Below are 46,611 nucleotides of genomic sequence, written 5' to 3' on the forward strand. Positions count from 1 at the left end.
AAAACCTGTAACATCGTGTTAGAAGAATCTAACCAACTTTGGATTCCACAAGTGAAAAACTGGCGCTTAAACGAACGTCACTACGGTGCGTTACAAGGTTTGGATAAAAAAGCGACCGCCGAGCAATATGGTGATGAGCAAGTTCACATTTGGCGCCGTTCTTATGACATTTCTCCGCCGGATTTAGATCCGAACGATCCGAATTCCGCACATAACGACCGCCGTTATGCGCACCTTCCGAAAGATGTTGTGCCGAATGCGGAAAACTTGAAAATCACCTTAGAGCGCGTATTACCTTTCTGGGAAGATCAAATCGCACCGGCGTTGTTATCCGGTAAACGCGTTTTAGTCACCGCACACGGTAACTCATTACGTGCATTGGCAAAACATATCATCGGCATTTCCGATGAAGAAATCATGGATTTCGAGATCCCGACCGGCCAACCGTTAGTGTTGAAACTGGATGACAAATTGAATTTCATTGAGAAATTCTATTTATAATTGATGTTCAATGAACGCCCGGCTTACTTGCCGGGCGTTTTTTTATGGTACAAGCGGTCATTTCTTGGCAAAAGTTTGCAAATCCGCTATACTCGCCCGCCTGAGTCGGTCAGACAATCGCTGGTTTATTGAAGCCCTTAACCGTTCGCAAGAACGACCTAGCGGGACAAGTAAACGAGAGGAAAGTCCGAGCTACACAGGGCAGAGTGCCGGATAACGTCCGGGAGGCGTGAGCCTACGACCAGTGCAACAGAGAGCAGACCGCCGATGTACGCAAGTGCAGGTAAGGGTGAAAGGGTGCGGTAAGAGCGCACCGCGTGAGTGGTAACATGTCACGGCACGGTAAACTCCACTCGTAGCAAGACCAAATAGGAATCCAACGAGTTGCCCGCTTGGGATTCGGGTAGGTTGCTTGAGCGGCTGAGTAATCAGTCGCCTAGAGGAATGATTGTCCGCGACAGAACTCGGCTTATCGATCGACTCAATTTATTTTAAACAGCGAACAGAACTTTCTGTTCGCTTTTTTGTATTTATAATATCGATCAAAGTAGGATCACATTCGACAAACCGGCTATATGGCTGTACTGAATCAATGAATATGTCTATGAAAAAAATCTTTTTAACGCTATTGGGTTTACTTATTGCAAATGCCACCTCGGCACATCCTCATTCATTTTTAGATATGAAAAATAAAGTGCTGATTCATCAAGATAAACTGGAAGGTTTTGAAATGAGTTGGATGCTGGATGAAATCACATCGGCGGAATTGATTTATGAAATTTCGGTAAGCGATAATAAAGACGACGCCGTGAAAAAGATCACCCAAGAATTGAATCGGTCGGCGGTGGATGCGCACTATTTCAGTGAGCTGTATGATGAAAAAGATCAGCCGATCAAATTTAAAGCTCAGCCGACAACACCGAGGATTGAAGTGAAAAATAACCGAGTGATCTACCATTTTACGTTATCCTTAGCCACGTCTCAGAATGTTGCGGGCAGATCGTTCAGGTTGTTTACTTTTGAGCCGAGCTATTATTTATCGATGTCTTACGAACAACCGCAAGATGTAACCAGTACGCCGCAATCTTTATGTGAAGTGGCGATGACCGAACCTAAAGTCAGCCAATCATTGCGCCTTTATGCCTCAAAATTGGATAAAACCGAAACGCCGGATATGCCGGACAGTGGCAGTTTTTCCCTTGGCGCACAATTTGCTCAAAAAGTGAGTATTGTATGCAAATAAGGCTGAAACAGAGTTTACTGTTGTTATTGGTAATTGGGGTAGGTTGGGGGTTTTTCCGGCTTTATCCTTATCTGTTATTTCAAGTCAGTGAATGGCAACGTAGCTTTAATTTGGAGTTATCGGCTTCACTGCGTGCACTAAAAGAAAATAACCAACAAGCAGGTTTGAGCTTGATGGCAATAAGCTTTCTTTATGGCGTTTTCCATGCTGTCGGTCCGGGACACGGTAAGTTTGTGTTGACCAGCTATCTTTCTTTAGAAAAAACGAAATTACCTAAAGCGATGAAAATTACGCTGTTATCGGCCTTGGTTCAAGGTTTAGTCGCAATTAGCTTGGTGACGGTGATTGTGGTGTTGTTTACGTTATCCCGTAGTTATTTCAATTTGACATTAAAATGGGTAGAGCGCGGTAGTTTTATTATTATGATGTTGTTTGGTGCTTATTGGTGCTATCAAGCGGTCAAAACTTTATTACCTAAAAAGAAAAAGCGCTTACAGATCAAGTCTATATCATTCTCGCCGAGCGACCTGTCTATTCAGCGGACACAACTGCACCAACACTCGGAAAATTGTGGCTGCGGACATAAACATTTACCTTCTGCTAATGAGTTAGATAACGCACAAGATTGGAAGAGCGTGTGGCTGTTAATTCTGAGTATCGGGTTACGCCCTTGCACCGGCGCTGTGCTAGTGTTGTTTTTGTCTTATACTTTGGATCTTTATCTTTGGGGTGTTGCTTCAGCATTGGCAATGGCGCTCGGCACCGGATTAACTCTCACTTTATTTGCATGGTTTGTACTGTTTGCCCGCCAACAAGCAATACAAGCGGGGCGTTGGTATCTCTCCGTTCAAACCAATGATCGGTTAGTTATCGGTTTAAAATTACTGATCGGATTACTACTCATCGGACTCGGTTTTACTTTATTCCACAGCAGCCTGTTAGATACAAGCAGCAATTTGCTGTTTAAACGTTAAATGGTGTTGTCTTTTTAAAAAATTTACTTAACCTTTCCATTCACTTGTCCAATTAAACTGTTCAAACCTTAAAAAACCGTTAGAATACGCCATTCTTTTAACATGTTTAACATATGGAGTTAATAATGGATGGCATTGTTACAATGTTTGAAGATATGTTAAAGTGGATTGTTGCTACAGTTGACGGTCCGCTTTGGGATATCACGGTGTTAACACTTCTTGGTGTCGGTTTATTTTTTACGATTACAACCGGTTTAGTACAATTACGTTTATTACCACGCAGTATTCGTGAAATGTGGTCTGGCCGTACATCAGATGGCGATTCTTTAACGCCATTCCAAGCATTTGCCACAGGATTGGCAAGCCGTGTGGGCGTGGGTAACGTTGGCGGTGTGGCGACAGCGATTGCCCTTGGTGGCCCGGGGGCCGTGTTCTGGATGTGGATTACCGCATTAGTGGGGATGAGCAGTGCTTTTGCAGAATCTTCTTTAGCTCAGGCTTTCAAAGTGCGTGATCCGAACGGTATGTACCGTGGCGGTCCAGCATACTATATTGCAAAAGGTTTAAAAGCTCCTTGGCTTGCCATTGCTTTTGCAATCACGCTTATCTTTACCTTCGGCTTTGCCTTCAATGCTGTTCAAGCAAACTCTATCGTAGAAGCAACCCGTAACGCATGGGAATGGAATCCGCATTATGTCGGCATCATTCTCGTCGTGATTACCGCAGCGATTATTTTTGGTGGCGTAAAACGTATCGGTCAAGTGTCCTCCACTATCGTACCGATTATGGCGTTATTCTATCTCATTATGGCGTTGATCATTTTAGGTATGAATATCGAGCGTGTGCCTGAAGTGCTAAACAACATCGTTACCAGTGCATTTGATTTCTCTGCCATGGCAGGTGGTATTTTTGGTTCCCTCTTCTCACAAGCGATGTTACAAGGGATTAAACGTGGTTTATTCTCAAATGAAGCGGGTATGGGTTCTGCGCCAAATACAGCGGCAACGTCTGATGCGAAACACCCTGCAAGCCAAGGTTTAATTCAGATGTTAGGTGTATTTGTCGATACCATTGTGGTTTGTACCTGCACTGCAATTATTATCTTAATGTCTAACGATTACGGCAATGAATCTTTACGTGGCGTATCATTAACACAAAAAGCGTTAGAGTTCCATGTCGGCGAATTCGGTTTACACTTCTTAGCTTTCACATTATTGTTGTTCTGCTATACCTCAATTATCGGTAACTACGCTTATGCAGAAAATAATATTCGCTATATTCGCAACAAACCGGGTTTTGTTTTAGCGTTCCGTTTAATCGTCTTGTTCTTCGTTTACTTCGGCGCGGTACGTGATGGCGGTATCGTTTGGGCGTTTGCGGATACTGTGATGGCATCCATGGCAATGATTAACTTGATTTCGATCGTATTACTTGCACCGATTGTTTGGGTGATTCTCAAAGATTACCAAAAACAAGTAAAAGCAGGTAAGGAACAACCGGTCTTCAACATTGAAGAACATCCGGAATTGATTCGTCGCGGTGTTGATCCTCTGATTTGGAAAGCGAAAAAGTAATTTTTCTTACTAAGACAAGCGGTCGGTTTCAGACAGAATTTTGCAAATTTTTGCCTGAAATCGACCGCTTGTTTTTTTAGCTCCCATAACAAAAATACACTGGTTTAAGGTCGAACCAGTCTTTTTATTCGTTATTTTAAAATAGCTTTGGTCTTACACAAAGGAGCATCTAAAATGAACATAAAAAAAACGACCTTAGCATTATTTATTTCAAGCATCAGCAGCTCGCTTTTCGCCCAAAACTTGGTGGTTTTTGGTGATAGTTTAAGCGATGTCGGGCAAACCGGTTGGATAAACAAAGCCACTTATAATCAAGCCGACGGCACTTCCCATTTACTTTACGATGAACAACTGGCAAAAGCACTGGGTTCAACGCTGACGGCTTCCAGTCAAGGCGGGACAAACTACGCTTATAGCGGTGGAGTTGTGGTCGCGTCAAACAGTAGTTACGCCACAATTCAGCCGAATGTTGCCGTTTCACAACAAATTACCCATTATTTAACTGCAGGTGTTGATACTTCGGCACTCCATGTCTTGTGGGCGGGCGGTAATGATCTGCCTGCGATCTTGACGCGTGCAGTGGCAAGCGATAATGCCACCGCAAGTGTTGTTGCGGATGCGACGACAACAGCACAAACGTCCGCACAACAATGGGCAACATTACGCCAAGCGGGGGTTGATTTTGTGATTGTTCCGACAGTACCGAATGTTGTTTATACACCAACTCTGTTCCAACAATTTGCAACAGTTGCTGCAAATCAATTCGGGCAGCAAGTTGAAGCGGTGGCAAGCGGTTACGGTTCAGCGGCAACGGCGGCATTTTCACAGGCTTTTGAATCGGCCTCTACCGACCTAAATGCGTCCGTGCAAACGTCCCAAGCAGATTTTGAGCAAACACGCATTACCGTGTTAACTAACACGATTGCCGCACTTTACAGCACACCGTTCGGCGCAGCATTAACCGCACAAAGTGTTACGCAAGAGGCACTTACCGCAACGTTGGTGGAACGTTATCAACAATTTGCGGCTCAAGCAGCAAGTGCAACTCAAGCGCTCAATAACTTAACCACTTCGGCATTAAATAGTGTGGGCGGAAATATAGTACGTATTGATACGGATGCTTTATTTGTGGATATGTTGTCACGTCCGTCAGCTTACGGTTTAACCAATACAGTAGGTTCGGCGTGTACTAGCACAACACAAACGATCTGCACTCCAACGGATCAAAGTGCGGCAGATGCCATGCTATTCGCTGATGGTTTCCACCCGGGACCGATTGCACATAAAGCCATGGCGGATTATATCTTAAATGTGCTGCAAACACCGAAGGATATGGGCGTTGTGCGTCAATTAAGTCAACAAGCAAGTGAAAATGCGTTGGATTTTGCCCGTAATGAAAGCAGCCGTAGCCGCTCATACCGTTTACCTGAAAAAACGGTAGAAGGCATTGCGGCATACCAACATAATACTGGTAGCAATGTCTATGCCGGTTTTAAAGCACAATTTACCCCGAATTGGCAGTTTAGCGCTTTATTCGGTCAACAAAAATTGGACGCGGATCGTGCAAGTGTTCATGCCAAAAATACCGCAAGAAGCGCGAATGTGATAATTCGTTATGATCGTGATAATTGGTGGTTGGCAGGAGCGATGCAAGTTAGCGCTGATCAATATAAATTGAATCGTACGGCACAAATCGGTCAATCACTACATTACCAACAAGCGAAGGGTAGCGGTTCCGTCGTGACGGCAAGTCTGTTTGGCGGTTACGAGTTAAGCGCGGATCAACACGTGCTCGCCTTCATTGCTGATCTCAATAACAGTTACGGTAGGGTCAATCCGTTAGGCGAGCAAAACAGCGGTCCGACCCGTTTGCAGTTTGACACACAGCATTTTCACAGCCTACAAAGCGGGTTAGGCACAGAATACCGTTATCAGTCGGATAGCTGGCAGCCGTATGTGGTGCTTCGTTGGGTTAAAGAGTGGAAAGACAGTAACCCAACCATCAAAACAGGTTTAAACGGTAGTTCGTTTGAAACCGCGTTAGCCAAACAGGATCGCAGTTGGTTAAACGCGCAGGCAGGTTTACAGTGGAAAACCCCAAACAGCCCGTTCCGTTTGCATCTTGCTGTTGCGCATGATTTTGCCCGTAAAAACAAGTTAAATGAAACAACCGCCCAAGTCGGTTTCGGTTTTCAGTTTTAAACTGTAATTAAGTTCTACAAGCGGTAGGATTTTCAATATTTTTTGCAAAAATGTTGAGCAATCCTACCGCTTTCTTTTTCCTTTTGGCTTGTTTTCAGGTAAAATCCGCCGATTATTTTTCTTTTATTAATAACAAACAAAATAGGACATTTACTGCCCTTATGAAAATGCAGAATATTCGTAACTTTTCTATTATCGCGCACATTGACCACGGTAAATCCACACTTTCAGACCGCTTAATTCAAACTTGCGGCGGTTTATCCGATCGTGAAATGGAAGCGCAAGTACTTGATTCAATGGACTTGGAAAGAGAACGCGGTATCACGATTAAAGCACAAAGCGTGACATTAAATTATAAAGCGAAAGACGGTGAAACCTACCAACTTAACTTCATTGATACACCCGGTCACGTTGACTTTTCTTATGAAGTTTCCCGCTCATTAGCTGCCTGTGAAGGAGCATTATTGGTCGTGGATGCCGGTCAGGGGGTTGAAGCGCAAACCCTTGCCAACTGTTACACTGCGATTGAGATGGATTTGGAAGTGGTGCCGATTTTAAATAAAATCGATCTGCCTGCCGCAGAACCTGAGCGTGTTGCGGAAGAAATCGAAGATATTGTTGGGATCGACGCAATGGATGCTGTGCGCTGTTCAGCAAAAACCGGTGTGGGTATTGAAGATGTATTGGAAGAAATTGTACGTAAAATCCCGGCTCCGGAAGGTGAACCTGACGCACCGTTGCAAGCGCTAATTATCGATTCTTGGTTTGACAACTATTTAGGTGTCGTATCCCTTGTCCGAGTGAAAAACGGTTCGATCAAAAAAGGCGATAAAATCAAAGTCATGAGTACAGGGCAATCCTATAACGTCGATCGTTTAGGGATCTTCACACCGAAACAAGTTGATACTACGGAACTCAAAACCGGAGAAGTCGGTTGGCTTGTCTGTGCGATTAAAGATATTTTAGGTGCGCCGGTCGGAGATACTTTAACCTCTCATCATCATTCGGCAACCACTCCGCTTCCGGGTTTTAAAAAAGTTAAACCGCAGGTTTATGCCGGTTTGTTCCCGATCAGCTCCGACGATTATGAAGCTTTCCGTGATGCTTTGGGGAAATTAAGTTTAAACGATGCGTCGCTATTCTATGAGCCGGAAACGTCTACTGCATTGGGTTTTGGGTTCCGCTGCGGTTTCTTGGGGTTGCTCCATATGGAAATTATCCAAGAGCGTTTAGAACGTGAGTACGATCTTGACCTGATTACCACGGCTCCGACAGTAGTTTATGAAGTGGAACAAACCAATGGTGATGTTGTCCATATCGACAGCCCGTCAAAATTGCCGCCGATCAGTAATATTGCTGAAATTCGAGAGCCTATTGCAGAATGTAATATGCTTGTACCGCAAGAATATCTCGGTAATGTGATTACCTTATGTGTAGAAAAACGTGGTGTTCAGACTAATATGGTTTACCACGGCAACCAAGTCGCATTAACCTATGAAATTCCGATGGGCGAAGTGGTATTGGATTTCTTTGATCGTTTGAAATCAACTTCTCGCGGTTACGCTTCGCTGGATTATGGTTTTAAACGCTTCCAAACGGCGGATATGGTACGAGTTGATATTATGATCAACGGTGAACGTGTTGATGCGCTTGCGTTAATCGTACATAAAGCAAATGCGCCGTATCGCGGTCGTGAATTGGTTGAAAAAATGAAAGATCTGATTCCGCGCCAGCAGTTTGATATCGCTATCCAAGCGGCGATCGGCAACCATATTATCGCTCGTTCTACAGTGAAACAGCTACGTAAAAATGTACTGGCAAAATGTTATGGCGGTGACGTCAGCCGTAAGAAAAAACTGCTGCAAAAACAAAAAGAGGGTAAAAAACGCATGAAATCCCTTGGTAACGTAGAAGTACCGCAAGAGGCGTTTTTAGCGATTTTACACGTAGGTAAAGATTAATTTTCGGCTTTGTAAGATGGGCGTTCTTGCCCATCATTGCTGAGTTTGTAGATATACATTAACAAGCGGTGACTTTGAAGCAAAAATTTGCAAATTCAGTTTCCTTCACGGAATCGGATAAATAAGGAGATAACAATGGCAAATATTCTGCCTATTATTTTTATTGCTGCGTTGTATGGTGTTTGGAGAGTATTGGATTCAATGGAATTACCAAACACCATTTCTATTATTTTAGTCGGCTTAGTGGTGATCTGCGGGAGTTTTTGGGCGTTTTACAAATTTAGTGCTGAACCGCGTCGCCAAGCTAAGATTGCTCGTGAAGAAAAGCGTTTAGGCAGAACGCTTGATGAAGATGAATTAGCCGAGATTCAACCGCGTTCATCAGTCGGTGAATTTTTAGCGTCGATTTTTGGCGTATTGTTTATTGTTACTTTATTGCGTTCGTTTATTTTTGAACCTTTTCAAATTCCAAGCGGTTCAATGGAGCCAACATTACGCATCGGTGATTTCTTAGTGGTTGAAAAATATGCTTACGGCATTAAAGATCCGATTTTTCAAAATACGTTGATGAAAACCGGGGGACCTCAGCGTGGTGATATCGTGGTTTTCAAAGCGCCTAAACAGGCATTACCGGGTGAAAGAATGGGCGTGATTAACAGTAATAACGTTGAACAGCGTTATGGTGACGACAATATGTCTCACATCGACTATATTAAACGTGTTATCGGTGTTGGCGGCGATAAAGTGAAATACGATATTCACACTCAACAACTGACGGTAACCCACGGAGACAGCGGAGAAACAGTCGTCTTTAAATATGAAAACGACAAACCGAATCCGGAGTATTTTTATCACGGTGAAATGCAGATAGAACGTACTGAAATCGGGGATGTTACGCACCAAATTTTAAATAATCCGCAACTGTTCAACTATGAACCTTATTTCTTCCAACAGGAAGGACAAGCTCCGGGAGAATGGGTTGTCCCGAAAGGCCACTATTTTGTGATGGGAGATAATCGCGATAACAGTGAAGACAGCCGTTTTTGGGGATTTGTACCGGAGAAAAACTTAGTCGGCAGAGCGAGTTTCATTTGGTTGAGTTTGGATAAAAAGCAGAACGAATTCCCGACAGGATTACGTTTCCAACGCATGTTCACCTCAATTCAATAATTATCAGGCAGGTACGGAACGGATCCGTACCGTTTTTATATTACCAAGGTATCGGCACCAGAATTTGCCGAACATAATTTAGAATAATGCACTTAGAACGATTACAAAAACAATTAGGTTATCAATTCCATAACCTCGATTACCTCAGACAAGCACTTACGCACCGCAGTGCGGCAGCACGCAATAACGAACGCTTAGAATTTTTAGGCGATTCCATCCTTAACTTTGCCATTGGTAAGGCGTTATATGATAAATTTCCAAAGGCGAACGAAGGTGAATTAAGCCGTATGCGCGCGGCATTGGTTAAAGAACATACTCTTGCCGTCGTTGCTCGCCAATTCGGTTTAGGCGAATATCTTAAATTGGGCGCAGGCGAACTAAAAAGCGGCGGATTTCGCCGTGAATCGATTTTATCCGACTGTGTTGAAGCAATTATTGCCGCGATTTATCTGGATTCTGATTTCGATACCGCGATTGAACGGGTTTATCACTGGTACAGTGAATTACTCGATAATATGAAACCGGGTGAAGCGCAAAAAGATCCGAAAACCCGCTTACAGGAATTTTTACAGGGTCGAAAATTGAAATTACCTGAATATGATGTGATTGATATTAAAGGTGAAGCACATAATCAAACCTTTAAGGTCAGTTGTAAGATTGAAAAATTACTGGATGAAGAAATCATCGGAATCGGAACCAGCCGTCGCAAAGCAGAACAAAGTGCGGCAGAGCAGGCAATCAAAAAATTAAACATTAAATAGAAGCGACTAACTTCCGCTTACAGGCGAGAAGGGAACAAGCGGTCACTTTTGAATAAAATTTTACAAATTTCCCTTCGATCTCGCTTGGCTCAACCGCCTTGCAAACGAGGCAGAACATATCACAGAGAAAACAGATGACAGAAAAAACCTATTGTGGATTTATCGCCATTGTCGGGCGTCCGAACGTTGGTAAATCAACGTTGCTCAATAAAATTTTAGGGCAAAAAATTTCTATTACCTCACGTAAAGCGCAAACAACCCGCCACCGTATTTTAGGGATTAAAACCGAAGGGGCTTATCAAGAAATTTACGTCGATACACCGGGGCTGCACATTGAAGAAAAACGAGCGATTAACCGCTTGATGAACCGTGCGGCAAGTAGTGCGATTGGCGATGTGGACATGGTGATTTTCGTTGTTGAAGGTACCAAATGGACGGATGACGATGAAATGGTGTTGAATAAATTGCGAGCGATTAAAGCGCCGGTGATTTTAGCCATTAACAAAATCGACAACATTAAAGAAAAAGAAGAATTACTGCCGCATATTACACAATTAAGCGAAAAATTCCCGTTTAAAGAGATTATTCCGATTTCTGCACAACGCGGTAAAAACGTGCATATTTTGGAAAAATTTGTCCGTGAATCTTTAAAAGAAGGCACTCACCACTATCCGGAGGATTATGTCACGGATCGTTCACAGCGCTTTATGGCATCGGAGATTATCCGTGAAAAGTTAATGCGTTTCATGGGTGAGGAGCTGCCTTATTCCGTCACGGTTGAAATCGAGCAATTTAAGACCAACGAACGCGGTACTTACGAAATTAACGGGCTGATTTTGGTGGAGCGGGAAGGGCAGAAAAAAATGGTGATTGGCAATAAAGGGCAGAAGATCAAGGTGATCGGTACGGAGGCCCGTGCCGATATGGAACGATTGTTCGATAACAAAGTGCATCTTGAATTGTGGGTGAAAGTCAAAGCAGGCTGGGCGGATGATGAACGGGCTTTAAGAAGCTTAGGCTATATTGACGAATAATTTGCAAATTATGGTGTAAAACAGACCGCTTGTAAGGGGAATATGAGTATAGACCAATGGCAACGAGGCTTTGTACTCCATCGCAGAGAGTACAGTGAAAGCAGTTTGTTGGTGGATTTCTTTACCGAAAACCACGGGCGGATTACATTGTTGGCTAAGGGCGCGAGAAGACCACGTTCTCCGCTTAAAGCGATTTTACAACCTTTTACGCCGTTGTTGTTGCGTTGGACGGGGAAAAGTGAATTACAAACACTGACCAAAGCGGAACCTGCAGCGCTGACTCTGCCGATGAACACTACATCACTTTATAGCGGATTTTATATTAATGAGGTGCTAACTCGAGTTCTTGAAAATCACACCGCTTACCCGGAATTGTTTAAACATTATCTGCTTTGTGTCACCCGCCTTGCTACTGCGCAAGATGAATTGGAACCGATCCTGCGCACGTTTGAATTTCATATTTTACAAGCGCTCGGTTACGGGGTGAATTTTGCAAATTGTGCGGCAACCGGTTTGCCGGTGGATCCGAAAATGACGTATCAATTTCGTGAAAACACAGGATTTATCGTCTCGTTATTGCAGAATAATCAGACTTTTTTAGGTAAAGATTTATTGGCGTTCGACCGGTTGGATTTTTCCGAAAAAAGCACACAACAAGCGGCAAAACGCTTTACCCGCATAGCATTAAAACCGTATTTGGGCAATGCGCCGTTAAAGAGTCGGGAACTGTTTCAATCCCTCTTACCGAATCAAGTGAAAGGGGCTTAGCAATTATTTTGCCAAGCCTTTTTTGATCATCTCTTCAAAGAAATCGTAGTCGACTAAAAAGGCATCGTGACCGAAATTAGAATGGAACTCATAGAATTCCACATTCACCCCCGCAGCTTCTAAACGTTGAATACTTTTATGTACATCAATTTGTTTAAATAACTGGTCGCTCGTCACTGCGACCAACGTATAGTTAGCTTTGATGCGTTGTAGCGCCTCTTGTTCGCTGGCAAAACCGAATGCCGGATCATAGAGATCAAGAGCGCGTAACAGTCGTAAATAACTGTTGGCGTCGAATCTGCCTAAAAATTTCATGCCCTGATAGCTAAGGTAGGACTCAACTTGGAAATAATCGCCCCAAATACTGCCGGTTTGCTTGGTTTCACGCCCAAATGCTTTGGTAAGCTGTACATCTGTTCGATAGGTTAGCATTCCTAACATCCGCGCAATTTTTAGACCGTTATCCGGCGGAGTACCGTCGTAATAATCACCGTTGTTGAAATAAGGATCATTGATAATTGCTTGGCGCATAACGTGGTTAAACCCAATGGCTTCGGCACTGAATGTAAGGGAAGAGCAGAGATTAACAATATTACGCACCGAATGCGGGAAATTAATTCCCCATTGTGTTGCCTGCATTCCGCCGAAAGAACCGCCGACAACCGCTTGTAATTGTGTGATGCCTAAGTGATCAACTAACGCTTTCTGCACATTAACGATATCTTGTACGGTAATAACCGGAAACAAACTGCCGTAAGGTTTGCCTGTTTGCGGGTTGATTGAGGACGGACCGGTTGAGCCTTTGCAACCGCCTAACACATTGGAACAAATCAGAAAATATTTCTCGGTATCAAACGCTAATCCTGGACCGATAAAATCCTGCCACCAACCTTTATCTGCCGGCGGTGCATGGTATGGCTCTGCATCGCCGGTCAGCGCATGGCAGAGCAACACGGCATTACTTTTATCCGCATTCAGCGTACCGTAAGTTTGATACGCAACCTCAACGGGAGAAAGCGTTCCCCCTAAAACGAGGTGAAGAGGAGAATCTTCAAAAAGCGTAATATGCTGTGCCATTGTTATCCTTAGATATTGCAAAATATCGAGTAAAACAGACCGCTTGTAATGGGGAGTAATGAACGGTCACGGGAATGTAGTTTACGAGAGACAATGCATTTGTCAAGAAATTTTAGCCGTCTAAACGTCTAGAGTGTTAAACGGCTAAAATTCAGGCGTAAGCCTCCACAAAAGGCGAATAAGCCATCATGAAATGCGCTTGCAATTTTTACTTGCTTCGCTATGCTAGGAACAATTTCTGTTTACTTGTAAGAACGTTATGCAAAACCATCAACCTATTAAAGGTGCCATTGCAATCATTACTGCTGGCGTATTATTTGCTTGTATTAATACTTTAATTCCGAAATTGACTTCCGTTTCAACGATTGATGCCAGCGTTATCGCGTTAGTGCAATATTTGGCGGCATTTCTGTTTTTAATGCCAAGTATGTCGAATATGGGATTTTTCCAGTCACTTCGCACCAAACATTTCGGAATGCACTGTTTCCGTGTGTTTTTATCGGCTATCGGTATCCAATGTTGGACAATGGCATTGGCGTATCCTATCCCGATTTGGCAAGGCATTGCATTATTGATGACTTCACCGCTCTTTGTTACGATCGGTTCAGGATTATTATTAAAAGAAAAAGTCGACAGCAAACGTTGGATAGCCACTTTTTTAGGCTTTATCGGTGCAATGATTATTTTGGAACCGTGGTCGGAAAATTTTGATTGGGTTGTATTATTACCGGTAGCGGCAGCATTTTTCTGGGCGTGTTATTCGTTATTGGTGAAAAAATTATCGTCTGAGGATTCACCCACCACAATGGTGGCTTACCTGTTTATTTTGATTACACCGTTTAACTTGTTGATTGCGTTAACCAATTTGAGTCCGACAGGATTTAGTATGCCGTCTTTCAGCGATTTCGGTTACCTCATTTTATTAGGTTTTTTCACTGCATTAGCACAATTAGCGGTAGCTAAGGCCTATAGTTTGGCGGATGCTTCTTATATTCAGCCGTTTGACTTCATTAAATTACCATTGAACGTTTTGGCCGGCTGGCTTGTCTTTAATTGGGTACCGCCGGGCAAATTGTGGTTAGGTGCGGCAATTATTATCGGCGCAACAATGTATATTACTCACGCAGAGGAAAAACAGAGAAGACGGAAACAATGACGGAGCAAAACCATTCCCAACCGACAGTGCAAGCGTATGAAGTCACCTTGGTTCGCAAGGTGGCTCGCTGTTTTATGCGCTCGCTAAGATGGGGAATGGTTGCCGTCTTTGCTTTGTTGTCTATGATGTTGGTGATTGATATCGGAACCGGTTATTTGGTGAGGGATTCGGTTTATACCAGTGTTGAAAAAATACCGAAAAAGGCTTATGCAGTGGTATTGGGAACCGCAAAATATTATCTATCCGGCTCACCGAATCTCTATTATAAATACCGTTTGGATGCGGCAAAACAGCTATTTGACAGTGGTAAAGTCGATTATTTATTGATGAGCGGTGATAATCGTACCGCTTATTATAATGAACCGAAAATGATGACCAACGATTTGCTGCGAATGGGGATTCCGGCAACAAGTATTAAACAGGATTACGCCGGTTTTAATACGTTAGATTCGATTATTCGTGCAGATAAGGTTTTTCAACTCGATCCCTTTATTATTATTTCGCAACAATTTCATTGTGAACGAGCGTTGTTAATCGCTAAATTTCGTAATATTGATGCAATTTGCTATGTGGCAAAGTATCCTGACGCTCACTACAAAGTCAGAATTCGAGAGTTTTTTGCCAGAACGGCAATGGCAATCAATTTATTGATTGGTGCGGATGCCAGTACTTTGGAACCCTCTCAAATTGTCGAACCTTCTAAAAAGTAATCCCTGTATCGGGGATTTTTTATTTGCAGCCTAATTTGATTTTGATCAGACAACCTTCCGTTAATAGTTGAGTCATTTACTAGGGATTATGTAGACTATTTGTGAGAATTTTATGACAAATGTAAACCAAAATAAGGAGTGGTTAATGTTAGATCAACAAACAAAAGAGATTATCAAGGCAACCGTACCTGTACTGGAGCAATACGGTACCGCCATCACAACAACTTTCTATAAAAATATGTTTGAAGCTCATCCGGAGCTACTGAACATTTTTAATAAAACCAATCAGAAGCAAGGCAGACAACCGCATGCCTTAGCCAGTACGGTATTAGCTGCAGCAAAACATATTGAGCATCTCGAAGCGATTCTGCCGCACGTGATGCAAATCGGGCATAAACACCGAGCTTTAGAAATTAAAGCCGAGCATTATCCGATTGTGGGTGAAAATTTATTGCGGGCGATTAAAGAGGTGTTAGGCGAAGCAGCAACACCGGAAATTATTGATGCTTGGGCAAAAGCTTATGGTGTTATTGCCGATATTTTCATTAAAGTTGAGCAAGCGATGTATGATGAAGCGGCTTGGAAAGGTTGGAAACCGTTTAAAGTTGTTGCTAAGCGTCCGGTTTCTGAACGAATTGTTGAATTTACCGTTCAACCTGATTTTGCTTTGCCAAAGCTACAGGCCGGGCAATATATTACCGTTCAAGTACAACCGACCGGGGAAGAAAATCTCTCTTTGCGTCATTATTCCCTCTGTTCGACCGATAACAAGCAAGGTATCAAATTTGCAGTAAAACGTGAAGGTGATGGTGATCGCAAAGGTTTGGTTTCACACTATTTACACGATAACGTGAAGGTTGGGGATACGCTAAATTTAACTGCGCCGGCAGGTGACTTTGTTTTATCGCAAAATGACAAACCGGTGGTTTTCATCAGTGGTGGCGTTGGGATAACGCCGGTATTGTCCATGTTAGAAGAGCAAGTTAATAGCCATCCGGAACGTGAAATTCATTGGATTCATTCTTGCTATAATCAAGCTAATCACGCATTTAAAACCGAAGTTGAGGCTTATTTAGCGAAAGCACGGAAAGCAATTTCAACAGTAGTTTACACAGCATCCCAGCCGCGTATTGATGCACAATTTATTGCCGCTCATGTACCAAAAGGTGCGGAAGTCTATGTGTGCGGATCCGTTGCATTCATGGAAAATATGGTGGCATTACTTAAACAAAACGGTTGGTCGGAAGGCGATATTCATTTTGAACCATTCGGGCCGAAAATGAGCGTCGTTACTGTGTAATGGATGAAATAAATGAAAAGCACACCCAAGGTGTGCTTTTTTTCTGAGAAGAATTTGCAAAAAATTACGCAAAACTGACCGCTTGTTATTCTACTATTTGCGTTTTCGCCTTGGAAATTAACACCAATCCGACTAAAACGACGGCTGTAGACATAAAACCCAAAACGGCGGAATGACTGAAACCTAATACTAAATAGCCAACAATCGATGCTAAGGCAACAATCACGGCATATGGCAGCTGAGAAGTTACGTGGTCCATATGGTTACATTGTGCGCCGGTTGAAGATAAGATGGTTGTATCCGAAATCGGTGAACAGTGGTCACCGCATACAGCACCTGCCATAACGGCCGATAAACATGGTAACAATAATGTTGGATCTGCATTTGCTGCCATTGCTGCAGCAATCGGTAACATAATTCCGAATGTTCCCCAGCTGGTTCCGGTTGCGAATGCCATTGCCGAAGCGAGAATGAATAAAATTGCCGGTAAAAATGCCTGGTCAATCGTCTCGGCAACTAGCGTCGATAAATATTTACCGGTTTGCATATCGCTTACAATACCATTGATTGTCCATGCAAAGAACAAGATAGTGATCGCACCGGACATCGCTTTGGTACCAATCCAATAACATTTAATGTAATCGGTCAAACTGACTTTGCTTTCTACCAAAATGAGTACGCTGGCTACGGCAATTGAACTTAATCCGCCCACAACCAAAGAGATACCGACGGTAGTATTTTCAAACGCACCTAAAATATCAAAAGGCTTACCATTCTCGGCTAATACTGAGCCGCCGGTGTACATCATCATTGCAAGGGTTGCAATAATTAACGTAACGATTGGGAAAACTAGGTTACGCATTCTGCCTTTTAACTCAATTTCTTCTGCTGATTTATCGCCAGTTTGAGATAAAGCTTGCATTTCAAATTTTTTCATTGAGCCGATATCAATAGTAAAATAAGCAACGGCAAATACTAAAATCATTGAGAAAATCGCGTAAAAATTCATCAGGCTCATGGTCATAAAAGCCCCTAAAGGCGAATATTCGGTGATTTTATAAGTCGCTAACAGCCCTGCAACCAATGTAATGATATAAGCTCCCCAGCTGGAAATGGGCATTAGTACGCACATCGGTGCAGCAGTAGAGTCCAAAATATAGGCTAATTTTGCACGAGAAATTCTGAATTTGTCGGTAACGGGACGAGCAATCGCACCTACTGCTAAACTATGGAAATAATCGTCAATAAAGGTGACAAACACTAAAGATGCCGCCATTAATTTTGCTCCGCGTCTGCCTTTAATGCGTTTTTGCGCCCAATTTGCAAAGGCTTGGTTACTACCGGAAATACTGAGTAATGCGGTTAATACACCCAATAAAATCAAGAATAAAATGATATTCACGTTATTCTTATTTAAACCTTCATCACCATAAATAAGAGACGTTACGCTGCTTTTTAAGTGAACAAAGGCATCGGTAGGGCTACCACCGGTAAGCATGAGTGCTCCGACGATAATGCCGATGCTTAGCGAAAGGATAACCTTACGCGTTATAATAGCCAATACCAATGCGAGAAGCGCTGGTACTACAGACCATAGTGAGTTGGAATAATCGACTAGATTCATAAAACCTCTAAGATTGTTTTGTTATAAGATATTCTGTCAAACAAAAGCCAGAGATCTACTGAATATATTTATACTTAAATGAACGGTATAAAAATAAAATTAAGGAGGGACAGGAGAAATGAAAACCCAGCCTAGCAGTAGCACTCCATAGACAAGCTATGACAGTATCGTCCCTTTCGGATACGATACCAACCAATTAAGATGACGCTTAATTGATTTCGGCAAATACGCCTTTCTTCTTTTTTCACCGTTTTCCACTCTAAAAGAATACTTATCGAATTTGCACCTCTACAATTTGTAGGACTTAGCTAGATTAACCGAAGTAGTAACCTTTGCCAATAGGTAACTAATAAAAATTATCTTATAAATGTAGATAAATTATTCGTTTGTCATCCGAGGACCTTAAAAAACTAAATTTATTTAGCATTTTTTTATTTACCTAAAATATTTATTAAGTTAATATAAATTGTCCATTGGGATTTAAGTTTTAAAGTAATTGACCAAACAGATATCACGTTAGGAGAAAAAAATGACAGATATTTTAAAAACACTTTCAAATATTCGCAGCTTACGAGTTATTGCGCGTGAAAGTAGTCTTGAACAAATGGAATCATTACTTGAAAAAGTAGCGATTATTGTTGAAGAAAAACGTGAAGCAGTTAAAAATGAAGAGAAAGAAAAAGCAAAACGCCTAGAAGGATTAAATAAATATAAAGAGCTGCTTGCACAAGACGGCATCTCAGCGGAAGAACTCGCATTACTACTTGCGGGGACCGCAAAAGAACGTAAGAAACGCGAACCTCGAGCACCTCGTCCGGCGAAGTATAAATTTGTTGATGACAATGGTGTTGAAAAAACTTGGACCGGTCAAGGCAGAACGCCAAGCCCTATTCAGAAAGCGTTAGATGCAGGTAAATCTTTGTCAGATTTTGAAATTTAATTTATTTAATTTCTATTTTTTTTAAAAGCGTTGTAGAGAATCCATTTTAAATGGATTCTCTTTTTTATATTTAATTGTAATTATATATAACAAAGGTAAATATAGTGATTGAAAATAAAATTTTATTAACAGAATGCCCGGATGATACCGGACTTGTAGCAAAAATTACAAATATTTGTTACAAACATCAATTAAATATTGTTCAAAATAGTGAATTTGTGGACGGTAATACTCATCGATTTTTCATGCGAACGGAATTGCAAGGTATTTTTAATGATAAAACATTGCTTGCTGATTTACAGTTTACACTCCCTCAAGGTTCGAGCTATAAACTCGTTCAACAAAAGCAGAAACGTATTGTCATTTTAGTGACCAAAGAAGCACATTGTTTAGGCGATATTTTAATGAAAACCTACTATGGAGGGTTGAATGTTGATATTGCGGCGGTGATTGGTAACCATGATACATTAAGAAGTCTTGCCGAACGTTTTGATGTTCCTTTCCACTTGGTGAGTCATGAAGGATTAACACGTGTTGAACACGATAAATTACTCAGTGAGAAAATTGACGAATACAATCCTGATTATATTGTGCTGGCAAAATATATGCGGGTTTTAAACCCGGAATTTGTCGAGCGTTACCCGAATCGAGTAATTAATATCCATCATTCATTTCTTCCGGCGTTTATCGGTGCAAAACCTTATCAACAGGCTTACGATCGTGGTGTGAAGATCATCGGAGCAACGGCGCATTTTATTAATAATGAATTGGATCAAGGTCCGATTATTATGCAAAACGTGATTAATATCGACCATACTTACACGGCTGATGCGATGATGCGTGCAGGCCGTGATGTGGAAAAAACGGTATTGAGCCGTGCGTTAGAACTTGTATTGAATGACCGTGTTTTTGTGTATCAAAATAAAACGGTAGTGATGTAAGTATTTGTAAAAAAATCGAACAAACAGACCGTTTGTCACCTATTTCTGAAGGATTATGCAGGAAGGAGTAGGTGAATAAACTCAGATAATGAATATGAAACAGGTTGAAATTTTTACTGACGGCTCTTGTCTCGGAAATCCGGGAAAAGGCGGTATTGGCATTTTGCTGCGTTATAAAGGCAAAGAAAAAACGGTAAGTAACGGCTATTTTTTAACGACCAACAACCGAATGGAATTACGAGCGGTGATTGAAGCACTTTCATTGCTGAAAGAGCCTTGTCAAGTTATACTGCACAGTGATAGTCAATATGTGAAAAACGGTATTCAGCAATGGATTTTCAGCTGGAAGAAGAATAACTGGAAAACCAGTAGCAATAAACCGGTGAAAAACCAAGATCTGTGGATGCTGTTAGATGACAGCATTAAACGCCATAAAATGGAATGGCGGTGGGTAAAAGGTCATGATGGTCACAGAGAAAATGAAATTTGTGATCAACTGGCAAAAGCAGCTGCAAATTCCCCGACTTTAGATGACGACGGCTATCAATTGACGGATTAATCTTTCCTTATATTTAACCGGTTACGATTCTTTTTTCATTTCGTGAAGTAGATCACAAATGTAAATTCTAGTCTTGACAATATATTGACATGACTTCTGTTAGTGTTATGATGTTTTCAATCCATTTTTAGTCTTCATTTTGATTAAAACACTTCAAAATGAAGTAAGTAAAACGATATGGTTGTCCAGATCGTGTTGTACTGCATACAATCATTAATTGATAACAACACTAATCAAGGAGTCTACTATGACTAAACACTTCGAACACAACGAATCTCGTCGTGGTTTTATGAAAGTACTTGCGGGAGTGAGTGCGGGTTTTGCATTTAGCGGTACTTTAGGTTCTTTTGCTTCGGTAGCGAATGCGGCACCAAAAGCAGGTTCAACGATTGAAGTCGGTATTGCATATCCGCTTTCAACGGGTTTTGACCCGGCAACCTCAAGCGGTGCATCATCCATGGCGGCAAACATTCATATTTTTGAAGGTTTAGTCGATTTACACCCGGCAACCCGTCAACCATATCTTGCGTTAGCGGCGAAAGAGCCTGAGCAAATTGATGAAGTTACATGGCGTGTAACTTTGCGTGATGGTGCAACTTTCCATGACGGCAAACCGGTAACGACCGAAGATGTTGTTTATTCTTATGAGCGCGTTTTAGATCCTGAGAAAAAAACCTTATTCTCACAATTCGTTCCATTTATCGAAACAGTGAAAGCCGTGGATGATAAAGTGGTCGAATTTAAACTGAAATATCCGTTCTCTATCTTCAAACTCCGTTTAGGTATCGTGAAAATTGTTCCTAAACATTATGTTGAATCTGTCGGTCAAACGGCATTCGATGCGAATCCGATTGGGTCAGGTCCGTACAAATTCGTGTCTGCCGTTAAAGATGACAAAATCGTATTAGATGCATTCCCGGCATATAACGGTCCGTATCCTGCCCGTGTTGAACGTATGAACTGGTTTTTGCTCTCTGATGATGCGGCTCGTGTAACGGCACAAGAGTCAGGTCGTACACAAGCAATGGAAAGTGTTCCTTACTTAGATGCAGAACGCTTAAAACGTAAAGGTTCGGTCGAATCAGTACAATCATTCGGTTTATTATTCTTAATGTTTAACTGCCAAAAAGCACCGTTTAATAATCCAAAAGTACGTCAAGCACTGCATTACGGTTTGGATACACAAAAATTGATTGATGTGGCGTTCTTAGGTAATGCTGAAGCGGCGACTTCTTATGTGCAGACAACTCACCCTGATTATGTGAAAGCATCTTCTCAATATCCTTACGATCCGGCGAAAGCGGCGGCATTATTAAAAGAAGCTGGTTTAAATAAATTAGAGTTCCAATTACTTTCAACAGACCACTCTTGGGTAAAAGAATGTGCGCCGTTAGTGCTTGAATCATGGAATAAGATCCCGGGGGTTAAAGTTACGCTTCAACACTTACAATCCGGCGCGCTTTATGGCGGTCATGTAGATAAAGGAGCCTATGAAGTCGTGATGGCTCCGGGCGATCCTTCCGTATTCAGTAACGACCTAGACTTATTATTAAGTTGGTGGTATCGCGGCGAGACATGGCCGAAAAAACGTTTCGGTTGGGCGGATACTCCTGAATTTGCTGAATTACAAACATTACTTGATGTAGCAATTAAAGCAAAAAATCCTTCTGAAGCGAAAGATGCTTGGGCGAAAGCTATCAATATTATTGCGGAGCAAGTTCCACTTTATCCGATAGTTCACCGCAAACTTCCAACTGCGTGGAATAACAAACAATTAGATGGCTTCCAACCTCTACCGACAACCGGTATGTCTTTCTTAGGTGTTGGTCGTAAATAATCATTGCCATAAGTTCCCGCTACAAAATTACTTAAGCGGGAACTCGAGGTCTTATCTTAGGAAATTTTTATCAAGCGGTGAGATTCATCACATAATTTGCAAATTAATTGGTCAATCTGACCGCTTGTTTTTATAACATAAATAACCCTTCCCGCTAACCTTTCTTGTGGTCGGAGAAAACAATGGAAATCGTACTTCGTCTATTATTACGTCGTTTAATGGCATTACCTATTATGATGCTTGGCGTAAGTGCATTAGTTTTTCTTATTTTGCAATTCACCCCTGGGGATCCCGCAACAGTAGCTCTTGGAGAAAGTGCGAGTGAAGCTGCAAAAGAATTATATCGTGAGCAACACGGTTTGAATGATCCTGTGGTTGTTCAATATTTTCGTTTTATTGGAAATGTACTTGTTCTTGATTTTGGAATGACAACTCCGCCGGAACAACCGATTGTTGATATGATCGGGCGTGCATTCCCACTTACTTTACAACTTACTTTCATCGGTGTGATTCTTGCCGCAGTGATTTCATTCACTCTGGGTGTTACCGCAGCACTTTACCGCGATCGTATGGCGGACCAAATTATTCGCTTGTTATCGGTAGCTGCAGTGGCAACACCATCCTTTTGGTTAGGTATCTTACTTATTCAATATTTTTCGCTGGAGCTCGATATATTGCCGTCTGGTGGTTTTATTCCGCTAAGTGAAAGTGTGAGTGGCTATATTACTTCAATGATTCTACCGTCTCTTTCTTTAGCGATTCCGGTTTGTGCCTCACTCATTCGAGTGGTGCGCACATCAATGGTTGAAGAGATGGATAAAGATTACGTTCGTACGGCAATCGGTAATGGTGTTCCGTACAATACCGTCATTCGTCATAATGTATTACGTAACGCGTTGATTACTCCGGTGACAGTATTAGGCTTACGTGTCGGTTATTTACTTGGTGGCGCCGTAGTGATTGAGCAGATCTTCGATTTGCCGGGTATGGGAAAATTGATTTTTAACGGTATCGTGAATCACGATTTACACTTAGTACAAGGGGTCGTGTTAACCATTGCATTTACCTTCGTGGTGGTGAATATCATCGTTGATATTCTTTACTTGTTAATCAATCCAAAAATTCGGAGTCTATAATGTTTCGCCAAGGATTAGCTCAGCGACTTGCTTCGGGCGGTGCAAGATTTAGAGCATTACAAACAAGTTCAAAAATCGCCTTATGCTTCTTAGTGTTTATCTGCGTTATTGCAGTATTAGCGCCTGTGGTTTCTCCTTATGATCCGCTACAAACGTTACGTCCTGTTCAACCGCCGAGTGCAGAATATCTGTTTGGTACAGATCGTTTAGGCCGTGATATTTTTTCTCGTATGCTTTACGGCGCTCAAACCTCTTTATTCATCGGTTTAGGTGCGGTAGGTTTAGGTATTGTATTCGGTAGCATCTTAGGCGCTACAGCGGCAACTGCTCAAAAATTAGGTAATGAAGTGATTATGCGTGCAATGGATATTTTAATGGCATTTCCGGGTATCGCATTAGCGGCAGTATTAATCGCAACTTTTGGTAACTCTGCGCCGGTTATTATCTTAACGATTGCGATTGTTTATACACCGCAGCTTGCTCGTGTTGTACGTGCAAACGTGGTATCGCAATGGGAAGAGGATTATATCCGTGCAGAACGTGTTATAGGCGGTAGTCGCACTTATATTTTACTCAAGCATGTTGTACGAAACACTGCAGCACCGGTATTAGTATTTGCAACGGTTATGGTTGCTGACGCTATCGTACTTGAAGCATCGCTTTCATTCTTGGGGGCTGGCGTACAACCGCCGCATCCCTCATGGGGAAACATTTTATCTGAAGGCCGCAACCTTGTATTAAGCGGTTTCTGGTGGGCGACGACTTTTGCGGGGATCGCAATCTTAGTTACCGTATTAGCATTAAACATCCTTGCGGAAGGTTTAACCGATGCATTAGTGAATCCAAAACTTAAACGTAGCCAAACTAATAAAGAGGATGTATCAAAACCGCTTTCAACCGATGTTCAAGAAGCGATGGCGGAAAGTCTTGCATTAAAACGTTATTTACTCAAACTACATGAAAAGGAAAGTGCTCGTACGGATCGTATGCAATTAAATCCGAATGCAAAACCGATTCTACAAGTGAAAAACTTATCTATTCGTTTCCCGAACCGCTATGGTGAGATTCCACTCGTGGATAATATTAGTTTTACAGTCAATGAAGGTGAAACCATGGGCTTAGTTGGTGAGTCAGGTTGTGGTAAATCGATCTCTGCATTTTCTATTATGGGATTATTGCCGAATACGGCAAAAATTACCGGTGAAATATTATTTACCGATCGTAGCGGTAAACAGCATAATTTGTTGGATCCTAAAACTGACCTAAACAGCTTACGTGGTCACGAAATTTCAATGATTTATCAAGATGCATTAAGTGCATTAAACCCGTCAATGCGTATTAAAGACCAAATGGAGCAGTTAATCAGCCGTGGCGGTAAACAAGATGCGGCAACTTTATTACAATGGGTAAAACTTGACCCTGAAAAAACATTGAATCGTTATCCTCACGAATTATCCGGCGGTCAAAGACAACGTGTGCTAATTGCTATGGCGTTAGCGCGTGAACCGAAACTGTTAATTGCCGATGAGCCAACAACGGCATTAGATGTAACGGTACAAGCGGAAGTTATTAAACTTCTTAACGAACTACGTGAGAAACTCGGTTTTGCAATGGTATTCGTGAGCCACGATTTAGCGCTAGTCGCTCAAATGGCGCACCACATTACAGTTATGTATGCAGGTCAGGTGGTGGAAGCAGCGCCGACAAGTTCGTTGTTAATGAACCCGATGCACGAATATACTCGTGGGTTATTAGGATCGGTTCTTTCAACGGAGTGCCGTGCAGAACGCTTATATCAAATTCCGGGATCTGTTCCGTCACCGTTTGATTTTGCAAGCGGTGACCGTTTTGCAAGTCGTTCTCTCAGACCGAATGCGGATCCAAAACAACACTTGAAGTTGACACCGGCGGGAGATGATCCGAAACACCTTTGGGCATCACATTTGGAGGGCTAAACAATGAGTATGAAACCATTAAAAGAGCAACCAATCATTGAGTTAAATGATATTGTCGTACAATTTGCCTCTCGTGATGGCACCTTGTTCAACCCAAAAAAATTTACTGCAGTAGGCGGGGTAAGCCTAGATATTTATGCGGGGGAAACTGTGGGTATTGTGGGGCAATCCGGTTGTGGTAAATCGACTCTTGCAAGTGTAATTATCGGTTTACAACAACCTACATCAGGTACGGTGAAATTCAACGGGTTACAGATGAAATACGGCAGTGCGGATGCACGTAAGCAGTTCGGTCGCCAAGTATCGGTGATTTTTCAGGATCCGGCAACAGCCTTAAATCCTCGTATGCGAGTGTTAGATATTCTCAAAGATCCGATGGATATTCACGGCGTGTTGGAGCCGAATGAGCGAGAGAAACGCGTTTACGATTTACTGTCACGTGTAGGCTTACCGCGTTCTGCCGCATTAGTTGAGCCAACCCGTTTATCCGGCGGTCAAAAACAGCGAGTTGCAATCGCCCGAGCATTAGCGCTAAATCCAAAATTGATTGTCGCGGATGAACCGACATCCGCGCTTGACGTATCGGTTCGCGCCCAAGTGCTTAACTTACTTGCCGACTTGAAGAAAGAACTCAATCTTGCGATGGTATTTATCTCGCATGATTTACAAACGGTTCGCCAAGTTTCAGACCGTATTGTGGTCATGAACGGCGGCTTAATCGTAGAGCAGGGAGAAGCAAACCAAGTGTTTGACTACCCACAAAAAGAATATACCCGAACCTTATTAAATGCAGCGCCATCGCTGCTTTGATTACGGAGTAACAAGCGGTAAGATTGTGCAGAAAATTTGCAAATCTTACCGTTTTATTTTCTAACTGAACGTGATATTGGTATGGTTAAGAACTATTGTTCTACTCATCTAAATAGGAAATATTATGGCTGACCAACTTTCTCCCCGTGCTCAATATATTAAAAAACACGGCTTTTTAAGTGATCAAGAGATATTGAACCGCTATCAAGCTAAGTACGTAGAATTTGAAAAACAAGCGGAAATCAGTTTGCTTGGACATTCGCTATTTGATCTGTGGATGGATATCGACGGTTATCAACCGATGCTTGCAGGTAAATCAACCGCAAATTTAGGTATATCGGGTATCAGCGCATTTCAGTATCTTGATCTTATTGTTCGTCCGAAACGAATTAAGTGGCTGGGCGATACGGTCTTTCTCTTTTTAGGCGTCAATGATATTGCGAAAGAACTCGATTATTCTCCTGAAAACCTCGTGAAATGGTTGACAGAAATCGTGGATGGTTTGAAACAAATCTCGCCTCATTCCAACTATTATTTATTAGAAGTGACACCAACCCTTAAACGGGAAAACGTGACTAACGAGCAAATCCGTCAACTCAATCGTTACCTTAAACAGCACTGCCCGAATACGTTGCATTTTATTGAAACTTACCAAGCATTTAGTGATGAAAATCAAGATTTGAGGGCAGAACTCACGTCTGACGGTATACATTTCACCAAAGCCGGTTATGACGTATTAGTCGGATTATTAAGGCAGTTTGTCAAATAGTATGAATAGGCTCCATATATCCCACACCATTCACACCGAGTTACTTGTCGTCGGTAGCGGTATCGGTGGCTTAGCCGCAGCAGTTGAGGCTCAGGATAACGGAATTCAAACTACATTGATTTCTAAATCCGCGATTGGCGGTGGTGCAAGTTATTTCCCGCTAAAAGCAACTTTAGGCATTCAAGTAACGGGCGATCAATATGACCGCATATCGTTTCAAGAAGATATTGAACGGGTCGCTCAAGGGCAAAATAACCCTCAAATTGTCAAAGCCTATATTGAAGAATCTCCGCAAGCAATTGAATTATTAACGAGGATAGGGTTTAAACCGTGGCGACGTAATGACAATCGCCCGGCTTGTTTTGCCAAATATCCCCGCCCGATCTATTTAATTAATCAATGGCGGGAAGCTGCGCAAAATGCCAAACGTATTTTAGCGGAAAAACAGATTCGCTATTTTGAAAATGCGACTTTGCTTTATATCGCGACGGAGCAAAATCAGGTTCAAGGCGCAGTATTCAGCTATCATACAAGCGGTCAGATCCAGCATATTTTTTGCAAAACTTCGCAAATTATTCTGGCAACAGGAGGGATCGCCGGCTTGTATAAAGATAATCTTTATCCCGCCGATGTGATTGGCTCGACTCATTATGTCGCAAAACAGGCAGGCGCAAGTCTCGTGAATTTGGAATTTATTCAATTTATTCCGTCGTTTGTCGAACCGAAATATAAGGTGCTGTTTGGCGAGCATACTTTGAAGTATGTAACGAAAATCACCAATAGCCAAGGTCAGGATCTATTCAGCCATTTATCTGCCGAACAATTCCAAAAAATGATGCTGCAACGCAGTGATTATGCGCCATTCAGCATTGATTTTGAGTGTGTTGAGTTTGATTTGGTAATGATGAAACATCTATTGGATAATCCGCAAGAAAAGGGCATTTATCTTCATTATTCAGCTGCACTTTATCAGGATCCGCAAGAGTTTTATACGGTTTATCTTAGCTGGCTCAAACAAGAGGTCGGCATTGATTTATGTCGGGATCGCATTGCGATCGCTCCTTTCGCTCACAGCTGTAACGGCGGCATTGTGATTGATGAGAATGCTCAAACGGTGGTAAACGGCTTGTTTGCTGTCGGAGAAGTCGCTTCCTGTATTGAAGGAGCAAACCGCTTAGGCGGCAATTCGGTCGGCGGAAGTTTGGTGTTTGCTAAACGGGCTGTAAAACGAATTTTACAAAATTTAGTCCGCAACCGACCGCTTGTCAGTGAGGAAACGGCGATACAACAAGCACAAATATATTTCGATTCGTTAGTTAATCCAAATAATGATAGAATGTTAAGTGCGAGTCGAGTGCTAAGTGCAATTCGCGAAAATATGTCGACATTCGCCAACGTTTATCGCACACAAGATAATCTTATTTACCTGTTGCAGAGCTTGAGAATGCTTGAACAACAGTATAATCCGTTAGATTACGTGAACTATCAAGGGATTGAAATTTATCATGCACTTAAAACCGCACAAGCGGTGGTTGAAGCGATGTTGCAACGGCAACGGAGTCTTGGCGCTCATTACCGTAAGGATGGGTAAAACAGAGGTGAGGGACGCTGATTTGCGTCCCTTCGTTATTGGGTATTTTTTAAGAAACTTCTTGAAAAATAGGCTACGCAAACGTTTTCTTTTTTTGTAAAATGACGCAGTTTTGCCGCAAGGCATTTTGAGGTATTTATGGTTGACTACATTATTGTCGGAATTATTGTATTTTCTTTACTTGTCAGTCTTTGGCGAGGATTTGTGAGTGAGGTGCTTTCTCTTCTCGGTTGGATTATCGCCTTTTTTGTCGCCAGTAAATTTTATCCGTATTTGAGTAATATGTTGCTGCAGGTGGATTCTGCCTATATTCAAAATTCAGAATATTTGCGCAACGGCATTGCCGCTGCAATTTTATTTGTTGCGGTATTAATTGTAACAGGTGTGATAAACGCCTTGCTCAGTCAACTGTTTAATAAAACCGGTTTGACGGGGACCGATCGTGTATTGGGCGCAGCATTTGGCGCATTACGCGGTATTTTTATTGTGGCAGCAATTTTGTTCTTTTTGGATACATTCACCCAGTTCAGTCAAAGTGAACTATGGAAAGAATCACAACTGATTCCGCATTTTGACTTTATTGTGAAATGGTTTTTTGAGCAATTACAAGCAAATTCGAGTTTTTTAAAATCTACTACTAATTAAGGGGTAATTATGTGCGGCATTGTCGGCATTATTGGCAATACACCTGTAAATCAGGCGATCTATGATGGACTTTCTGTATTACAACATCGAGGGCAGGATGCCGCAGGTATTGTGACTATTGACGATGAGAACCGATTTCGTTTACGTAAAGCAAACGGATTAGTGAGCGATGTTTTTCGCCAAGAACATATGTTGCGTTTACAAGGACATATCGGGATTGGTCATGTCCGCTATCCGACAGCCGGAAGCTCAAGCGTTTCGGAGGCACAACCGTTTTATGTTAACTCGCCTTACGGCATTACTTTGGTACATAACGGAAATTTGACCAATAATGCAGATTTAAAAAAATTACTGTTTAATTTAGCGAAACGCCATGTAAACACTAATTCGGATTCCGAATCACTGCTTAATGTTTTTGCCTATTATTTGGATCAATACCCGACAGAACCATTAACGGCAGAAAATGTGTTTGAAGCTATACGTAATACTAATAATGTAATATGCGGCGCTTATGCGTGCTTAGCGATGATTATTGGTTACGGTATGGTTGCGTTTCGCGATCCTTTTGGTATCCGTCCGTTAGTGTTAGGTAAGCGTGAAGTTGACGGCAAAATCGAATATATGTTTGCTTCAGAAAGCGTGGCGTTAGATGTTGTCGGATTTGAGTTTGTTCGTGATGTTGCACCGGGTGAGGCGATTTACATCACGACAGATGGTCAGTTCCATTCTGCAATTTGTGCAGAAAATCCGAAACTCAATCCGTGTATTTTTGAATATGTCTATTTTGCCCGCCCGGATTCCGTTATTGATAATGTTTCCGTTTATACGGCCCGTCGCCATATGGGAAAATTCCTCGGTGAAAAAATTGCGGTGGAGTGGAAAGATATTTTAGATGACATTCATGTTGTTATTCCTATTCCGGAAACGTCAACGGATATTGCTTTACATATTGCTCAAGTATTAGATAAGCCGTATCGTCAAGGATTTGTTAAAAATCGTTATGTGGCACGCACTTTCATTATGCCGGGTCAGGCACAACGAAAAAGTTCGGTCCGCCGTAAACTGAATGCGATTTCAACAGAATTTAAAGATAAAAATGTGCTGCTGGTTGATGACTCAATCGTGCGTGGTACAACCTCTGAACAGATCGTCGAAATGGCTCGTTCGGCGGGGGCTAAAAAAGTCTATTTTGCATCCGCAGCACCGGAGATCCGCTACCCGAATGTTTACGGTATTGATATGCCGACGTGTGAAGAATTAGTGGCTTATAATCGTACGGTAGAACAAGTCGCTGAGATGATCGGTGTCGATCGCTTGATTTTCCAAGACTTAGAGGCGCTATTTAAATCGGTTCAGCTTGAAAATCCGACAATTCATGATTTTGATGCTTCGGTATTTACCGGTAAATATGTGACCGGTGATGTCAGCGAGGCTTATTTAGATGCGATAGCCCATGCCCGTAATGATGCCGCAAAAGCAAAACAAGCAAAACAGGCTGCCAATCTTGAAATTCATAATGAAGGATAAGGATTTCCAATAATCTAATCTATACGGCATAATGTAATTGTTTAACAATACATTATGCCTTTTTTATTCTGAAATGATTAAAGAAGTGTAATTAACAGAAAATTCACATTTTGCTTGGCTTAAATTTATCTATTTTTAATCAGGCATGTTAGAATCGCTCCATTAAAATTGAGTAACGAGAGGATACCAAATGGCTAAACAAAATCTTCTGACCGCGCAAGGTGAGCGCGTAGCCATTGTAGCAGGATTAAGAACACCTTTTGTCCATCGAGATACAGGGTTTAAATCGTCTTATGCGACAGATTTAGGAACGATGGTCACCAATGAACTATTAAGCCGTACTGCAATTGACCGTAAACACGTCGAACAATTAGTCTTCGGACAAGTTATACAACAGCCGGATATTCCTAATCCTTCCAGAGAAATCGCTCTATCGTTGAACATGCCGTATTTACAAGCTTATACCCTAAGCAGCTCTTGTTTATCGGGTATACAAGCTTTGGTCAATGTAGCCGGTAGTATTATTAGCGGTTCTATTTCCACCGGTATTGCAGGCGGTACGGACTCTATTTCAAACGCACCTTTTAATATCAGTCCTCGCGTTATTTATAAATTTAAAGAAATTTTTAAAGCTCCGACTTTGGATGAAAAATATGCCCGATTCCGTCGTTTTTCTTGGCGTGATCTTAAACCTCACGGTGTTAATCTGAAAGATTATATGACCCAACTCTCGGTGGCTGAAATTTCCGAACAGATGGCGCAGCAGCATCACATTAGTCGCAATGCGCAAGACGAATATGCCAGACAATCGCATATTAAGGCACAAGATGCTTGGAAGATCGGCTTATTTAAAGACGAAGTTATTCAATCTTTCCCTCGTCCTTATACGGATTTTGTGGTTTCCGATACGTTGATTTCGGCGGCAACTCGCCCGACTTATTATCAGCGCTTTTCTCCATTAATGAACAAAAGTTACGCCACCGTTACCGAAGCCAATATGCCGAAAGCAGTAGATGGTGCAGCAGCCGTATTATTAATGCGAGAACAACGAGCGAAGGAGTTAGGATTGACTCCTCTCGGCTATATTCGCAGTTATGCGATTACCGGTAATGATATTTGGCAAAATATGTTTATGGGAGCAACTATCGCCAGCAGTCTTGCGTTAGAGCGAGCAAATCTTAGCCTGAAAGAGATGAATTTCATTGATATTCATGAAACCTCCGCCAGTCAAATGCTCGTGAATTTAGAGTTATTTGCCTCGGATATTTTTGCAAAAAATCATCTCAATCGTACCGCTTGTATCGGAGAAATCGATCCTAGTAAGTTAAATCACTTGGGCGGTTCGATTGCATTTGGTAACCCGCGTGCGGCAACCAGCTTGCGTATTCTTATCCAATCGCTTAATGCGCTAAAACGTAGAGGCGGCGGTTTATCATTAATTGCTTCAAGCGGTTTAGGCGGCTTGGGTGCGGCAATGGTACTTGAAAGCGAATAAGGAATATAAAATGACAGAACAGTTAGTGCAACAAACTCTTTCGCCTTTCCAAGTCGAGATAGATGACAATCGAATTGCTATTGTAAAAATCAATGTAGAAGGCGAAACCTCAAACTGGCTTCCGGAACAATTTGTTGAAAGTTTACGTGATGTTATCGGTACGGTGATTTATCAACAAGCCCGAGCGGTGATGTTTGTTTCTGCAAAGCCGAAAGGTTTTATTAAAGGTTTTAAATTATCAGTATTACGCGGAAAAACGGAAGAACAATTAAAAGCGTTTTCTCATGAAGCGCAGTTGGTGATGCGTGAAATTAATACGCTAAAAATGCCAGTTGTTGCGGTGATCGACGGTGAGTGTTTTGGTGTTGGATTGGAACTTGCCTTAGCCTGCGATTTTCGTATTGCCAGCGAAGAAAGTTATACGGCATTTGCTATGCCGCAAATGCGTTCCGGTATTTTACCTTTTGCCGGCGGTACACAACGTTTACCTCGCCTTATCGGTTTACAAAATGCGGTGACCTTATTACTCTCAGGACACAAAATCCGAGCAGAAAAAGCGCTGAATATCGGTTTGGTCGATAAACTCATTCCGGCAAGTAACCTGTTTGAAACGGCTTATCAGCTAATTATTAATAACCAAATCAATAAAGTTGATCATAAACAGCCGTTAACGCGTTGGAAAGCACTACGTAAACAGCTTGAAGGTAATCGCTTTTTGCGTAATAAATATTTAGATCATGTTGAAAATCGAGTATGGGATAAAGCTTTCGGCAACTATCCTGCCGTGATGAAACTCATTGAATTGTTGAAAGAGCCACATTTCAAAGCCGGTTTATTACTCGAACAAGAAGCCTTATCGGAGCTTTTTTTCACAGAACAATCCCAAGTCCTGATCAATTTAAAATATACTGAAAGAGCAATGAAAAAGCAGTATGTTGATCTCGCACAAGTACAGCCGGTCAGACAAGTTTCGGTATTAGGCAGTGGCTATATGGGGGCGGGTATTGCATACCTCACCGCAAATAATGCTCGAATTCCGGTAAGAATCAAAGACATTCATCCGTCGGAAATTCAAAAAGCCTTACGTACTTGTTATGACTTTATGCAAAAAGCGATGAGTCAAAAATTACTTTCATACGGTGAAATGATCCAGCGAATGAATTTGATTACTGGTGGTGAACGTTTGGTTGCGGCGAAATCGACGGATTTTATTATTGAAGCGGTTTACGAAAAACTTGAATTAAAGCAACAGATGGTACGTGAAAGCGAAGATTATTATGGTGAACACGCCATTTTTGCCACCAATACTTCAACTTTTGCTATTGAGGATATTGCCTCTGTTGCCAAAAGACCGGAAAACGTGATCGGCTTCCACTATATTAGTCCGGTAACGAAACGTAAAATTGTAGAAATTATTCCGCATGGAAAAACCAGTCAACACGCGATTGCAACCGCAATCCATTTTGCAATCCAGCAAGGAAAGACACCATTATTGGTAGCAGATAAAGAAGGTTTCTTTATTAATCGTATTTTAACGCCTTATTTATTGGAAGCGATTCAATGTTTGGTTGAAGGTGAAGGCATTGAATTTATTGATCGCTCATTACAGGAATTCGGTTTCAAAATCGGTCCTTTGGCCATGATTGATGATATTGGTTTAGATGTGATGGTGAAATCCAATCCTGCAATGGTGGCGAAATTAGGTAAGCGTTTTGCTTTACCGGAAAGCGTTCAGTTATTGATAAGTAATGAGCGTAAAGGTCGCAAAAACAAACGTGGCTTTTACTTATACGATTCAAGAGGGGAACGTACCCAAGAAGATAAAAGTATTTATCATGTAATGGAGACCATTACTCATAATGATCTTGAAGGCGTAGATATTGCACGTCGTTGTATATTACGCATGATTAATGAGGCTTGTTGGTGTTTGCAAGATAACGTTATTCGTTCAACGGACGAAGGGAATGTCGCTTCTGTATTAGGTTTAGACTTCCCCGATTTCCGTGGTGGTATTTACGCTTATATTGAAAAAATCGGTGCAAAAGAAATTGTGCATCAATTACAAAAACATACTCAGCTTTATGGGGATCGATTCACACCGTGTGATTGGTTATTGCAAAAAGCCGAGCAAAATTAAACTTTTTATTCACATCTTATAGAAGGAATCCAAAATGAAATTATCAACCGTTGCAGTTTCTGTTATTGCTGTAGTTGGCGTAGCCTCTGTGGGCGGCAGCTGGTATACAGGTAAACTGGCAGAAGAGAAATACAACGAAATTATTGAACTAGCAAACCAGAACTTAAAATCCCTTGGTATGTACGGGATGGAAGCTCAAATTAAAGAGGTTAAATTCAATCGTAATTTCTTTAGTTCGGATGTGAAATATGAATTACAAGTAAAATCGAACGGTGAAACAAACACGTTTATCGGTGACGATAAAATTTACCACGGTCCTTTTCCGTTAAATCGTTTGTCGAAAGGTAATATCGTGCCGGTGATGATGAGTGCGGAAAATAAAATTGCCGTTCCGGAGAGTTTAAAACCTCGATTTAAAAATGAACAATACGCTGTCACCGGACAGTCGAATATCAGCTATTCAGGTGATGTGAGCGGGACTGTAGAAACCAAACCGTTTACATCGGAAGACGGCACTTTGGATATCTCCGCAACACAATCGGACTACGACTATGATAAATCCGGTAATGGTAATGTTAACGCGAAAATTGCCAATGTTAAAATGGTCGATGTTACCGGTGCAGTCATTGCCGCAGAAGATTCAGAATACAATATCGATTTTCTCAGCAATAAAGAATACGCTTATTTAGGCGAGGGAACCTACAGCGTTAAATTCAAAACATTTTCATTTTCTGATGGCTCTCTTTCGCAAGAATCCTTCATATTTAATGATCTTATCGCAAAAGGGAAAAATAGCATTAATAACGGACGTTACAACAGCAAAGGTGATTTCAGCGCTCAATTGGAAATGAAAAGCCCGACAAATGTGACTAAATTGGGTAAATTATTCATGGACATGGAAATGGACGTTGATGCCAAAATCACGAACGATGCGATGCCTTATTTATCGAATGAAAATATGTATTCTGCGGAGGCAGACAAAGCCTTTATCTCTGTGTTTACAAATGCGGTGAAATTTAATATCAAAGAGTTATCTCTTGAAAATGCCAAAGGTAAAAACAATGTCTCTTTAGCCTTAAACATGGATAAGTTTGATCCGAACAAAATGGCAAATATGACGGATTTTCTTGGCGTATTTAAACAATCGGCGTTAGATATCAAACTACATTTGGCTTCCCTTGAAGAGCTAGTGAAAGAAGCTAATGCTTCCCAAGGAATGGAAAAAGAACTTGCGGAGCAACAAGCGAAGCTCATCGTTAATGAATTAGTGAATAGCGCACAATCTAGCGGCACGGCTTTGGTAGACAGCGAGAGTATAAAATTCAATTTATCTATTGATAATGGTAAAGTCTCACTAAATGGTAGAGACGTTCCTCAAGAAGAAGTGGAGCGTGAATTGATCATGTTAATGATGGGATTCGGTGGATTATAATTCTAAACCATCAGAAACAAAGCCTTGTTATTGTAAAATAGCAGGGCTTTTTTATTACAAGCGGTCAGTTTCAACCTATTTTTTGCAAATTTAGTCACGGTGTTGAATCTGACTCCGTTCATTGTCGTTTGGGGTAAAATGGATGTAACCGAATCAGGTGATACACAATGAAATAGAATGATATAAACCGGCAGAGGCAAAAAAATAGTCTAATGTATTGATATAAAAGATAAAATAAAAAAACCCGATACCAAAAAACAGTATCGGGGGAGGTCTTACCTAAGGAAATGAAAAAAACTTGCTACTTGAATTCAAGCACTTGCGTAGTATAGGACTAAGCTCTAGATAAATAGTTCAATAAAATTTCAAAAAATTTTGCAAAAAGATCACCTGTTTTGGTGCTTGTGCTAAAATCGGGAAAAATTTCAATACCTTAACAAAAATGAGCCAAACAACTTTTTTTATTTATGATTATGAAAGTTTCGGTATCAACCCTGCAACAGATCGCCCGGCACAATTTGCAGGGATCCGAACCGATAGCGAATTCAATATTATTGGTGATCCCATGATGTTTTACTGCAAACAAACATCGGATTATCTACCCACACCTGAAGCCGTGATGGTCACCGGGATCTCCCCGCAATTATGTAATCGGGAAGGAGTGTCGGAACCGGAGTTTGCCGCACGTATTCATGCTGAATTCAGCCAACCGAATACTTGTATTATGGGTTACAACAATATTCGTTATGACGATGAAATGACCCGCTATACCTTTTTCCGAAATTTTTTCGACCCGTATGAATACAGTTGGAAAAACGGCAATTCCCGTTGGGATCTGCTGGATGTTGTGCGTGCGTGCTATGCATTACGTCCTCAAGGTATTGAGTGGGCTTATGACGATCAAGGTATGCCGAGTTTTAAGTTGGAAAATCTCACTAAAGCTAACGGTATCGCTCACGAAAATGCCCATGATGCTATGTCTGATGTGTATGCAACTATCGCGATGGCAAAGCTCATCAAACAAAAGCAACCTAAGTTGTTTCAGTTTTTTTGGGAAAATCGAGGTAAAAAAGCCTTAGAAGCTATGATCGATACTGGTGAAATGACGCCGTTAGTTCATGTTTCCGGTATGTTAGGAAACTATCGTGGTAATACCACTTGGATTGCTCCTTTGGCGTGGCATCCGACAAATAAAAATGCACTGGTTGTTTGCGATTTGGCGGGAGATGTGAGTGGGTTACTCAATGAATCGGTTGAACAATTGCGTGAGAATCTTTACACCAAAAAAGCCGATCTGGAAGAACAAGGATACCGCGCGGTACCTTTGAAATTGGTACATATCAATAAATCGCCGATTCTCGCGCCGGCAAAAACCTTATTACCGGAAAATGCCGAACGTTTAGGTATAGATCGTGAAGCTTGTTTAGCGAATCTCAACATACTAAAAGCCAATAAACGTATCATAAGAGAAAAAGTGACGGATATTTTCAGTGAAGAACGTCAGTTTGCCGCGTCAGACAACGTGGAAACAACATTATATGACGGTTTTTTTGAGCCGGCAGATAAAAACAATATGGCGATTTTACGTGAGCTAAAACCATTAGAACTGGCAAATCATGGCTTGTGTTTTAATGATCCGCGCATTGCGCGGCTATTGTTTCATTATCGCGCCAGACATTATTCGGAGACGTTAACCCGCGCCGAGCAAATTCGCTGGCAAAAGTATTGTCATCAGCAGTTGGAACAAAAATTACCGCAGTTTGAAGCATCTCTTGAACAATTATTCCAACAATATCATGATAACCCTCAAAAAGTCGCCTTATTAGAAGAGCTAGCGAAGTATGCGGAAACATTGTGGGTCGGGAAAATCTATCATTCAGCGTCTACAGCGGAATCGGAAAAATTAGTGAATGCGCTAAATCAAGTGGCGGAAAAACAGGCGACTAAGGCTGAAAAAATAAAAGTTTTGGAAGCGTTATTGGCGAATAAAAAATAAACTTCTTCAAGCTATGGACAATTGATATACAAGGCATTAACATTCATTAATTTTTTATTACATTCAGTTTTTAAGGAGAATAAATGAATAAAACATTATTGACGTTGGCGCTTGTTTCATTTTCATTAGCCGGCTTTGCCAATACTCAACCTGTCGCTGCGGAACAAGCGGTCACTTCTGCCCCAAAATTTGCAAATAATGCATTGGTATTACAAACAGATTTCAGCTTAAAAGACGGTGCCGTTTCCGCAATGCAAGGTGTTGCATTCGGCGTAGATCGTGACCTTAAAATGTTCGATTTAACTCACGAAATTCCGGCTTATAACATTTGGGAAGCCGCGTATCGCTTATACCAAACCGCAACGTATTGGCCGGAAGGCACCGTGTTTGTCAGCGTAGTCGATCCGGGTGTCGGAACAGAGCGTAAATCGGTGGTGTTAAAAACCAAAACAGGTCATTACTTTGTTACGCCGGATAACGGAACCTTGACTTTAGTCGCCGAGCATTTGGGTATCGACGCATTACGTGAAATTGATGAAACCAAAAACCGTTTAGCCGGTTCGGACAAATCTTATACATTCCATGGTCGTGATGTTTATGCTTATACCGGTGCGAGACTTGCTTCAGGAAAAATCAGCTTTGAAGATGTTGGTAATGAATTGGAGCCGAAAGTCGAAACGATCAGTTACCAAAAACCGGTATTTGAAGACGGTGTGCTAAAAGGTAATATTCCGGTATTAGACGTGCAATACGGCAATATTTGGACGAATATCAGCGATGAATTATTAACCCAATCCGGTATTCAAAAAGATGGTCGTGTTTGTGTTGAAATCAGCGAACATCATGGCGATGAAGTTAAAATCCGTTATAGTGGCGCCATGCCGTATAAAAATAGTTTCGGTGATGTAGAAGAAGGTCGTCCGTTGATGTATTTAAACAGTTTGTTAAACGTTTCTTTTGCATTAAATATGGAGAGCTTTGCAGACAAATATAAAATCAAATCCGGAGCCGAATGGTCTGTTGCTGTGAAATCTTGTGAAAAGAAAGCAGATAAAACCGAAAAAGCAGCCGAATAATTCTGATTTTACCCCATCGTTATGATGGGGTATTTCTATTTTTACTTATCTTTATTCTCATGCGTTTAATCGAAAAACATCCTTTTCCTGCAATTCTTCCTTCCCATGCAACGGTAATGATGATGGGGACTTTTCCGCCGACGCCGGATAAACGTTGTATGGAATTTCATTATCCGAATTTCCAAAACGATATGTGGCGAATTTATGGCGCCGTCTTTTTCAATGATTATGATTATTTTCAAGTGAAAGGGGAAAAACGCTTTGATCCGATTCGAATAGAGGCTTTTTTAATCGAAAAAGGCATTGCTCTCTGTTCGACGGCAAAAAGCGCAATTCGAGAGCAGGGTAATGCTTCAGATAAATATTTGAAAATTGTAGAACCGGTTGATCTGAACGAAGTATTAGCAGCATTACCTCATTGTCGTTGGCTATTTACCACTGGCGGAAAAGCCACAGAAACGTTGTTAGGTTTACTGCCACAAAAAGTAAAAGAACCGAAAACCAACAGCTTTATTCCATTTCCGTATTTTCCGCAACGAGAACTGTTTTTATACCGTTTGCCTTCCACGTCTCGAGCTTATCCCCTGAGCTTGGCAAAAAAAGTAGACGCGTATCGAGCGTTTTTTCAACAGGTTAGGTTGATTGATTAAGGAGATTTCATGATTCGCGATTTGCATAGCCACAGTACCGCTTCCGATGGTGTACTGAGTCCGACCGAATTAATTCAACGTGCGGTTGAAAAAAATATCGGTATGTTGGCATTAACGGATCACGATACCGTGGCAGGTATTGCCGAAGCCAAAGCCTACGCTCAGACACAACCTATTCATTTTATTGTCGGGGTGGAAATTTCAGTGCTATGGCAGGGAAAAAGTATTCATCTTGCCGCCTTGAACATTGATGAACAACACACGGCAATCACGACATTATTAGAAAGCCAAGCCGAATTACGTCGACAGCGTGCGGAAAAAATTGCTGAAAAGTTGGCTAAAGCGGGGGTTCCTAATGCTTATGAAGGGGCAAAAGCTTTAGCGGAAGGCGAAGTGACCCGTGCGCATTTCGGGCGTTTTTTAGTTGCTCAAGGCTACGCACGCAATGATGAACACGCATTTAAGCGTTATTTAGGTACCGGCAAAACCGCTTACGTTAAACCGATGTGGTGTTCAATCGAAGATGCCGTACAGGCAACGCACCAAGCAGGCGGTTTAATTTGTCTTGCTCACCCGCTACGTTATAAATTAACGACAAAATGGATCCGTCGTTTGATTGAAGATTTTAAGCGGGCGGGCGGAGACGGTATCGAAGTGATGGGTTGTGCACAAACACCCGATCAACGTCAGCTTCTTGCCCGTTGGGCGGAGGAGTTTGATTTACTCGCTTCCGGCGGATCCGATTTTCACTATCCCTCCGACTGGATTGAATTGGGAAAAGGGCTTGAATTACCTTTGCAATGTAAGCCGGTTTGGGAAAAATTTTAATTGAAGTTACGTAAACTCGATTTGCAAAAAATGTGCCCAAACTGACCGCTTGTATTTTCCTTTGCTACTTATCCCCGTAAACAGTCGGGGATTTTCATTTTAAAGGCTGAAAAAAAGTCGCTTTTCCGTTAAACTAGCAGCCTATTTTTAACGAGCTAGAGAACCATAATATGGCTGAACAAACTACGCCGAAAGATAAACAGATAGAGCAAGTTAATATCGCTCCTCATTCGATGGAAGCGGAGCAAGCCGTATTGGGCGGAATTATGCTGGATAATGAGCATTGGGATAATGTGGCGGAACGGGTTCAAACCGGCGACTTTTATAATTATGCGCATCGTTTGATTTTTGAGCAGATGGTAGAGTTGAGTAGAGATAATCAGCCGATTGACATTATTACCCTCGACCAACGCTTAAAAAATAAAGGCATTTTACAAGATGTCGGTGGCTTTGCTTATCTGGCGGAGCTGTCCAAAAACACGCCGAGTGCGGCAAATATTTTGGTTTATGCAGATATCGTGAGTGAGCGCGCTATTCGGCGTGAATTGATTTCCGCAAGTAATAAAATAGCCGAAATCAGCTACAATCCGAAAGGAATGTCCGTAAAGGACGTGCTTGATGAAGCGGAACGTTCGGTATTTCACATTGCCGAAAAACGAACGTCAAGTGATCAAGGACCCAAAAAAATCGACGATATTTTGATGGAAACATTAAGTCGTATCGAAATTTTATCCAAATCCAGAAACAATAACGGCGTGACCGGTGTAACGACTGGTTTTATCGAACTGGATCGAAAAACCGCAGGATTACAACCTTCAGATTTGATTATCGTCGCCGCTCGACCTTCTATGGGTAAGACCACTTTTGCCATGAACCTGTGTGAGAATGCTTCATTACAAGATATCGAAGAAATGGACGAACACGGCAATATCGTTAAAAAACCGAGTAAACCGGTATTAATTTTTAGTTTGGAGATGCCGGCTGATCAGATCATGATGCGTATGTTAGCCTCATTATCACATGTCGATCAAACCAAGATCCGTACTGGTCAAGTTCATGATGATGAAGATTGGTCGAAAATTTCCAGTACGATGGCGATTTTACAAGAGCGTAAAAACATCTATATTGACGACAGTTCTGGTTTAACTCCAACGGAACTGCGTTCTCGTGCCAGACGGGTTTATCGTGATAACGGGGGATTGAGTTTGATTATGGTCGACTATTTGCAATTAATGCGAGCGCCCGGTTTTGCCGATAACCGAACTTTAGAGATCGCCGAAATATCCCGTTCTCTGAAAGCGCTGGCAAAAGAGTTGCAAGTGCCGGTAGTCGCACTTTCTCAGTTGAACCGAAGCTTGGAACAGCGTGCTGATAAACGCCCGGTGAACTCGGATTTACGTGAATCCGGTTCTATCGAGCAGGATGCGGACTTAATTATGTTTATTTATCGTGATGAGGTTTATCACGATAATCCTGATTCAAAAGGTGTTGCCGAAATTATTATCGGTAAGCAGCGTAACGGGCCGATCGGGCGTGTTCCATTGGCATTCCAAGGAAAATTCTCGCGCTTTGCGAATTATGAAGGCAGTTACCGAATAGAAGACGAATAATATGTTGTGTGCAATTTATAAAAGCCCGAAAAAAGAGGGAATGTATCTTTACCTTGCTAAACGTGATCAATTTGATGGAGTGCCGGAAGCGCTACGCAAAGTATTCGGGAACCCCCAATTTGTGATGATGTTTAATTTGGTTGGTGAAAAAACGTTACAACGTGTAACGAATCAGGAAGTGTTACGGAAAATTGAGGCGGAAGGATTCTATTTACAGATGCCGCCGCCGGTGGAAAATCTGCACAGCGAATTTATCGCTCGCCAAAAGGAGCAAAAGTGATGCGTTGTCCGTTTTGTTCGACCGAAGAAACCAAAGTTGTCGATTCCCGTTTGGCATCCGACGGCTTTCAGATCCGTCGCCGTCGAGAGTGTCACCATTGCAAAGAACGTTTTACCACTTTTGAAACGGCGGAGTTGATTATTCCGCATATTGTGAAAAACAACGGAAACCGAGAACCGTTTGATATCCAAAAATTAAGAGCAGGTTTATCGCGCGCGTTGGAAAAACGTCCGGTTAGTGCCGATGATCTGGAAAAAGCGATCAACAATATTGTGCATCAATTGCAGGCAACCGGTGAGCGTGAAGTATCCAGTAAATTTGTCGGTAATCTTGTGTTAGACGCACTAAAACAGTTAGATAAAGTTGCTTATATCCGCTTTGCATCGGTTTATTTAAGCTTTGATGATATTACGGAATTTACTAAAGAGATCGAGAAATTAAGATTAGACGATTAACAAGCGGTCACTTTTGGGGATTAATTTGCAAAAATAAAGGCGCCTTTTGAGCGCCTTTATTTTTTTAGGTAAATTGTCAGAGGTATTCCACATCGACAATATCAAATTCAACATTTCCACCGGGGGTTTTGATATTGACCGAATCATCGATATCTTTGCCGATCAAACCTCGTGCAATCGGCGAGTTGACCGAAATTAATCCTTCTTTAATATTGGCTTCATCATCGCCGACAATGCGGTAAGTCACTTCTTCTTCGGTTTTGGTATTTAATAGCGTGACGGTTGCACCGAAAATCACTTTGCCGTGATTATGCATTTTCGTGACATCAATAATTTGCGAGTTACCGAGCTTACTTTCGATTTCTTGAATACGACCTTCACAAAAGCCTTGTTGTTCACGCGCCGCGTGGTATTCCGCATTTTCTTTTAAGTCACCGTGTTCACGGGCTTCTGCGATAGCGTTGATGATCTCCGGGCGACGCACATTTTTTAAGAAGTCGAGTTCTTCACGTAATAATTCGGCCCCACGCACAGTCATTGGAATCTGTTTCATTATTTATCCTTCCAGATTTTAAATTGCAAAAAAATTTGTGCCAAAACAGTTATTTCATAAGGATGACCTTGCAAAATCGGCTGTTTTGGCAGCGTTATGTGTGATAAATCAGTTAAAATTCCGATTAAATCAAACTGTTGATGAATATAAATGGAGTTTTTGATTTAATGGTTTACGAATGGTTTTCAAGTGGCTATTATTCAACTTCTTTAGAAAAATATCAACCTTCATTATGATTTTACAGTTAACAAAATATCGTCGTTCTCTCCTTGTTTCAACCCTGTTTCTTCCTCTGTTTGCGCAAGCTAATGTTGATATCGGCACACTCTTGCCTAGCTTACCTGCCGGCACTTCCGTCAGTTTTATTGCCAAAAATTTAGATACCGAGCAAATTATTGCAGAGTATCAAAGCAAAAATTTTATGTTACCTGCCAGTACTCAAAAAGTTTTTACGGCGTTGGCGGCAAAACTGGGATTACCGGAAGATTTTAAATTTCAAACGGCATTGCTTACCAACGGCAGTATTCAAAACGGTGTATTAAAAGGCGATTTAATTGCTCGTTTTACCGGAGATCCGGATTTAACCGCTGCACAGTTGGCTCAATTAGTCACACAGCTAAAAAAGCAGGGAATTCATCAAATTCAAGGTAATTTGATCATGGATACATCCGTGTTTGCCAGCCATGATAAAGCTGCGGGTTGGGTATGGAATGATTTAACGATCTGCTTTAGCGCACCACCTGCAGCAGTGAATATCGACAATAACTGCTTCTATGTGAATTTAGATGCTAATCAGCCGGTAGGCAACTTGATTAAAGTGAATATTCCATCCGCCTATCCGGTGCAAGTATTCAGTTCTGCTTATGTGGCGGATAAATCGGAGGCGGCTTATTGCCAACTCGATGCGATAGTGAATGACAATAACCGCTATCAAGTTCGAGGTTGCTTGGCGAAACAAGATAAACCGTTTGGATTGAGCTTTGCGGTGCAAGATCCGACAAGCTACGGCGCCAATTTAATTAAAGCGAATTTGAAAAAAGCCGGCATTCAGTTTAACGGGCAAGTTCAACAGCCGTTCAAAGCACAGCAAGGCACATTGTTGGCAGAACATTATTCTGTGCCATTGCAAGATTTACTGAAAAAAATGATGAAAAAATCGGACAATCAAATTGCCGATGCATTATTTCGAACGGTCGCCAACAAACAGTATAACCGTCCGGCAACCTTTCCTCTTGCCAGTCAAGGAATGCGTAATTTATTAAAATCTAAGGTCGGAATTGAATTTGATAACAGCGTAGTGGTAGATGGTTCCGGATTATCCCGCCATAATCAAGTCAGTGCCGAAACCATGTTACAAACCTTAGAAGTGATTGCAAAAAACGAAGCAACGTTAAACCTGTTTGAAACTTTCCCGATTGCAGGTGTGGACGGCACGTTATCCGGGCGAGGTTCTATTTCTGCGGAGCCGCTCGCCAAAAATATGATAGCCAAAACCGGTGCATTGAAAGGGGTATATAACTTAGCGGGTTATATGAAAAACGCTCGGGGTGAGCGGATTGCATTTGTACAGTTTATTAGCGGTTATTCCACCGGTGAGTTAGAGAGTAAAACCAAACGTGCGCCGTTAACGCAATTTGAACGCAATCTTTATATGGCGTTGTATAACGATTAACAAGCGGTCGGTAATTAAGGATTTTTTGCAAAAACAGAGGGCTCGAAGAGAGCCCTTTGAATTTGCAAATAATTGCCCGAAAATGACCGCTTGTCAGTGACGGAAATGGCGCATACCGGTTAATACCATTGCCATACCGTGTTCGTTGGCGGCGTCGATCACTTCTTGATCTCGCATTGAGCCACCTGGGTGGATAACGCAAGTAATGCCGACTTTTGCCGCTGCATCAATGCCGTCACGGAATGGGAAGAAGGCATCAGATGCCATGACACAGCCTGCTACTTGTAAGCCTTCGTCTTCCGCTTTAATACCTGCGATTTTCGCTGAGTAAACTCGGCTCATTTGTCCTGCACCGATACCGATTGTCTGTTTGTTTTTGGCATAGACAATCGCATTGGATTTAACGTATTTCGCCACTTTCCAGCAGAAGAGTAAATCGTCTAGTTCTTCTTGGGTTGGTTTGCGTTCAGACACGAATTGTAAATCTTCAACAGACACTTGTCCTTGGTCGGCATCTTGGACTAATAAGCCACCATTGACACGTTTGAAGTCTAAACGTGGTTGTGCTTCGCTAAATTCGCCACATTCTAATACACGCACGTTTTTCTTTTTCGCTAAGGCTTCTTTAGCTGCTTCAGAGATGGTTGGCGCGATGATCACTTCAACAAACTGGCGTTCTGCGATGGTTTGTGCCGTTTCACCGTCCAATGTGCGGTTAAATGCAATGATGCCGCCGAATGCTGAAGTTGGATCCGTTTGATAGGCGCGGTTGTAGGCTTCCAAAATATCCTTACCTAACGCGACACCGCAAGGGTTAGCGTGTTTAACGATCACACAAGCCGGTTCGTTAAATTCTTTGACGCATTCCAAGGCGGCATCAGTATCGGCAATGTTGTTGTAGGAAAGGGCTTTGCCTTGCAGTTGAACTGCGGTTGCCACAGACGCTTCTTTGAGTTCGTTTTCGACATAGAATGCGGCGTTTTGGTGGCTGTTTTCACCGTAACGCATGGTTTGTTTGCGGATAAAATTGAGATTTAACGTACGTGGAAATTGTCCGCATGCTTGAGTTAAGTCTTCTTCCTCGGCACCTTGATACGGCGGCACTTTTTGTCCGAAGTAGTTGGCAATCATGGAATCGTATTGGGCGGTATGTTCAAACGCTTTGATTGCAAGATTGAAACGGGTTTCTAAGGTAAGTGAGTTTTGATTTTGATCCATTTCAGCAAGAATGGCGTTAAAATCGTTGTTATTGACGACAATCGCAACATCTTTATGGTTTTTGGCGGCAGAACGCACCATTGTTGGTCCGCCGATGTCGATATTTTCTACTGCATCTTCAAGGGTGCAGTTTGGTTTAGCAACGGTTGCAGCAAATGGGTAGAGATTCACCACAACCATATCAATACGTTCAATGCTATGCTGTGCCATCACTTCATCGTCTGTGCCACGACGACCTAAAATCCCACCGTGAACTTTCGGGTGTAAGGTTTTGACACGTCCGTCCATCATTTCCGGAAAGCCGGTGTAATCCGATACTTCGGTCACGGGTAAACCGCGGTCTGCGAGTAATTTTGCTGTTCCGCCTGTTGAGAGTAGTTTTACACCACGTTGAACTAAGCCTTGGGCAAATTCAACGATGCCTGTTTTGTCAGACACACTTAA

General features: G+C 41.9%; 39 protein-coding genes, 1 other RNA gene and 1 riboswitch. Of the genes, 36 read left to right on the plus strand and 4 right to left on the minus strand.

Translation table 11 applies throughout. The features are described from left to right. From ACEYJ7_RS01870 to recO, 11 genes are all read left to right on the plus strand, one after another. Nucleotides 1–501, plus strand: a 501-nt coding sequence (locus ACEYJ7_RS01870; protein WP_373777326.1) for a 2,3-bisphosphoglycerate-dependent phosphoglycerate mutase, incomplete at its 5' end; no start/stop codon positions are given. Between the two features lie 101 nt (nt 502–602). Next, nucleotides 603–989: RNase P RNA component class A (gene rnpB, locus ACEYJ7_RS01875), an RNA gene on the plus strand. Between the two features lie 116 nt (nt 990–1,105). Continuing rightward, entirely contained in the window at nt 1,106–1,744 is a 639-nt protein-coding gene (locus tag ACEYJ7_RS01880) for a DUF1007 family protein (RefSeq protein ID WP_373777327.1), read from the plus strand. Beyond that, nucleotides 1,735–2,718 carry a nickel/cobalt transporter gene (locus tag ACEYJ7_RS01885; protein WP_373777328.1) on the plus strand — a complete coding sequence of 328 codons (984 nt, stop codon included), beginning with the start codon at nt 1,735–1,737 and terminating at the stop codon, nt 2,716–2,718. Before ACEYJ7_RS01880 ends, ACEYJ7_RS01885 begins: the two co-directional genes overlap by 10 nt. A 125-nt stretch (nt 2,719–2,843) precedes the next feature. Continuing rightward, nucleotides 2,844–4,292, plus strand: a complete 1,449-nt coding sequence (locus ACEYJ7_RS01890) for an alanine/glycine:cation symporter family protein (protein ID WP_373777329.1) — start codon at nt 2,844–2,846, stop codon at nt 4,290–4,292. A gap of 174 nt (nt 4,293–4,466) precedes the next feature. After that, nucleotides 4,467–6,494, plus strand: a complete 2,028-nt coding sequence (locus ACEYJ7_RS01895) for an autotransporter domain-containing protein (RefSeq protein WP_373777330.1) — start codon at nt 4,467–4,469, stop codon at nt 6,492–6,494. Between the two features lie 167 nt (nt 6,495–6,661). Continuing rightward, on the plus strand, nt 6,662–8,455 hold the full coding sequence (lepA, locus tag ACEYJ7_RS01900; RefSeq protein ID WP_373777362.1) for a translation elongation factor 4: 1,794 nt from the start codon (nt 6,662–6,664) through the stop codon (nt 8,453–8,455). A 135-nt stretch (nt 8,456–8,590) separates the two neighbouring features. Continuing rightward, nucleotides 8,591–9,625, plus strand: coding sequence for a signal peptidase I (lepB, locus tag ACEYJ7_RS01905; protein WP_373777331.1), 1,035 nt, complete (start codon nt 8,591–8,593; stop codon nt 9,623–9,625). Nucleotides 9,626–9,711: 86 nt separating this feature from the next. After that, nucleotides 9,712–10,386, plus strand: a complete 675-nt coding sequence (rnc, locus tag ACEYJ7_RS01910) for a ribonuclease III (RefSeq protein ID WP_373777332.1) — start codon at nt 9,712–9,714, stop codon at nt 10,384–10,386. 134 nt (nt 10,387–10,520) lie between these two features. Continuing rightward, the gene (era, locus tag ACEYJ7_RS01915; protein ID WP_373777333.1) at nt 10,521–11,420 is read left to right on the plus strand and encodes a GTPase Era; all 900 of its coding nucleotides are present in this window, start codon (nt 10,521–10,523) and stop codon (nt 11,418–11,420) included. A 42-nt stretch (nt 11,421–11,462) separates the two neighbouring features. After that, entirely contained in the window at nt 11,463–12,188 is a 726-nt protein-coding gene (gene recO / locus ACEYJ7_RS01920) for a DNA repair protein RecO (RefSeq protein ID WP_373777334.1), read from the plus strand. Between the two features lie 3 nt (nt 12,189–12,191). Here recO and ACEYJ7_RS01925 read toward each other — a convergent pair whose 3' ends face one another. Further along, nucleotides 12,192–13,265: a homoserine O-acetyltransferase gene (locus ACEYJ7_RS01925; RefSeq protein WP_373777335.1), complete on the minus strand. Its 1,074-nt coding sequence runs from the start codon at nt 13,263–13,265 to the stop codon at nt 12,192–12,194. A gap of 259 nt (nt 13,266–13,524) precedes the next feature. On the opposite strand from ACEYJ7_RS01925, the gene ACEYJ7_RS01930 reads away from it, so the two are divergent. The 3 genes from ACEYJ7_RS01930 to hmpA all read left to right on the plus strand — a co-directional run bounded on the left by ACEYJ7_RS01930 (nt 13,525) and on the right by hmpA (nt 16,431). After that, nucleotides 13,525–14,421, plus strand: a complete 897-nt coding sequence (locus ACEYJ7_RS01930) for a DMT family transporter (RefSeq protein WP_373777336.1) — start codon at nt 13,525–13,527, stop codon at nt 14,419–14,421. A gap of 74 nt (nt 14,422–14,495) precedes the next feature. Next, on the plus strand, nt 14,496–15,131 hold the full coding sequence (locus ACEYJ7_RS01935; protein WP_373777363.1) for a vancomycin high temperature exclusion protein: 636 nt from the start codon (nt 14,496–14,498) through the stop codon (nt 15,129–15,131). A 145-nt stretch (nt 15,132–15,276) separates the two neighbouring features. Beyond that, nucleotides 15,277–16,431 carry an NO-inducible flavohemoprotein gene (hmpA, locus tag ACEYJ7_RS01940; protein ID WP_373777337.1) on the plus strand — a complete coding sequence of 385 codons (1,155 nt, stop codon included), beginning with the start codon at nt 15,277–15,279 and terminating at the stop codon, nt 16,429–16,431. Between the two features lie 85 nt (nt 16,432–16,516). Here the strand turns inward: hmpA and ACEYJ7_RS01945 are convergent, their stop codons facing one another. Beyond that, a complete protein-coding gene (locus tag ACEYJ7_RS01945) occupies nt 16,517–18,055 on the minus strand; it encodes a Na+/H+ antiporter NhaC family protein (RefSeq protein WP_373777338.1) in 1,539 nt (512 codons plus the stop codon). A 130-nt stretch (nt 18,056–18,185) separates the two neighbouring features. After that, nucleotides 18,186–18,354: riboswitch (Lysine riboswitch) on the minus strand. A 230-nt stretch (nt 18,355–18,584) separates the two neighbouring features. On the opposite strand from ACEYJ7_RS01945, the gene ACEYJ7_RS01950 reads away from it, so the two are divergent. The 21 genes from ACEYJ7_RS01950 (at nt 18,585) to nrdR (ending at nt 42,724) form a co-directional block, all read left to right on the plus strand. Continuing rightward, nucleotides 18,585–18,995 carry an H-NS family nucleoid-associated regulatory protein gene (locus tag ACEYJ7_RS01950; RefSeq protein WP_373777339.1) on the plus strand — a complete coding sequence of 137 codons (411 nt, stop codon included), beginning with the start codon at nt 18,585–18,587 and terminating at the stop codon, nt 18,993–18,995. 104 nt (nt 18,996–19,099) lie between these two features. Then, nucleotides 19,100–19,936, plus strand: a complete 837-nt coding sequence (purU, locus tag ACEYJ7_RS01955; protein ID WP_373777340.1) for a formyltetrahydrofolate deformylase — start codon at nt 19,100–19,102, stop codon at nt 19,934–19,936. A 94-nt stretch (nt 19,937–20,030) separates the two neighbouring features. After that, a complete protein-coding gene (gene rnhA / locus ACEYJ7_RS01960) occupies nt 20,031–20,495 on the plus strand; it encodes a ribonuclease HI (RefSeq protein WP_373777364.1) in 465 nt (154 codons plus the stop codon). Between the two features lie 247 nt (nt 20,496–20,742). Further along, nucleotides 20,743–22,332, plus strand: a complete 1,590-nt coding sequence (locus ACEYJ7_RS01965) for an ABC transporter substrate-binding protein (RefSeq protein WP_373777341.1) — start codon at nt 20,743–20,745, stop codon at nt 22,330–22,332. 182 nt (nt 22,333–22,514) lie between these two features. After that, complete coding sequence (locus ACEYJ7_RS01970; protein ID WP_373777342.1) at nt 22,515–23,468, plus strand: ABC transporter permease; 954 nt, start codon at nt 22,515–22,517, stop codon at nt 23,466–23,468. After that, entirely contained in the window at nt 23,468–25,423 is a 1,956-nt protein-coding gene (locus tag ACEYJ7_RS01975; protein ID WP_373777343.1) for a dipeptide/oligopeptide/nickel ABC transporter permease/ATP-binding protein, read from the plus strand. Before ACEYJ7_RS01970 ends, ACEYJ7_RS01975 begins: the two co-directional genes overlap by 1 nt. A gap of 3 nt (nt 25,424–25,426) precedes the next feature. Then, on the plus strand, nt 25,427–26,233 hold the full coding sequence (locus ACEYJ7_RS01980; RefSeq protein ID WP_373777344.1) for an ABC transporter ATP-binding protein: 807 nt from the start codon (nt 25,427–25,429) through the stop codon (nt 26,231–26,233). Nucleotides 26,234–26,357: 124 nt separating this feature from the next. Continuing rightward, nucleotides 26,358–27,002, plus strand: coding sequence for a GDSL-type esterase/lipase family protein (locus tag ACEYJ7_RS01985; RefSeq protein WP_373777345.1), 645 nt, complete (start codon nt 26,358–26,360; stop codon nt 27,000–27,002). Nucleotide 27,003: 1 nt separating this feature from the next. Beyond that, nucleotides 27,004–28,593, plus strand: coding sequence for an FAD-binding protein (locus ACEYJ7_RS01990; RefSeq protein ID WP_373777346.1), 1,590 nt, complete (start codon nt 27,004–27,006; stop codon nt 28,591–28,593). Between the two features lie 138 nt (nt 28,594–28,731). Further along, nucleotides 28,732–29,238 carry a CvpA family protein gene (locus tag ACEYJ7_RS01995; RefSeq protein WP_373777347.1) on the plus strand — a complete coding sequence of 169 codons (507 nt, stop codon included), beginning with the start codon at nt 28,732–28,734 and terminating at the stop codon, nt 29,236–29,238. Between the two features lie 9 nt (nt 29,239–29,247). Continuing rightward, a complete protein-coding gene (gene purF, locus ACEYJ7_RS02000) occupies nt 29,248–30,765 on the plus strand; it encodes an amidophosphoribosyltransferase (protein WP_373777348.1) in 1,518 nt (505 codons plus the stop codon). 190 nt (nt 30,766–30,955) lie between these two features. Next, nucleotides 30,956–32,260, plus strand: coding sequence for an acetyl-CoA C-acyltransferase (locus ACEYJ7_RS02005; RefSeq protein WP_373777349.1), 1,305 nt, complete (start codon nt 30,956–30,958; stop codon nt 32,258–32,260). 10 nt (nt 32,261–32,270) lie between these two features. Further along, nucleotides 32,271–34,397 (plus strand): 3-hydroxyacyl-CoA dehydrogenase NAD-binding domain-containing protein, encoded by a 2,127-nt coding sequence (locus tag ACEYJ7_RS02010; protein ID WP_373777350.1) that lies wholly within the window; start codon nt 32,271–32,273, stop codon nt 34,395–34,397. A 34-nt stretch (nt 34,398–34,431) separates the two neighbouring features. Continuing rightward, the gene (locus ACEYJ7_RS02015; RefSeq protein WP_373777351.1) at nt 34,432–35,829 is read left to right on the plus strand and encodes a YdgA family protein; all 1,398 of its coding nucleotides are present in this window, start codon (nt 34,432–34,434) and stop codon (nt 35,827–35,829) included. A 442-nt stretch (nt 35,830–36,271) separates the two neighbouring features. Beyond that, on the plus strand, nt 36,272–37,825 hold the full coding sequence (gene sbcB / locus ACEYJ7_RS02020; protein ID WP_373777352.1) for an exodeoxyribonuclease I: 1,554 nt from the start codon (nt 36,272–36,274) through the stop codon (nt 37,823–37,825). Nucleotides 37,826–37,908: 83 nt separating this feature from the next. Then, nucleotides 37,909–38,901: an S-adenosyl-l-methionine hydroxide adenosyltransferase family protein gene (locus ACEYJ7_RS02025; RefSeq protein ID WP_373777353.1), complete on the plus strand. Its 993-nt coding sequence runs from the start codon at nt 37,909–37,911 to the stop codon at nt 38,899–38,901. Nucleotides 38,902–38,960: 59 nt separating this feature from the next. Continuing rightward, nucleotides 38,961–39,551, plus strand: a complete 591-nt coding sequence (locus ACEYJ7_RS02030) for a DNA glycosylase (RefSeq protein WP_373777354.1) — start codon at nt 38,961–38,963, stop codon at nt 39,549–39,551. Nucleotides 39,552–39,560: 9 nt separating this feature from the next. Next, nucleotides 39,561–40,379, plus strand: a complete 819-nt coding sequence (locus ACEYJ7_RS02035; protein ID WP_373777355.1) for a PHP domain-containing protein — start codon at nt 39,561–39,563, stop codon at nt 40,377–40,379. Nucleotides 40,380–40,549: 170 nt separating this feature from the next. Then, a complete protein-coding gene (locus ACEYJ7_RS02040; protein ID WP_373777356.1) occupies nt 40,550–41,989 on the plus strand; it encodes a replicative DNA helicase in 1,440 nt (479 codons plus the stop codon). Nucleotide 41,990: 1 nt separating this feature from the next. Then, nucleotides 41,991–42,269, plus strand: coding sequence for a YcgL domain-containing protein (locus ACEYJ7_RS02045; RefSeq protein ID WP_373777357.1), 279 nt, complete (start codon nt 41,991–41,993; stop codon nt 42,267–42,269). Then, nucleotides 42,269–42,724, plus strand: coding sequence for a transcriptional regulator NrdR (gene nrdR, locus ACEYJ7_RS02050; protein WP_373777358.1), 456 nt, complete (start codon nt 42,269–42,271; stop codon nt 42,722–42,724). The genes ACEYJ7_RS02045 and nrdR overlap by 1 nt, the downstream gene beginning before the upstream one ends. A gap of 76 nt (nt 42,725–42,800) precedes the next feature. Here the strand turns inward: nrdR and greA are convergent, their stop codons facing one another. Continuing rightward, complete coding sequence (gene greA / locus ACEYJ7_RS02055) at nt 42,801–43,277, minus strand: transcription elongation factor GreA (RefSeq protein WP_373777359.1); 477 nt, start codon at nt 43,275–43,277, stop codon at nt 42,801–42,803. A gap of 232 nt (nt 43,278–43,509) precedes the next feature. Between greA and dacB the strand changes: the two genes are divergently transcribed. Beyond that, the gene (gene dacB / locus ACEYJ7_RS02060; protein WP_373777360.1) at nt 43,510–44,949 is read left to right on the plus strand and encodes a serine-type D-Ala-D-Ala carboxypeptidase; all 1,440 of its coding nucleotides are present in this window, start codon (nt 43,510–43,512) and stop codon (nt 44,947–44,949) included. A 93-nt stretch (nt 44,950–45,042) separates the two neighbouring features. Here dacB and purH read toward each other — a convergent pair. Next, nucleotides 45,043–46,611: bifunctional phosphoribosylaminoimidazolecarboxamide formyltransferase/IMP cyclohydrolase (purH, locus tag ACEYJ7_RS02065; protein WP_373777361.1), on the minus strand; the 1,569-nt coding region annotated here is incomplete at its 5' end.

This window comes from Glaesserella sp. (genome assembly GCF_041814905.1).
Classification (GTDB): Bacteria; Pseudomonadota; Gammaproteobacteria; order Enterobacterales; family Pasteurellaceae; genus Glaesserella.

Bases quoted from the DNA above. Each gene is read 5' to 3' on its own strand.
- ACEYJ7_RS01880 (WP_373777327.1), top strand. From the start codon at position 1,106: ATGAAAAAAATCTTTTTAACGCTATTGGGTTTACTTATTGCAAATGCC.
- ACEYJ7_RS01885 (WP_373777328.1), top strand. From the start codon at position 1,735: ATGCAAATAAGGCTGAAACAGAGTTTACTGTTGTTATTGGTAATTGGG.
- ACEYJ7_RS01890 (WP_373777329.1), top strand. From the start codon at position 2,844: ATGGATGGCATTGTTACAATGTTTGAAGATATGTTAAAGTGGATTGTT.
- ACEYJ7_RS01895 (WP_373777330.1), top strand. From the start codon at position 4,467: ATGAACATAAAAAAAACGACCTTAGCATTATTTATTTCAAGCATCAGC.
- lepA (WP_373777362.1), top strand. From the start codon at position 6,662: ATGCAGAATATTCGTAACTTTTCTATTATCGCGCACATTGACCACGGT.
- lepB (WP_373777331.1), top strand. From the start codon at position 8,591: ATGGCAAATATTCTGCCTATTATTTTTATTGCTGCGTTGTATGGTGTT.
- rnc (WP_373777332.1), top strand. From the start codon at position 9,712: ATGCACTTAGAACGATTACAAAAACAATTAGGTTATCAATTCCATAAC.
- era (WP_373777333.1), top strand. From the start codon at position 10,521: ATGACAGAAAAAACCTATTGTGGATTTATCGCCATTGTCGGGCGTCCG.
- recO (WP_373777334.1), top strand. From the start codon at position 11,463: ATGAGTATAGACCAATGGCAACGAGGCTTTGTACTCCATCGCAGAGAG.
- ACEYJ7_RS01925 (WP_373777335.1), bottom strand. From the start codon at position 13,265: ATGGCACAGCATATTACGCTTTTTGAAGATTCTCCTCTTCACCTCGTT.
- ACEYJ7_RS01930 (WP_373777336.1), top strand. From the start codon at position 13,525: ATGCAAAACCATCAACCTATTAAAGGTGCCATTGCAATCATTACTGCT.
- ACEYJ7_RS01935 (WP_373777363.1), top strand. From the start codon at position 14,496: ATGCGCTCGCTAAGATGGGGAATGGTTGCCGTCTTTGCTTTGTTGTCT.
- hmpA (WP_373777337.1), top strand. From the start codon at position 15,277: ATGTTAGATCAACAAACAAAAGAGATTATCAAGGCAACCGTACCTGTA.
- ACEYJ7_RS01945 (WP_373777338.1), bottom strand. From the start codon at position 18,055: ATGAATCTAGTCGATTATTCCAACTCACTATGGTCTGTAGTACCAGCG.
- ACEYJ7_RS01950 (WP_373777339.1), top strand. From the start codon at position 18,585: ATGACAGATATTTTAAAAACACTTTCAAATATTCGCAGCTTACGAGTT.
- rnhA (WP_373777364.1), top strand. From the start codon at position 20,031: ATGAAACAGGTTGAAATTTTTACTGACGGCTCTTGTCTCGGAAATCCG.
- ACEYJ7_RS01965 (WP_373777341.1), top strand. From the start codon at position 20,743: ATGACTAAACACTTCGAACACAACGAATCTCGTCGTGGTTTTATGAAA.
- ACEYJ7_RS01970 (WP_373777342.1), top strand. From the start codon at position 22,515: ATGGAAATCGTACTTCGTCTATTATTACGTCGTTTAATGGCATTACCT.
- ACEYJ7_RS01975 (WP_373777343.1), top strand. From the start codon at position 23,468: ATGTTTCGCCAAGGATTAGCTCAGCGACTTGCTTCGGGCGGTGCAAGA.
- ACEYJ7_RS01980 (WP_373777344.1), top strand. From the start codon at position 25,427: ATGAGTATGAAACCATTAAAAGAGCAACCAATCATTGAGTTAAATGAT.
- ACEYJ7_RS01985 (WP_373777345.1), top strand. From the start codon at position 26,358: ATGGCTGACCAACTTTCTCCCCGTGCTCAATATATTAAAAAACACGGC.
- ACEYJ7_RS01990 (WP_373777346.1), top strand. From the start codon at position 27,004: ATGAATAGGCTCCATATATCCCACACCATTCACACCGAGTTACTTGTC.
- ACEYJ7_RS01995 (WP_373777347.1), top strand. From the start codon at position 28,732: ATGGTTGACTACATTATTGTCGGAATTATTGTATTTTCTTTACTTGTC.
- purF (WP_373777348.1), top strand. From the start codon at position 29,248: ATGTGCGGCATTGTCGGCATTATTGGCAATACACCTGTAAATCAGGCG.
- ACEYJ7_RS02005 (WP_373777349.1), top strand. From the start codon at position 30,956: ATGGCTAAACAAAATCTTCTGACCGCGCAAGGTGAGCGCGTAGCCATT.
- ACEYJ7_RS02010 (WP_373777350.1), top strand. From the start codon at position 32,271: ATGACAGAACAGTTAGTGCAACAAACTCTTTCGCCTTTCCAAGTCGAG.
- ACEYJ7_RS02015 (WP_373777351.1), top strand. From the start codon at position 34,432: ATGAAATTATCAACCGTTGCAGTTTCTGTTATTGCTGTAGTTGGCGTA.
- sbcB (WP_373777352.1), top strand. From the start codon at position 36,272: ATGAGCCAAACAACTTTTTTTATTTATGATTATGAAAGTTTCGGTATC.
- ACEYJ7_RS02025 (WP_373777353.1), top strand. From the start codon at position 37,909: ATGAATAAAACATTATTGACGTTGGCGCTTGTTTCATTTTCATTAGCC.
- ACEYJ7_RS02030 (WP_373777354.1), top strand. From the start codon at position 38,961: ATGCGTTTAATCGAAAAACATCCTTTTCCTGCAATTCTTCCTTCCCAT.
- ACEYJ7_RS02035 (WP_373777355.1), top strand. From the start codon at position 39,561: ATGATTCGCGATTTGCATAGCCACAGTACCGCTTCCGATGGTGTACTG.
- ACEYJ7_RS02040 (WP_373777356.1), top strand. From the start codon at position 40,550: ATGGCTGAACAAACTACGCCGAAAGATAAACAGATAGAGCAAGTTAAT.
- ACEYJ7_RS02045 (WP_373777357.1), top strand. From the start codon at position 41,991: ATGTTGTGTGCAATTTATAAAAGCCCGAAAAAAGAGGGAATGTATCTT.
- nrdR (WP_373777358.1), top strand. From the start codon at position 42,269: ATGCGTTGTCCGTTTTGTTCGACCGAAGAAACCAAAGTTGTCGATTCC.
- greA (WP_373777359.1), bottom strand. From the start codon at position 43,277: ATGAAACAGATTCCAATGACTGTGCGTGGGGCCGAATTATTACGTGAA.
- dacB (WP_373777360.1), top strand. From the start codon at position 43,510: ATGATTTTACAGTTAACAAAATATCGTCGTTCTCTCCTTGTTTCAACC.